Origin of the sequence: Corynebacterium kozikiae (assembly GCF_024580965.1) — a bacterium.
GTDB classification, from domain to species: Bacteria; Actinomycetota; Actinomycetes; order Mycobacteriales; family Mycobacteriaceae; genus Corynebacterium; species Corynebacterium kozikiae.
Genome location: NZ_JANIKJ010000013.1, coordinates 1 through 57199, shown reverse-complemented (window position 1 = coordinate 57199; position 57199 = coordinate 1). Strand labels below are relative to the sequence as shown.

Genomic DNA, 57199 nt, shown 5'->3' with positions numbered 1-57199 from the left:
ATCTCCAAGATCTTGGACTCACCGGACTGGATGGTACCTGGCTTCCATTCACCGGTTTGAGGGTCATAGGTGCCGGCGGAGTTGCTGGTGATTTCCACGAACTCCACACCCGCGGGCAGCTTATCCAGGATCACCGGATCGGCTACGCCCACGGAGTTGTTGGGTACCGACGCAGTAAGGCGCCAAATGAACTCATCACCCTTACGGATTTCAGGGATGTTGTTCGTGCCATCTTGATCGACGGTGGTGCGTCCTACTACCACGGCCTTGTTCAGGTTCACGTCACCGCGTGGGCTCACGCGGGCAATAGCGGGGCCGACGTACGGCAGTGCGCGGGAACCGTCCTCAGTCTTCGCTGCCGCTGCAACGCGGTTGGAAGCCACATCCGCGGTATCCAGTGGTTGGCCGTCCTTGCCAGTAAGTGGCATTGCCATTGGGACGTTGAAGTCATAGGCACCGAACACCAGGGTGTTGAACTGGATACGCACACCCGTAACAGCGGAGAGATCTGCTGGCAGGGTAGTGGACCAGTCATTGTTCTCATTAAAGGTGGTGCAGCCACCGCCAACTTCTGGGCGGCAGGGGTTGGCGGAGGTGGTGTAGTACACCACGTAGTCCTTGCCTGCTACCAGGGATGGGTCCTTGGCGGTCACAGCGCCGGTGAGGGTGGGTGCAAAGGTGGAATCTACCGTGCCGGAGACGTCGTTCGCCGTGACATTGATGCTCTGGTCCACTTTGGGGAAGAGGTCATATGCCACCAGGTTGGACACTGCAGTGGTGCCGCCCGTGGCTACAGTGACGGTGAAGTTGACGTTCTTCGTTGCGGTGGAGATGCCCTGTGCCTCGCCTGCGCCAGGGGTCCAAGTGGTTGCGCTTTGCTCGGCTGGATCATCGCCTTGGGCAGTCTTGCGGACCTCCAGGGAAGAGCTCGCGCCGACAGCAACCACGGTCGCGCGCCGTAGCCATAGGCCGGTGCGGGCGTCGTCGGTGGTGCTGTTGGTGACCCCATCGTTATTGAGATCGTAGGTGTCCTTCAAGTTCATCTGTGGGTCAGACCAAGGATTGCCCTCCACATGGCTCCACAGTTGGATCGTGTTGTTAGGGCTTGTCAGATCCTGCTTATCGTAGGTGCCCGCGCGTGGGTTTGATGCGGTGATTTGCAGCGTGAAAGGGTCACCGTGCTGCTTCGCTTTGGGATCAATGAACTTTTTGGGATCTGCCAGAGTGATCAACCAACGCTCGCCGCCGTGAAGGTCAGGCAAACGGGTCCACTCCCAATCCTCAGCCTTGCTTTGACCAGTGGGCAGGTTGGGGCGGTTCGCGGTCACCGGGGTATCCCCCAGGGTGAAACCTGGAGGCAGGACGAGCACGCCCTCTGGACGGTGTGGCGCGGAGGTGTTGCTCACCTGGATGCCCCAGTTCTGCGTGAATACATCACCCTTACTGATGTTGCGCAGGCCGTTCGTTGGGGACGTGAGATTCTCACCGCCACCAAAAATCGGGATGTTATACGGCAGCACCGGGGTGAAGGAGTAATCCCCGCCATTTGCAGTGGCGTCTGGGGTGGTCTTATTTCCCACAAGAACCGCCGCATTGTTGATCAAGCGGATGCGGTCAATCATCCTATCCCGCATGTTTTCGTCGCTAGCCTCAAGGGTGAAGCCTGCATCGATGCGCACCAAGCCGTTAAGGTTTTCTGGCTGCGTGGGATCATAGGCCGCGTCTTTTTCCACGGGGCGGACATCAGGAACAATCACATCAAACTTGATGATCTTGTCCGCGGCGGGGATATTCAGCACCTGGCCGGGAACGACCGTGTATTCCTTCACCGTGCCATCCTCGGAGGTACCCTTCACCGTTGCGCCGTAGTTCACGGTGCCCGCGTTGTACACGGTGGGGAGGATGCTGATGCTGGTGAGGTAGCGCTGTGTAATTGCCGGATCCACCTCAGGAAGTGCCGTGTTGGTGCCGCCGGCCTCTGCTCGCGCACTGATCCAGTCACGGAAAGTCAAAGTTTGCGGCGTGGTGGCACCGTGCTTCGCGCCCAATCGCCAAACGACGTTCAAGCCATTTTCCGATTCCGTGGCCTTGTACCCCAACGGGGTGGTGATTCGGGCCTTGGAGATGGTGCCAGGTTGAGGCTGCGAGGAGAAAGTTTTGGTCTGTGCTGCCGTGAGAGGGGAGAACGGCAGGCCAGCGAGGGTGGTGGGATCGCCGGTGAGGTTGTTCAGGCCCTTGGTTACCACCGTGTTGGTCATCTTGGTGCCGTGCGTGATGGCTGTGCCATCAACGTTGTCTTTCACCCGGACAACGTAAGAAATCTTGCGAGCCACGCCGCCGCGGGAGAGGTTATCATCCACCGCACGGTCGATGTTCACCCGGACCTGGTGGGTAGCCGCGTCGTAGTACCACGGGGTGTTGCCGTCTGCATCTTTAGCGAATTGCGCATCCGCGGCGATGCCGTTCAGCGTGAAATCAACAAACTCATACTCTTTAGGGAGTTGATCCACCAGGGTGGTGAGCAGGCCGGTAGTTCCGGTGACGCGCCACTCGCGGTCATATTCCAACGTGAAGGTGAGAAGCTGACCCGCGTACACCGGATCAGTGGTGGGGTTCACTCGCTTGAAAAGCTTCACCTGCGGCGTGCCGGTGACCTCACCGGTGTTTTCGCCCGCATTGGTGTAGCCCACCGACGGCATCGCCGCCTGCCACTTCATCGTGTACGTGCCAGGGAGCACGGCTGGGTCATCAGTAGACCAACCGATGGTGAAATCCACATTCTTCGCTTGATCAAAGCGAGAAAACGTGATCACCGGGTTGTTGGTGTTGCCGTTAGTCAGGGTGTAGACGGTTCCGTCGGCCGCGCTGTTGGGCAGCGAAATCACCGGCGAGCCAATCAACGTGGTTCCCTGGGCATCCACGGGGCGGTCCAAGGTAATGGTGAGCCCAGCACAACCGCCGGCCACCTGACAGTTGATGTTCATGCCAAACTGTGACATCGAGTTAGTAGGTACTGTGAGCGCATCGCGCGCACTCGTACTCAACTGTCCATCCGCCGCACTCGATGTAGCCGGCGTGATCTGCAAAATTAATGCAATTGTTGCAAGCAGGCCGACGAAAACCGCCAAAGCCCGCTTGGATAACACACGGTGAAAGTTCACGTGCGTCCTTTCCTCTCTCAGCCCAGAATTGTTTAAGAATCTCTGGGATAGCGTTGATAAACCACTTCACCTTACTCCGATGGGGCATTGTTGAACAAGAGTCAGTTTTGGGGGTGTGCCTTTGGGGTGCCTGAAGGCGTTTTGCTGGGGCTTTAGAGGTATTCATGGGCATGAGTGAGGACCCATTTGCCCATGTGGGGTTTTGGCGGTGTGAGATGGTGGGAACAATTGGGATTTTGTGTGATCTTTGTTACCTTTTGATGTTTTATTCAGGCTTTGCGTTTGGGTGCGGGGTTTGGGTGCGGGGTTTGGGTGCGGGGTTTGGGTGCGGGGTTTGCGTGCGGCGGGGTTCGGTGCGGCGGCAGTGAATTCGCTACCCTTAAGCCATGCCTGAAGGTCATGTGATTCACCGCCTCGCACGGGACATCAACACCGCTTTCAGCGGCGGCGCAGTGCAAGTACGTTCACCCCAGGGCCGCTTCGCCGCCGAGGCCGCGCGCCTCGACGGCTCGGAGTTGGTGGCTGCGCGGGCCCACGGGAAACACTTGTTTGTGGAATTCGACGTTCCGTTGCCTGAGCGCTTTGTGTACGTACATTTGGGTTTGATCGGCTCATGGCGCTTTGAACCCCCTCATGAACAATGGGGCCAAATCCGCCTCCAAATTGCCAACGCGACCGTGGCGGCAAACCTCCGCGGGCCGCAATTTTGCCGACTGCTGGACGCCGATGCGGTGGCGGGGATCGTCGGAAAGCTCGGCGCCGACCCCCTCTTGCCTTTCGACCCGCACACCTACGCGGCGGTAGAGGCGAAGGTGAAGCGATCCCGCCGAAGCATCGGCTCGCTGCTCATGGACCAAAAGCTTTTCCCCGGCGTGGGCAATATCTACCGGGCAGAAACGCTGTTCCGCTTAGGGATCTCACCTTTTACACCAGGGTTCCACGTGAAACTTCGGCCAATTTGGGACGACCTCGTACTGCTCATGGACCAGGGCGTGGAGTCAGGCCGCATCGACACCGTCCGCCCCGAACACACACCCGAGGCGATGGGTCGCGCACCACGCAAAGACGACCACGGCGGGGAAGTGTACGTCTACCGACGCGCCGGGCAGCCCTGCTACGTCTGCGGCACGCCCATCGCCATGCAGGTCATGGAAGGGCGCAACCTCTTCTGGTGCCCTAGCTGCCAGGAGTAGGTTAAAGGCATGCAACCCGCCTATCTCAGCAGCACCATCCGCGCGGTGGAAACGCCGATGATCGAGCAGTCGCCGCCAGACTTCCTCATGAAACAAGCGGCCAGGCACCTCGCATGCGAGCTCAGCGCGCTAGGCGGGCCCACCGTGTTCGCTGTGGGTGGCGGAGGCAACGGCGGCGACGGCCTCTACGCGGCCTCAATCCTGCACTCCCAGGGGCACGACGTCGAAGTGGTCCTCATCCACCCCGAAGGCAAAGCGCACCCGCCGGCGTTGGCGGCCTATCCTGGGCCAATAGTGACCACCCCCTCATGGACAAACTACGTCCTTGTAGACACCATCCAGGGGCTTGGCTCCACACCGATGGACGCACGCACTGCCGCATTGTGGGGGCGCCTGGCCGCGTCGGCACGGTGCGTAGTCTCCGTGGACATCCCCACCGGCATCGACGCCGACACCGGAACCGGCGATGGCGTCCGCGCCGACCTCAGCGTGACCTTCGGCGGCCTCCGCGTTGCACACGCACTCAGCAACAACTGCGGCACTGTGCGTTGCCATGACATTTCCGACGCCGCCGGCACCGCACTCAGCGCGGCCCTACGCGCCCACGAGGCGGCAACACAGTACGTAGATCTTGCAGACGGCGTGGCTTTTCCGCTCCCTTCGCTGGAGCCACGCGTGGAAGACAACAAATATGCCGGGGTAGTTGGGGTGATCGCGGGATCACCGATGTATCCCGGCGCGGCCGTATTGGCTACATACGCCGCTGTGCAGGCGACCTCCGCGATGGTGCGCTACGTCGGGCCGTGCTCCAGCGAGGTGCTGGCCTGGGCGCCTGAGGTTGTGGCTACCGAGAGTTTCGGGGAGGCGGGACGCTGCCAAGCATGGGTGTATGGGCCGGGGGTTTCCCATCACGAAGCTACCCTCATGGAAACGGAACTGCCCCTTCTTATTGATGCCAGTGGACTTGGTTTCATCACGCCTTCCGATCTTGCGCGCCGCAGCGCTCCCACCCTGATTACTCCCCACGCCGGGGAGTACGAGGCACTGTTTGGTACCCAACCCGTTGCCGAGGCGGCGCAGGAGACGGGAACGTACATTCTCCGCAAAGGGCGCCGCACCATGATTGCCGCCCCTGATGGTTTCACGTGGAACATCAACATTGGTAACTCGTGGCTAGCCACCCCGGGCTCTGGGGACGTCCTCGCCGGCATCCTCGGCGCATACGGTGCCCGCTGGGGCGAGTGGTCCTTGGCAACTATTGCACGCGGGGTGCAGGTCCACGCGGTGGCCGCAAAACTCAGCGCTCAGACTGAGTTTGGCGAGGCGCCAACCAGCGCGTCACGCATTGCGCGTTGCATTCCAGCGGCGACTGCCTACTGCACCTCTTGACGCCAAAAGTGGTGCACCGGGCCGTTACCCTGGCCGACGCTGAGCGCTTCCGCATGCACAATCGCGCCGTGCAGCCAATCCGTTGCCCAACGCAAGGCCTCCACCGGGGCCTCGCCCATGCCGAGCCTTGTCGCGAGCGCGGAGGAGAGCGAGCACCCTGTGCCGTGCGTGTTGTTCGTCTCCACGCGCTGTGAGGGCGCCGTGGCGAGCACTCCCTGCTTGTTCACTAGCGTATTGCCCGCCTCAGGACCACTTAGGTGTCCGGCCTTCACCACCACTTGCACATCAAATCGCTCTGCAAGGTGTTGCGCGATCTGAGTGGCCTGCTCCAGGTTTTTGATGGTTTCACGTGAAACATTGGCTAAAACCGCAAGCTCCGGAATATTCGGCGTAATCATCGATGCCGCAGGCAGAACTTCCCGGAGGCTATTTTCACCCTCCGAGCTCAACAGACGGTGCCCCGAGGTGGTGACCATCACCGGATCAATCACCACATGTTCAGGCTTGACCTCCTCAAGCCATCGCTTCACCACCGTGATTATGTCCGGGGATCCGAGCATGCCTACCTTTAGCGCATCAATCCGGACGTCATCGCTCACCGCGAGGAGCTGCTCGTACAGAAATTCAGGTGGGGGAGTGTGGATGGAGCGAACACCATGTGTATTTTGTGCCACCAGGGAGGTCACCACCGCCATGCCATACCCACCGGCTGCGGCGATGGACTTCAGATCGGCGTGGATGCCCGCCCCTCCGGTGGGATCAGTTCCAGCGATGGAAAGAACGTTGGGGATCATTTACTCTCCTGAAACATTGTGCGCAATCTTTCTGCGGCTTTTGCCGGATCCTGCGCCCCCATGATCGCCGACACCACGCACAGCCCATCCACGTGGGGCGCCAAATCTTTGGCGTTGCGCTCATCCACTCCTCCGATGGCCACGCACGCAACACCCCTACCTCTTGCCTCCTGCGCAATCTCCGCAACTCCTGCAACGCCGATGGCCTCGGGGGCGTCGGGCTTCGTGGCTGTAGCCTCCACGGGCCCCAAACCGATGACATCAGGCAAGCGAATCCCAAGGTCCACACACGCACGCCACTGCGCCATGGTTTCAATGGTGAGCCCAATCATCTGTTCTTCCGGAAGCAGCGCACGAGCCTGCTCATACGGCATATCCAACTGACCAATATGCAAGTGGAGACCCAATTCCTGCGCGATCTCAACGCAGTCATTCACAAAAATTGGGATGTGCGGGATGGCTTGTTGCAGAGCTATTGCTTGGGCGCGGAAAGAATCAGTGTCAGCGTGCTTATCCCGCAACTGGACCACCGAAACACCGCCGGATACGGCGCGGGCGACAAATTCTGGCAAGTCCACTTGGTAGGAGGGGTCCGTGACAAGATATAAATCCCACATCACGCCAGCTCCACCCTCTGCACAATCTCCGTGGCGCTCAATTGGTGCAACGCATCCAACCACGCAACCGCAAACGAGCCCGGTTGCTGCGCAAACTGCTCCCCGGCAACCGCACCTGCCGCCTTTGTGTGCGCATGCGCCGCGACAATTGCCCAGTGAAGATCCAAACCTTCGTTACGCGCTGCGCCAGCATAGGCAGCGCACAATGCCCCGAGAAAACATCCTGTGCCAATCACCAGCGCCATGGTGGGGTGTCCACCCGCGATCCACGTGAAACCTTGCTGGCTCACAACAAGATCTTTAGGTCCGGAGACAGCAACAATCGAACCGCTACTTTCAGCGAGCGCCTGTGCAACTTGAGGAGCGACTGCATCCGTAGCATCAACACCGCGTCCGCCCGTGCCGACGCCCGCCAGCACCGCAATTTCTGAGGCGTTCCCGCGGATCACGGTAGGGGAGTGCGTGAGTGCTTCCTGATAAAACTGCGTGCGATAAGGTAACGCGCCCGCCGCAACGGGGTCGAGTACCCACGGGGTATTTGCCTCAGCGGCACCCCGCATTGCCTCACGCATCCCGGCGTACTGCTGTTCACTGGGCGTGCCGGCATTAATCAGTACTCCGTCAGCCACATGTGCGAATTCCCTAGATTCCTCTGGGGTCTCGCACATCGCTGGCGTGGCACCCGCAGCCAACAGGGCGTTTGCAGTGACCTGGCTGACTACCTGATTTGTAAGGCATTGAACCAGGGGAGTGGTGTTTCTCAGGGCGTCAATGGACGCCAAAATAGCAGAATCCATGCGGTTTTCCTTCGCTAGTACGAACTAGATCAGGTTCAATGGGTATGTTCTCAGCCCGAAGGCACCCCAAACCAATGCTTAGATTCTACGGCAATGTTTCACGTGAAACATTGCTATTTCACTACGAGGTTCACCATCCTGCCCGGAACCACAATTTGCTTCACCACGTTCTTACCCTCGAGATGAGCCGCAACCCCCGCAACGGCGAGTTCGATGATGTGATCCTGGGCGGCGTCGGCAGGCACCATGATGCGACCCCTCACCTTGCCATTGACCTGCACCGGCAGCTCAATCTCATCATCGGTCAGGTACTGCTCATCGAATGCAGGGAACGGTACGAACGTAATGGTTCCCTGGTGGCCGAGGCGGCTCCAGAGCTCCTCAGCAATGTGCGGAGCGACTGGGGCGATCATGATGACCAGGGGCTCGATTGCCTCGCGCGGCGCGCCAGCAGGGTAGTTCTTGGTAAGGTAATTGACGTATTCGATCGCCTTTGCCACCACCGTGTTGATGCGTAGGCCCTCGTAGTCATCGCGGATACCAGCGATCGTGCGGTGAAGGGCTTTCAGATCATCCTGTGTGAGCGCGGCCTCGGTGGCCACCAGCTCACCAGTCTCCTCGCTCACCACCAGGCGCCACAGACGCTGGAGGAAGCGGTGAGAACCGATCACGTCCTTTGTAGCCCACGGGCGTGAGGTATCCAGCGGGCCCATCGCCATCTCATACACACGAAGGGTGTCCGCACCGAAATCGCGGCAAATCTCATCAGGTGCCACCGAATTCTTCAGTGACTTACCCATCTTGCCGTATTCCTGATTCACCTCTTCTCCGTTGTAGAAGAACTTGCCATCGCGCTCCTCCACTTCAGCCGCGGGCACATACACGCCACGGGAGTCCGTGTACGCGAATGCCTGAATGTAGCCCTGGTTGAAGAGTCTGCGGTACGGCTCCTTGGAGGTAACGTATCCCAGATCGAACAGCACCTTGTGCCAGAAGCGGGAGTACAGAAGGTGCAAAACAGCGTGCTCCACGCCGCCGACATACAAGTCCACACCGCCTGGGTCCTGCGGGCCATGCACCTCAGGGCGCGGTCCCGTCCAGTAGCGTTCGTTTTCAATGTTGCAGAACGCCTCATCGTTAGTGGGGTCAATGTAGCGCAACTGGTACCAAGAAGATCCCGCCCACTGCGGCATCACGTTCGTATCCCGGATGTACTTCTTTGGCCCATCACCCAGATCAAGTTCCACGTGAACCCACTCGGTGGCCTTTGCCAGCGGCGGTTGCGGCTCAGAATCCGCGTCCTCGGGATCAAAAGAAACAGGCTTGTAGTCCGCCACCTCGGGCAACTCCACCGGAAGCATCGATTCCGGCAATGCATGGGCTTGGCCGTGTTCGTCGTAAACCACGGGGAAGGGCTCACCCCAGTAGCGCTGACGTGCAAACAGCCAGTCGCGGAGCTTGTACTGAATCTTTTCCACGCCCTTGCCCTGCTCAGACAGCCACTCAATTGCCCTGGCAATTGCGTCCTGCTTGCCGAGCCCATTGAGGTCAAGGCCCTGGTCATTTGCAGAATTGATGTGCGCCGCATCCTCAGTGAACGCCTCGGTGGACACATCGCCGTCCAGCACTGGGACGATTGGAAGCCCGAACTCGGTAGCAAACTCGTAGTCGCGAGTATCATGCGCCGGCACCGCCATGATCGCGCCCGTGCCATATCCGGTCAGGACGTAATCACCAATGAATACAGGAATCTGCTCACCGGAAACGGGGTTCGTGGCGTAAGTGCCCAGGAAGACACCAGTCTTTTCCTTATTCTCCTGGCGTTCCACATCAGACTTCGCGGCGATTGCGCGGCGGTATTCCGCAACAGCCTCCGCGGGAGTGGACTGCCCAAACGTCCAGCGCTCATCTACGCCCTCATAGCTTTCGCCCACGAGCACGTCCACAAGCTCGTGCTCAGGGGCCAGCACCATGTATGTTGCGCCGAATAGCGTATCCGGGCGGGTAGTGAACACGGTGAGCTTGTGGCCTTGCGCCTCAAAATCCACCTCTGCACCACGCGAGCGCCCAATCCAGTTGCGCTGCATGCTCTTGACCTTTTCAGACCAATCAAGAAGGTCCAGATCATCAATCAAGCGATCCGAGTATGCAGTGATGCGCATCATCCACTGGCTCAACTGCTTCCGGAACACCGGGAAGTTACCGCGCTCCGAACGGCCATCCGCAGTAACCTCCTCATTTGCAAGTACCGTACCCAAGCCGGGGCACCAGTTCACCGTGGAATTGGAGCGATAGACCAAGCGGAAGGTATCCAGCACCTTGGCCTGTTCCACGTGGTTCAACTCAGAGTAGGGGGCACCGAACTCCTCGGGGGTTGGTACTTCACCCGACTCAAGCAGAGGGATGAGCTCGGCGATCGGACGCGCCTTTTGCTGACTCTGGTCAAACCATGCATTGAAAATCTGGAGGAAGATCCACTGGGTCCACTTGTAGAACTCCGGGTCCGTGGTGGCTACGCTTCGGCGGCGATCATGACCCAGCCCGAGCATGTCGAGCTGATGGCGCATGTTCTCAATGTTCGCCATCGTGGTGGTGCGAGGGTGCGTGCCAGTCTGGATCGCATACTGCTCGGCGGGAAGACCAAACGCGTCATAGCCGAGGGTGTGCAACACGTTCTTGCCGAGCATTCGGTTGAAGCGCGCGTACACGTCCGTGGCGATGTATCCCAATGGGTGGCCAACGTGAAGTCCTGCACCGGAGGGATAGGGGAACATGTCCTGAACAAAGAGTTTGTCTTTGGGAAGCTCTCCGGAACCAGCCAAATCACCCACTGGGTTTGGCGCATTAAAGGTGCCCTGATCTACCCAGAACTTTTGCCAAGTTCCTTCGATCTGGTTTGCCAGCGTTGCGTTGTAGCGGAAAGCGGGTCCAGTAGCTGCGTCTTCACTCATGTTGAAACAGTCTAGTATGTTCCCCGCTTGTTGCCTGAATAGGGCAATGTTTCACGTGAAACATTGAAAAAACTTGTGGCACAACGATTTGGAGCCGCCCTCCTCGCATTTTCTGCGGGTAGTGCGGCTCCAGATCGTCATCACTGTAAAAGTCCCTTGGAGGTTCACTCGTGAAAAATGATGTCCCTCAACTCATTTTGTCCGGTCGTCCCTTACCGTTCACGAGCTACATCCTGCTGCGTTCCAAATGTTCTCCCTTCGTTGGCGATGTCCCTATTCAAGCACTGCGCACCAAAGCTGGCAACGATAGGTCAAACCCTCCTGAGCTGGGGAAACTTAGAATTTGGAAATTTCCTGTGAAAGCTCACCTGCAGAAATACGATGTGCTGAGAATCCCTAGAGAGAGTGCTGGGCAAATGCTCATCGCCTTTGACCTGCACTTTTAGGGAACGAGCTCCAGCTCAGAGAGGTGACCGTCTTGCATTTCAACGGCTCGGGTTGCCATGGAAATCTGCGAACGATCATGCGTCACCATCACGGTAGCCAAATTGAATTCCTGTGTGACGTCCCGAAGAAGCTCAACGATCTCTCGGCTCAAGCGTGCATCCAACGCGCTAGTCGGTTCGTCTGCGAGCAGGAGGGTGGGGGAGCTCATGAGGGCCCGAGCGATGTTCACCCGTTGGCGTTGGCCACCAGAAAGCTGACCCGGCCGACGATTGTGCAGGCCTTCTAATCCCACTCGCGCCAGCAACTCGTCGGCACGCTTCACCCGAGGCTTGATACCGCGCATGTGATCTACAATCAACAATTGCTCCCTAGCGGTGAGTGCAGAAATCAAGTTTGCTGCTTGAAATACGAGGCCCACCTGCTGCCTGTTATCTGCCACTGGTGATCCTTCGAGAAGAACTTCGCCGCTCGTGGGTGTTTGCAAGCCAGCGGCCACCGCGAGCAGCGTGGATTTACCGGAGCCGGACTCCCCAACGAGTGCCACGAATTCGCCGGCATTCACTTCAAGTTTCACGTGGTCAAGGGCAGTGATCGTGGAGTCACCGTCAGGGTAGGTCACAACGAGATCAGAAATCTTGAGTACGGACATTTTGACTCCTTAAGCATTCAGTGCAATTTGTGGATCAACTTTGGTGACCTGGCGCGTTGCAAACCCAGCACCAACGAGCCCCAATACCCACACCGCAAGAGCAGTAAGAACAACCTCTTGCCAATGCAAGATGAACGGAACGGCCTGCCCCATGAGCATTCCGATTCCTGTAGCCAGCGCCGCACCGAGCACGGCACCAATAGCCAAAACGATTGCTGCCTGTCCCAGCGCGTCTTTGAGCAGATAGCGTTTGTTTGCACCCAACGCGGCAAGGATCGCAATGTCCTTGGTGCGTTGAAGCGTCCATACCGTAAGGAAGGAAACAGTCACTACCGCGGAAATCAAATACAGAAAACCCTGCATGGCCTGAAGTGAACCCTTTTGGGCACCGTATGCTGGCAAACCATCAAACGAACCTTTGAGGTCTGTGACAAAGATGTTCTCGGGCATGTTGGTTGGTTCGCTTTCGAGCAGCAGCACTGTTCCAACGTCTTCGGAGCGGCTTACGGCTTGCCAAGTTTCCGTATTGACCCAGACCACCGTCCCATGGCTGTAGTACTCATCGGGCACCACGGAATCCACAGGAACTGCTACGCCACCGAGAAGCACAGTTTGGCCAGGTTGCGCACCCAGATTCTCGGCAAGTGTTTCAGACACCAATGCGCCCTTACCGATGGTTCCATGAGGGCTCTCCGTTCCCTCCGGCAGACCCAACACAGCTACTGCGTCCGCGTTCGTGTCGGTTTCCATTCGACTTTGGCTCGCGCCCAGTGGCACGCCACCAAGCTCTGCAAGGATTTCCTCGCTGATCGAAGAGGTGTTGAAGGAAACCTCCTGGTTGAACACCACCGCCTGTGGATTCAGCTCCTCCAGTGCTGAAATATTGCGATGCCCGAGGCCCGTGGTCAGGCCAGTGAGCATCACAAGCAAGAAGGTAATCATGGTTACCACGGTTCCGATGAGCGCAAAGCGCCCCTTGGCAACACGAATCTCCCGAATTGCTAAAAACATACAAGTCCTTTCCTAATGGACTCCATTTTTCGCGTTGCGGGCTGCGTTTCCATCAGTTGGGCAGGTGAACCTTGAATCAACCGATCGGTTGATCGGACTCACGTGGAACCGTGGACTAGCGTGGAGAAGGTGGAAAACACTTTTGAACGGCTTCCAGAGATGCTTCGCGTTGCACTCCATTCGATGTTTGCCATCCTCCTCCTCGTGGGCGTGGTTTTGAGTGGTTTCACGTGGAACATTGTGCTCGTCGCCTGTGCCCTTGGAGTTCTCTATTGCGTTGGAACGGTCAACGAGAAACGCTGGCGACCCTACGCACTCTGGTGGCTCGCGGGGGTGGTGTGCTTGTGGCTCATGCTGGTGTTTGCTTCCGAGGGTTTCACGTGGCTCATGTTCCCTATCATGCTGCTGAGCCTGTACCTTCTGCCAGCCTGGTGGGGCGAACTCGCCGCCTTTGGACTGTGGGGTGTGACTGCGATTGCGCCCTTTGTCTCCGATCCCAACAATTGGACCTACGGAAAAGTGTTTGGCCCACTGTTCGGCACATTGGTGGGAATCGGCATCTTCCATACCTCCCGCGCGATGCACCACCAGACAGAACACCATCGGGCAGTGGCCCATCAACTCCAGGCAACACAGGCAGAACTTGCCGCTAGTGAACACCAGGCGGGGCGCCTAGAAGAACGCGAGCGGCTTTCGCGGGAAATCCATGACACTGTGGCACAAAATTTGAGCTCAATCGTGCTGCTCGCCCGCAGCGCTCAAACCACCGGTGGGAATTTGGAAATCATTGAACAGCAGGCATCTGCCGCGTTGGAACAAGCAAGGCGCCTCGTCCGAGACCTCGCCATCGGGGAGCCACTGGTGGCAGCCCTGAAAGACCTTGTGCACACTCAGGAGCTCAAGCAACAGGCGCTAGGCAAGCCCCTTGAAATCTCACTCGAACTCGTGGGGAACACCGACAAGGCACTTCCCGAACCCATCACCCGGGCGCTTCTGCGCACCGCTCAAGAAGGTCTGGCGAATGTTTCGAAGCATGCCGACGCCCGCAAGGCAGTCTGCACCCTGGCTGTCTGGGAGCTTGAGGTCAGCATGGATGTTGTAGACAACGGAAGGGGATTCAGGGAAACCAGTTCCGGAGAGGGCGGTTATGGTCTCCCCGGGCTTCGGAAACGAGTTGAAGAGCTCGGAGGAACCATCACGGTTGAGAGCTCTGAATTGGGCACGGCGCTCAGTTGCCATATTCCACTTTCCAGTCACGCACGTTAGGAGAATTTCATGAACCTTCGAGTGATGCTGATAGACGACCATCCTGTAGTCCGAGCAGGGCTACGGAGCATCCTGGACAGTTTCCCGGACATCACTGTGGTGGCAGAGGCAAGTAGCGGTGCCGGCGTCACAAAGGAATCAGTTGGGGAAGTTGACGTGGTGGTCACCGACATTCAGATGCCCGTGGTGGATGGCATCACGCTGACACGCAACTTGTCCGGGGGCCCACCGGTACTTGTCCTCACAACCTATGACACCGAGGCGGATATTGTTGCCGCCATTGAGGCCGGTGCAATGGGCTACCTATTGAAGGATGCCCCTGCTCAGGCTCTTCACGATGCAGTGGTCGCTACTGCGCAGGGCAAGCGTACGCTCGCTCCTGAAGCCGCTGATGCCCTTATGCAACGTATTTCACAACCACAAACCGCACTTTCCTCACGGGAAATCGAGATTCTTAGGGAGTTGGAGTCGGGGGCTACGAATCGGCAGTTGGCTGCGAAATTATTCATCTCCGAGGCCACCGTGAAAACCCATCTTGTGCACATCTATGCAAAATTGGGTGTGGACAACAGAACTGCTGCGATTACGACGGCTCGCCAACAGCGGCTCATCTGATGTTTCACGTGAAACATTGCAAAACGATGGAACCAAAATATGGGTTCAACATGTCTAAGTAGGCATGAACATATTCACTGAACTTCAATTGCGTTCGGAGGCCTACCTCCGCCCGATCGTTGCCCGTAATGACCGCATTCAGAATGGTGAGGTCGTGCAAATCCAAGATGACTACGGTGGCCTCTGGCTGACCGCCGTGGATTTGAATGCTCCTACAAACACACTATTCGATGCAATCCGAATTGCCCTACACCGGCCACCATTAAATCAAATGCTCATAGCGTCCAACGGCGACCTTTTTGATACCGCGTTAGTTTGCCACCCGTTGAGCAGAATTCCGGCAGTAGGGGACTTTCTGGATCTGTTCCCAGAATTCTGCGTACAACTTCCAGACACCAAAAATGCAATGTTTCACGTGAAACATTGCAATTCCACCTCAGTGCACTTCCTCCCCCATGAGCGCTTCCATACCGTATTTGCTAAGGGCATGGCGCCTATTCCAGGAATCCCACCCCAGGCGCCACGGCGGAGTTTCGCTGACCCTGTGCTTCTCAGAGCAAGCAAAAAATACCCGTTCATTCCTTATAGCCTCTGGGAAGTAACGTATCGCAGCCTGAGCAACCATGCCGACCGCGCCATGGCATTGTTGTGCCTGCCGCATTTCGTGGGGAAGCAACACTACTGGAGCCTCTTGCTGGAGTTCCTATTTCTCCTACGCGATCACAATTCGTTGAAACGCGCCAAGAGGGAGTTCCACCGCCTGTATAAGAAGCATCCCAGTTTCCCTGAGTTCCGATTCGATGTTGCATTGGAAGAACTAGAGGAAGCCGGCCTGCTTGAATCCTCCCAAATCCCTAAGGATTCTCCAACAGAACTGGGGCACTTCACCTTGTGGGCAGTCTACAGACTCTTCGTGTTCGCGCTCCCACGCCTGGTGAAAAAAGAAGTTTGGAATGAGTGGATGCTCAACACCGCACTCGTAAACAACGGCGATATCCTTGAGGCACTGGAACTCGCACATGATTTGGCAAAGTTCTCTCTAAAACACCAACACAAGAACACCGAAGATAGCCGCCAGAGCTATGGCAAGCCATTGCCAATGTCTTTGATAGCGAGGTCCGCATAGGCGCGCAATGACCGCACCAACGAACCCGCCTAGGGTATTCATGAGGAGATCGTCAATGTCGCTGTATCCCAACGCGAAAACATATTGCAGCACCTCGAACCCTAGGCTGGTTATCGCAGCGGTCGCCGTTGCGAGCCCCACCTTCATCCGGCTGCCAAGGAGCAAGCCAAAGGGTACAAACAAAAGAAAGTTGCCGCCGTACCCAAATGCTGGAATAAACCAATCACTCGCGTAGAAGAGTTGATCGAAGGGCCGCAGCTCCACACTCCGGTTCACCTGATTGCTTTCCGCCCAGAGTTGGCCAATCTGAAATTGAGACTTCAACAAGATCAGTACAGCCATCATTGCGCCATAGACGCCGATCGCCGCGATAGTGTGTTTCCTCGTATCCATACTGTGGCCACTCTAGTTTCCCGTGGAGCGGCGGTGGGGCATTCCTGAACCTTCCCAGCAACCTCCCAGGTGCAACGTCACAGTGACGTATAAAAGATGACTCCTAGGTTAGGCGAACAAATCGCACGATGATCAAAAATTTCCGTCGGATGCCCCATTAGTTGGAATCCCCAATTATTTTGAATCTCCGTCAAGCAGTTTTCTTGCCTTTTGATCCAATAGACCTTCTGAAAGCACTAGGCACAAAATCTTCGCTATACGAATATCCGACACACCTTTAACGGCAACTATCGCTTTTGATACAGGCGCTTCCGTTGGAACTTGGGATCGCTCGTCACCAGCACCCCAAGGTTGCGGAAAATGCCCTCATCAACAGTTCCCAAGATTGTGGTTGTGTGCGCATTGCATCCCTGCAGATTCTTCAACTGGTCGAGGGCCAGTTGAGCTTCCGCGTTTGTTTCCGCCGAAACCGAGAGCGCAATGAGCACCTCATCAGTGTGCAACCGTGGATTGGAGGAACCGAGGTGCTCTGTCTTGAGTCGCTGGATCGGCGCAATGGAACCAGGGGAGAGGAGATGCTGGGCATCGTCAATGCCAGCCAGATGCTTGAGCGCGTTCAAGAGCATTGCGGAGGAACAACCTAGAAGATCACTAGTGCGGCCAGTAATAATCGTTCCATCGTGAAGTTCGATCGCACTTCCAGGAAGGTCCTCGCTTGCTACGCTGCGGGCGGGAAGAACAACTGGCCGATCGGTTTCAGAGATGCCTGCCTTCGCCATCACTACAGCGGCGCGCTCAGACTGCTCCGTGGAACTACCGGAAATTGCCTCATGCACACGCGCCTGGAAGTACCTCCGGATAATTTCTTGGCGCCCGGCCCCTCGGCAAACATCGTCGTCCGAGATACACAACCCCACCATGTTCACACCCATGTCCGTAGGGGACTTGTAGGGAGAATGCCCAAGCAGTCGCTCAAGCAATGCCTTGAGCAGTGGGAAGGCCTCCACGTCGCGGTTGTAATTAACGGTCTGTTCTCCATAAGCCTGGAGATGGAATGGATCGATCACATTTGCATCGTTGAGATCAACCGTGGCGGCCTCATACGCAAGGTTTACGGGATGCTCCAACGGAAGATTCCAGATGGGAAATGTTTCGAACTTCGCGTATCCGGTGGCAATCCCGCGGTTGTGCTCGTGGTACACCTGCGAAAGGCAGGTGGCGAGCTTCCCAGACCCCGGGCCGGGCGCAGTTACAACAACGAGGTCGCGAGTGGTTTCCGCATATTCATTGCGTCCCAAACCCTCGGGTGAGACGATGAGGTCAATATTGGTGGGATAGCCAGCAATCACACGATGGCGGGATACCTTCACGCCAAGGCGCTCGAGGCGCTCAATGAAGGCCACTGCGAGAGAGTTCTCGTCTTCAAGCTGAGTAATCACCACATGTTCCACGAGAAACCCGCGCTCGCGGAACACATCTATGAGTCGGAGGACATCCTCTTCATAAGTGATGCCAAGGTCTGCTCGCACCTTCTGGCGCTGCAAATCCTTAGCGTTCATACAGATGAGAATTTCAACTTCATCACGAATGCGGTCAAGCATCGCGATCTTGTTGTCGGGAGTGAACCCTGGAAGCACTCGGGAGGCATGAAAGTCGTCGAAGAGTTTACCGCCCATTTCGAGATACAGGCGGCCCCCATTTCCCCCTAGTTGTTCGCGGCGTTCGCGAATGTGCTGCGATTGCAAGGCGATGTAGCGCTCACGGTCAAACCCAATAGCTTTTACCATGGAACCCCATCCTATCCGGACACGTACCCCCGGCGCGAATGGGCACTGCGCAAAAAATCCAATGTTTCACGTGAAACATTGAAAAAACCCGCGCTGGGAAAGCGCGGGTTCACAAGGTATTAGGGGTTAGGAGAGGTTCCGTTCCGCCTCCAACTCCTTCTTTTCAATACCCTCGATAGCAGATGCCAGACCGAGGTCATCTTCTTCATCAAGCGCTGAGCGCTCGATGTTGCCCTTCGCCCAGCGGTCAACAACCTGTGCGATGGCGCCGTCGCCGGTGACGTTACAAGCGGTACCGAAGGAATCGATAGCGATGTACGCAGCGATCATCAGTGCAATCTGGTCATCGTTGAAGCCAAGCGAAGCGGTGAGCAGACCAACAGCAGCCATGATCGCACCACCAGGAACACCTGGGGCTGCAACCATGGTGACACCCAACATCAGCAGGAAGCCGAGCGCCTTGCCAAAAGAAAGATCCATGCCGTCCATGAACATGATCGCGAAGGCGAACAACGTAATCTTCATCATGGATCCGGAAAGGTGAATCGTTGCGCAAAGTGGGACCACAAAACCAGCCACGGACTGGCTCACGCCATTGCGGCGTGCGCATTCATAGGTCACTGGAATGGTCGCGGCAGACGAAGAGGTACCAAGAGCCGTGAAGTAAGCCGGCATCATGTTCTTCAACGAGGTAAACGGATTCTTGCGAGCAATCGCACCAGAAATAGTGAACTGAGCGATCAACAATAGGAAGCTCAGCACAATGGCGAGAACAAGAACCTTGGCGAACGCGGTAAGCGTGGACACAAGGTTGCCGTTCATGCCGAGAGAAAGGAACATACCGAAGATGTAAATCGGCAGCAATGGCACCACAAAGCCCGAAATTACCTTCATCACCACGCGGCGCAGATCGGCAACGCCAGCAAAGAGGGTGTCGGACTTCACCACAGTCATCGCAACACCGATCACAAACGCCAGGATCAAGGCAGTCATCACAGGCATTGGGGCAGGCATCTCGATGGTGATGAAGGGCTGGAGGGCCCCACCATCGATGTCTGCTACCTCAACATTCTGCTGATCCGCCAAAAGAATGGGGTAAAGTCCCGTAGCCACGGCCCAGGAGATAATGCCGGCAATCACTGCGGAGCCATAGGCGATGCCGGTGGTAATGGCCAACCACTTACCAGCACCGCGGCCGAGGCCTGCAATTGCGGGAGTGATCAAGGCAAAGATCAACACTGGAATGAAGAAGCCCAAGAAATTACCAAAGAGACTGTTAAAGGTTACAAAGACGCGGCCGAGTGCCACGGGAAAAAAGAAGCTGCAGATGATGCCCAGGATGATTGCCACAATGATCCGGAACAGCAGCGATGATGAAAGACGTTTGAAATCCATACACACCTACATGTGTCCAAAGAGATAGGGAACGCCTTTAACCTACAAGCTCTATACCCAATTTCTTGCATCGGATAGAAAATATGTGACGTGAAACTTTGCACACTTCACTCACAGTTGGACCTCGGGGTTAGGATGAAGGACATGATTGAAATCGTGATCGCGTCCATTTTTGCTCTAATTGCAGCCTTCTTTCTCACTGTGGGCGCAATGGCATGGAGCGGCAAGCTTCACGGGAATTCCAAGGTAGGCCTTCAGGTGCCTGAAGTTCGGGACTCTGAAGAAATTTGGTACAAGGCACACCGAGTTTCAGGCCCTTGGTGGGTGAACGCCGGACTTGCATTTGCGTTCACCGCCGCGTTTGCGCTGAAGGGCTTTTGGGTATTCACCATCCTCGGTGTCGTAGTGGCAATTGGTTTGGTGAGTGTGGGCTCCAATTTGGGTGCAAGGGCGGCGAACATTTTGGAAAGCAAGGAAGCCACAAAGGAAGCCCCGGCCCAGGTGGATTTGGATGCCGTACGGCGCGCAGCGGGGGGACAGTAATTCTTGCTCCACCGTTTCATCTGCACTAGCATTGCTAGGCATGAACAACGCTTACGGAAACTGGTGGTGGCGCGTCGCTTGACGAGCCACCGTCGATCCATAAGTTCAGGCTCGTCTTTGTAATACTTACAACGCGGGCCTTTTGTGATATCTGGGCCCCAGAAAGGCCCACAATGTCATCCCCGCCAAACGATTTTTCAATGTTTCACGTGAAACATTCGGTTCGTTACCACCAAGATGCTGCCGCGCTCTTCCAGCACCTCGCTGCCCCTCACGACTCCGTCCTGCTGGAATCAGCAGATATTGAGTCAAAGAAAAACACCAAGTGTCTAGCGGTTTTGAAAGCAGCCGCGCGCATCACCTGCCACGGTCAAAAAGTGAAAGTAACCCCTTTGACTGAGGCGGGGGAGCAGATCGTCTCCCGCTTGAAGCAAAACTTGGCAGATTACTTTGACGGCCAAGACTTTGTGTTTACGGCATCCCAGGCGATTGACGAGCGCGAGCGCCTTAAGGCCCCCAGCAATGCATTAGTCCTTCGAGACCTACAACTCAATGCTGGATACCAAGGCACGCACCTCCCATTGCTTGCAGGTGGCTTTGCGTTTGACTACTTGGAGACTTTTGAAACGCTTCCGCCTGTAGAACTCGGAGCAAATACTTATCCGGACTACGAGTTTGTTCTTGCAGAAACGGTCCTCGTGATTGACCACACTGCTGGTACTGCAGAGATTGAGACGATCGGCGGCGACGTCGATACGCTTCTCCAAGCCATCGAAGACTTTGAGGCGCCCGCTCACCTGCCTGCCCCAGAATCTGGGGAACTGATCGTGCAGGCCACTACAACAGACGCAGACTTCCGGGATCAGGTAAAGCGCCTGCAGGGAAATATCTACGAGGGCGATATTTACCAGGTGGTTCCGGCGCGCTCGTTTATTGCGGACTGCCCTGACGCTTATCAGGCGTACCGCCAGCTTCGTGCGACCAATCCCAGCCCGTACATGTTCTACGTGCGTGGCCAGGATTACGAACTGTTTGGTGCATCGCCGGAATCTAATCTGAAGTATTCCGCCGCTGACCGTGAAGTGCAGCTCTATCCAATCGCTGGCACTAGGCCTCGCGGGTTGAATGCAGACGGGACCATTAATCACGAGCTGGATATCCGCGCGGAGCTCGACATGCGCACGGACACCAAGGAAGTTGCGGAACACACCATGCTGGTGGACTTGGCGCGTAATGACTTGGCTCGCGTCGCCGTCCCTGCCACGCGCAAGGTAGCCGACCTGCTCCAGGTTGACCGTTACTCGCGGGTAATGCATTTGGTTTCACGTGTAACCGCAACCCTCGCTCCTGAATTCGATGCCCTTGACGCCTACCGCGCCTGCATGAACATGGGCACTTTGACCGGCGCTCCGAAGCTGCGCGCCATGGAGCTGCTGCGCGGGGTGGAGCATGTTCGACGCGGCTCATACGGGGGCGCGGTGGGGTATCTCTCTGGCGACGGTTCCATGGATAACTGCATCGTGATTCGTTCTGCTTTCGTGGCAGGTGGCCGCGCCGTGGTCCAGGCGGGTGCGGGCGTGGTTCGTGATTCTCAGCCACAGTCTGAGGCTGACGAGACTCTCCATAAGGCTTACGCTGTGTTGCATGCAATCGCGCTCGCGGCCGGCAAGACGGTGAAGGTGATCCGATGACCCATGTAGTGCTGGTGGATAACCAGGATTCGTTTGTGTACAACTTGGTGGACGCCTTCGCGGTGGCAGGCTACCAGTGCACCGTGTTCCGGAACACGGTAAGCGTGGAGGAGATTTTGGCAGCGAAGCCTGATCTCATTTGTCTTTCACCAGGTCCGGGACACCCCCTGGAGGCGGGCAACATGATGAAGCTAATCGCTGAGGTGATTGGCAAAGTCCCAATTCTTGGCATTTGCTTGGGCTTCCAGGCCTTGTTGGAGCACTTTGGTGGCGAGGTGGTTCCATGTGGACCCGTACACGGCACCACGGACAACATGGTTCTCGAGGAAGCAGGCCAAGAGTTATTCGGTTCTTTGACTACCGACGCAGGCCTGGAAAACAACTTCCGCGGCACCCTCGTTCCAGTTGCTCGCTACCACTCCCTCGGGTGTGTAAACCCGCCTGAGCAACTCGCACCAATGGGTACCTGCGACTCTGCAATAGGCCGGGTAGTGATGGCCGCCAAGACCACGGATAACATGGCGATTGGTTTGCAATTCCACCCGGAGTCGGTGCTCAGCCCGGCAGGACCAATAATTTTGGACCGTTGCATTGAACTTCTTATTTCTCAAAAGCAAGGATCGGCACAGTGACTAGCGAATTGACCCAACAGCGTCTCATCCAATTCCTCGACAACCACAATCCTTCCGTGCAGGAAGCAGTGGACGTTTTTACCCCGCTCACGGTTGGTGATTACGATGACGTCCACATCGCCGCACTGCTGGCCACCATCCGCACGCGAGGGGAGACCTTTGCTGACATCCTGGGTGCCGCCAAGGCGTTCCTAGCAGCTGGCCGCCCGTTCCCCATCACAGGCGCGGGACTTTTGGACACTGCAGGTACCGGTGGCGATGGCTCCAACACCATCAACGTCACCACCGCTGCCTCACTCGTTGCGGCCGCGGGGGGAGTGAAGATGGTGAAATGCGGCAACCGATCCGTCTCCTCCAAGTCCGGCTCCGCCGATGTGCTCGAGGCGCTGAACATTCCGCTCGACCTGGATCCCGATCGCGCCGTGCGCCAGTTTGAGGCCTCGAACTTTACGTTCCTTTTTGCCCCCGCGTACAACCCAGCGGTTGCGCATGTGCAGCCTGTCCGCAAGGCATTGCGCGTGCCCACCTTGTTCAACACCTTGGGCCCAATTTTGGCCCCGGCGCGCCCTGAGTTCCAGATCATGGGCATTGCAAAGCCACAGTTGGGCCAGATTATTGCGGAGGTGTTCCGTGAGCTGGGTCGCAGCCACGCGCTGGTGGTACATGGCTCCGGTACCGATGAGATTGCGGTGCACGGCCCCACCACCATTTGGGAGCTGCGCGACGGCGAAATCGAACAGTATGAGATCACCCCTGAAGAGATGGGTATTTCCCAGCACCCACTGTCTGCTCTCGCGGGTGGCGATGCCCAAGAAAATGCCCTCGCCATGCGTGAGACCTTCGCTGGTAGGGGGCCACAGGCCCACTTGGATGCGATTAGCGCGACCGCCGGCGCAATGCTCTACACCGTGAACCGCGCGGATAGCATTGCCGAGGGCGTCTCCCAAGCAAAGGAACTGATTAGCTCCGGTGAGGTAGAGCGGTGGTTGGCTGTTCATGAGGGAGCGAACTATGGCGAATAGCACCATTTTGGAATCCATCGTGGAGGGCCGCCGCGGCCATTTGGACGCGATCCGGAAGCGTATTGCCCACGTGGAACCTTCACGTTTGCCGTTGAGTACTCGTTCCTTGGAGGCCGCGTTGGGCCGCCGCGGGGGCGCAAACTTCATCATGGAGTGCAAGTCCTCTTCGCCCTCATTGGGTTTGATCCGCGCGGAGTACAGTCCGGGTGATATTGCTCGGGTGTATTCGCGTTACGCTGCAGGTATTTCCGTGCTGTGTGAACCGGATCGTTTCGGTGGTGATTACAACCACCTGGCTACGGTGGCCGCGTCCACCCACCTTCCGGTGCTTTGCAAAGACTTCATTATTGATCCGGTGCAGGTGCACGCGGCACGCTACTTTGGCGCGGATGCGATCTTGCTAATGCTGAGTGTCCTCGACGACGCCACCTACACCCTCCTCCACCAGGAAGCCTCCCGCCTGGGCATGGATGTGCTCACGGAAGTCATTGATGAGGAAGAGGTGGGGCGAGCGATCCGCTTGGGCGCACGCATCTTCGGCGTGAACAATCGCAACCTGCATGATCTTTCCATCGATTTGGGCCGCACCCCTGCGCTGCACCGCATGATTCCGGAGGACGCGGTGCTGATTTCCGAGTCCGGCATCCGCAACAACGCCACCGTCCGGGAACTCGGTGCCTTTGCAAACGGCTTCCTGGTGGGGTCGCAGCTCACCAGCCAGCCGGACGTGGACCTCGCTGCTCGTGAGCTCGTCTACGGACGCAACAAAGTCTGCGGCATCACCAGCCCGAGCATCGCGCAGATGGCCCGAGCCGCAGGTGCAACGTATGGAGGCATGGTGTTTGAGGCCTCCAGTCCGCGCAATGTTTCACGTGAAACATCGAAAAAAATTATCGACGCCGAGCAAGGCCTCACTTGGGTTGCCGTTTCGCGGCGGACGAACGGCTGGGAGGAGCTCCTGGATGGCTTCTCCGTGCTCCAGCTTCATGCTCCGTACCAGGGTTCCATCGCCGCGGAGTTGGAATACATTGAGTCCGTACGAGCGATCGCCGGCGATCGCGAGATTTGGCGCGCTGTCTCCATGACATCCGCCGGACCGACCGTTGCCGAAGCCCTCGCTCCGCGCGTCGATACGCTTGTTCTTGACGCCGGTGATGGCGGCACCGGAACCACCTTTGATTGGGGCACCGTTCCCGAAGCTGTGAAGGCAAAGGCCCTGCTCGCCGGTGGCATTTCCGCTGAAAACGCCGCTGAAGCCCTGGCAGTGGGCTGCATGGGGCTGGATATCAACTCGGGCGTCGAGAGCGCGCCGGGAGACAAAGACGCTGGGAAAATCGCTGCCGTTTTCCGCACCATTCGCACCTACAACGAGGGGAAACCATGAACCACACTTTGCTTCCGGCCTACTTCGGGCGCTTTGGCGGCCAGTTCGTGCCGGAGTCGCTGATTCCTGCGCTTGATCAACTTGAACAGGCGTTCGTGGACGCCCAGAACGACCCCGCCTTCCGCGAGGAACTCGCCGGATACCTGCGCGACTACCTGGGCCGCCCCACGCCGATCACTGAAGCCACGAAGCTCGGCAACGAGTACGCCCGAATCTTCCTCAAGCGTGAGGACCTTGTCCACGGCGGAGCCCACAAGACCAACCAGGTGATTGGCCAGGCACTGTTGGCCAAGCGCATGGGCAAGACCCGCATCATCGCGGAAACTGGCGCGGGCCAGCACGGCACGGCCACCGCCCTCGCGTGTGCACTTTTGGACCTCGAATGCGTGATTTACATGGGTGCAAAGGATGTGCAGCGCCAGCAGCCGAACGTTTACCGAATGGAGCTCATGGGGGCCAAAGTGGTTTCCGTGGATTCCGGTTCCGGCACCCTCAAGGACGCCGTCAATGAGGCTCTGCGGGACTGGACCGCGACCTTCCATGAGTCGCATTACCTGCTCGGCACCGCCGCGGGCCCGCACCCATTCCCAACGATTGTTCGCGAGTTCCACCGCGTCATTTCCACCGAGGCCCGCGCCCAGATGCTGGAGCGCATCGGCACGTTGCCCGATGTTGTGGTCGCTTGCGTGGGCGGCGGTTCCAATGCGATCGGCATGTTCGCGGATTTCATTGACGACGACCACGTGGAACTCGTTGGCGCGGAGCCCGGCGGGCACGGCCTCGATTCGGGCGAGCACGGAGCCACCATCAACAACGGTCAAGTGGGCATTCTTCACGGCGCGAAGAGCTACTTGATGCGGAACTCTGACGGCCAAGTTGAGGAGTCTTACTCCATTTCCGCTGGTCTGGACTACCCAGGCGTAGGTCCGCAGCACGCCTACCTGGCGGAAACAGGTCGCGCTCAATATGTTGCCATCACTGACGCCGAGGCACTCGACGCCTTCCAAGTCCTCTCCCGTAAAGAGGGCATCATCCCGGCGCTTGAGTCCAGCCACGCGCTGGCCTACGCCCTCAAACGCGCCAAAACAGCCGAGGCCAACAAAGAGCCGATCACCATTTTGGTATCGCTTTCCGGCCGCGGCGACAAAGACATCGAACACGTCCGCCGCACCCTGGAGGAGAAGCAATGACCCGCTACGAAGCCATGTTCCAACGCGTCGAGGGCGGTGCGTTCGTGCCATTCCTCATGCTGGGCGACCCAACCCCGCAAGCCTGCCTAGAGATCGTGCGCGCGGTGGTGTCCGCGGGTGCCGACGCCCTCGAGCTCGGCGTCCCCTTCTCCGATCCGGTTGCAGACGGCCCCACCATTCAACGCGCCCACATCCGCGCCCTCGAGGCCGGGACCACAGTGGATACCGCGCTGGACCTGGTGCGGCAGATCCGCGAGGAGTTCCCCGAGCTGCCAATCGGCATGCTGATCTACGGCAACGTTGCCTTCACCCGCGGCATTGAGCGCTTCTACCAGCAGTTCGCTGAAGCTGGCGCGGATTCCATCCTCATCCCAGACGTTCCTGTGCGCGAGGGGGAGGAATTCATCGCAGCAGCCAAGAAAGCAGGGATTGCCCCGATCTTCATCGCTCCCGCCCAGGCTGCGGAGAAGACGCTGGAAGGTGTGGCGCGGGCGTCGGAAGGCTACATTTACGCCATTTCACGAGACGGCGTGACCGGCACCGAGCGCGCCTCGAGCACGCAAGGCCTGGACCAGGTGGTGAACAACATCAAGAAGTACGGCGGCGCACCGGTGCTGCTCGGTTTTGGTATTTCCACCCCCGAGCATGTGCGCGACGCCATCGCCGCTGGGGCCGCAGGCGCGATCACTGGCTCCGCAATCACCTCGATCATCGAGCGCGGCGGTTCCCATGAGGAGCTTGGGGAGTTTGTGCGCGCGATGAAAGAGGCCACCCGATGACCTGCTCACGACGAATGTTCCTCCTTGGCACCGCCTCCACGTTCGCGGGCGCGCTGCTCGCCGCCTGCGGCAAGGAGCAGATCGACGTTGCCGTCCAGGACGTGCCCGTTGGTTCCGCAGTGATCGTAGGGGAGTACATCGTGGCGCAGCCCACTGCGGGCCAGTATGTGGCCTACTCCACGCTGTGCCCTCATCAGAACGGCACGATCACCGAGGTGCGCGGCGATGAAGTGACGTGCCTGAAGCACAATTCCACATTTTCAATTGTGGACGGCTCCCCGATTGAAGGGCCATCACGAGCCCCCATGAAGCCGGTGGATATTGCTGTGGAGGATGGCACCGCAACAGTAGGTTAGGCTTTGCCTATGCTCAAACGGATTGATCCCCTGATTGCCTTGATCATCCTCGCGGTGATCGTGGCAATTTTCGCCCCGGCGCGCGGAGAGTTCGCCTCCGCGTTCTCCGTGGCCACCTCCATCGCGATCGCGCTGCTGTTTTTCCTCTACGGCGCGCGCCTTTCTACCCATGAGGCGCTGGAGGGTTTGCGCAACTGGCGCCTACACCTGACGATTCTGGCCTTTACTTTTGTGGTGTTTCCGCTGATCGGAGTTGGGTTGACGCCATTGCAGGCAGTGGTGGGCAGGGAGATGTACCTGGGCATTTTGTACCTCACGTTGGTACCGTCTACGGTGCAGTCTTCGGTGGCGTTCACATCGATTGCCAGGGGGAATGTGGCTGGGGCGATCGTGAGTGCTTCGGCTTCAAACATCGCCGGGGTGTTCCTCACGCCGCTGTTGGTGATGCTGTTGATGTCCGCGCAGGTAAGCATTGATACCTCGGTGTTTTTGGACATCGCTGTGCAGTTGCTGTTGCCGTTTATTTTGGGGCAGTTGCTGCGGCCCTGGGTAGGGAAGTTTGCGGCGAATAAGGCCACGAAGCTGGTGGATCGGGGGTCGATCACCATGGTGGTCTACTCGGCGTTTTCCGCCGGCATGGTGGCCGGTATCTGGAGTTCGGTAGGGGTGGCGCAGATCGTGTTCCTCGTGCTGGGATCGATTGCGCTGGTGGCGCTCATGTTGTGGTTCACGCGTTTTGCCGCGCTTCGCTTGGGCTTCTCCCGCAGCGATATGATTGCCATCCAATTCTGCGGTACCAAGAAGTCTTTGGCCTCGGGTCTACCGATGGCCGCGGTGATTTTTGGCTCCGCCAACCTCGGTTTGTTGATCTTGCCTTTGATGATTTTCCACCAGGTGCAGCTCATGATGTGTTCTTGGCTCGCTGCACGCTACGCAAAGGAGAGCTAAATGCTGTACGTGAAACTCGTGATGACCATCCCTGGTGCCGGCACCGCGACGCATGCCGCGGAGCTGGAGCCTCTCGACGCCGCCAACGCCAAGCTCCACCGCTTGGTGGAGCTTGATCCATCGGGTGCGGTTTGCGGCGGCGCTGCGGGTGGCAAACACACTGGCACGCCCCCTCTGGAAATTGTTCCGCACCCAGATACCTATGCCCAACTTGAGGGGTTTCACGTGGAACATATCTCCAAGGAGGTATTTGAGCAGTGGTGGGCTACGCTCCTAGAAGATTCACCATGGCTACGTAGCTAATGGTGCCCACGATGATGGAAAGTCCCGCGCTGCGGCGCCACCAGTGCACCAGCAGCGTGATGGCAATGCCGAGCGCCGCGTAGAGGGGATACCCGGAATCTTTGAAGGTGTACGCGCAGAGGATCGTCATCACACCCACTGGCATGGTGATACTTAGCAGCGCCATCAGCGGGCTATCTACTTTGGCAAAGCTGAAGGGGAACTGTCGCAACGCGATGGTTACTAGTGCTACGGGAATGAGTACCGCGAAGATTTGGGTCATGGTGCCTTCCAAGTCAGTGCGCGGTCAATGGTTGGGGAGGCGTTGCGCAGCAAGAGGAATGCGAAGTAGCTCAGCAGCGCAACGATGAGCATCTGGCCAGGAGCAACAATCAAGGCCAGGCCGGCAAAGAGCAAAGCAAAAACAATAAGGGAGAAGTCCTTGTTCGCGCCGAAAGATTCCCATGCGAGCACCACGAATAGGGAAGTGAGCGCGAACTCCATCCCTTCAATGCTTTGGGGGATGGCGTGGCCAAACAGGGCACCGGCCGTCCCGGAAAGAACCCAAAGCAATTGGCACATCACCTGCATCACCAGAAGCTGTGTGCCGGTGAGGTTGCGGTGTGCGGAGGCGATTGCGTAGGCCTCGTCGGTGAGCGCATACGTTGAGTACGCGCGGCCCAGCTTGGAACGGATTCGATGGCGCGGGTAGGTAAGCCCGTAAAAGATGTGACGGAAGTTCACCAGGAAGCCGGTGATCGCGGCGGAAATTGGACCAACGCCGGCAGTAATCAGGTTCACCGCGAGGAACTCCATCGAGCCCGCGTAGATCAAGATAGACATCACCGGCGCCCACCACCAGCTAAATCCAGCCTGGATCACCACGAGCCCGAAGGCCAATCCGAGAGGAATCATGCCTAGGCCTACCGGCGCCGTGATGCGGATGGCATCGCGAATTTGCGATGTTTCACGTGAAACCATGAAAAAACTGACCTCTTAACCGCAATGTTTCACGTGAAACATTAGTTTTCGCCGGGGTGCGCGGGGTAGGTGGAGTAGATGGGGAGCGGCATTGGTTGGCGAGCCATCACGTCTGCCCACAGATCCGAACTGCCTGGCGCAATCACATCAAACGGCAAGGCAGGCGCAACGTACCAGTCGCCGCGCTCAATTTCCTCGTCAAGCTGACCTGGCGCCCATTCGGAATAGCCCACGAAAAGACGCATTCCAATAAGGTCCACTGCCACCTCATCCACTGAGCCATTGAGATCTACGTGGGCCAGGCGGTTTGCAAGGCGGCGCAGGCGTGGGTGGGAATCAATGTCCACGCCGGGTTTGGTCACACCAACAGCCACTGCGGCGGATTGCTCAACCGGGCCGCCAATGTAGAAGGCCTTGGGCTTGCTCACGAGCTCCGCCCAGTCATTCTCCATGACGTTGGGCACGGCGACGTCGGAACGCATCACAAGGTTCACACCGAACGTGACCTCCTCGCCGCATTGCAGCAGGAGGATGACGGAACGCGCAAAAAACTCGTCTTTCAGACCTGGCGCGGCAACGAGGAGTTGCCCGGGGGCGGGCTCATTGCGTTCGAGCGCGTTGAAAAGGCGATCAGCAAACATTAGCGGTCCTTCCACCAGGCACGCAGGGCGGCCACAGCTTCGTCTCGGTCAAGCGGTCCGCGCTCAAGGCGCAGTTCTTTCAAAAATGCCCACGCCTGGCCCACCTCCGGGCCCGGCTTGAGGCCTAGCAGCTCCATGATCTCAAAACCGTCAAGGTCCGGGCGGACCCGCGCCAGGTCTTCCTTGGCCGCGATCTCTGCAATGCGCTCGTCAAGGATCTCAACTGCGGCGCGCAGGCGGCCGGCTTTGCGGCGGTTTCGCGTGGTGATGTCTGCCCGGACGAGCTTGTTGAGGCGCTCCAGCAGTGGGCCGGCGTCGGTGACGTAGCGGCGCACGGCGGAATCTGTCCAGTGCCCGTCGCTGAACCCATAAAAACGCATGTGGAGGTATACGAGTTGGCTGACGTCCGCCACCATGGCTTTGGAATACTTCAGGGCGCGCATGCGCTTTCGCACCAGCTTGGCGCCCACAACCTCGTGATGGTGGAAGCTCACATGGCCCGCCTCGTCGAATGCGCGGGTGTCTGGCTTGCCGATGTCATGCAACAGGGCCGCCCAGCGCAGCACGAGGTCAGGTTCGTCTTCTTGCTCAATGGCTTGGCGCAGCACCGTGAGCGAGTGCGCGTACACGTCTTTGTGCTGGCGGTGCTCATCCACGGTGAGTTTGAGGGCGGGGATTTCTGGGTAGATCACATCGGCGAGGCCCGTTTCCACCATGACGTCGATGCCGTCCCAGGGGGCTGCACCCAAAATCAGTTTGTCCAGCTCCACCTGCACGCGTTCGGCGGTAATGCGGGCGATCTCCTGGTGCATGGCCGCCATTGCGCCGGTCACCCGGGGGGCGAGTTGGAAGCCGAGTTGGGAGACAAAACGAGCCGCGCGCAGCATCCGCAGGGGATCGTCGTGAAAGCTCAGCTCCGGGGCGGCCGGCGTGTCCAGGATGCCCGCGACGAGGTCCTCCAACCCGCTCATGGGGTCGTGGAAGCTCATGTCCTGGAGATTGATCGCCATCGCGTTGACGCGGAAGTCGCGGCGGATGAGGTCGCCTTCCAGCGTGTCGCCGAATTGGACCTCGGGGTTGCGGGAGCTGCCGTCGTAGACATCGGAGCGGAACGTGGTGATTTCGATTTGCTGACCGGCCTTTTCCGCGGAGACGGTGCCGTATTCAATGCCAGTGTCCCAGACGGTGTTGGTGAACTCTTCGAGGATCTCCAGCACGGTTTCGGGGCGCGCGGAGGTGGTGAAGTCGAGGTCGTGGCCGAGGCGGCCGAGCATGGCGTCGCGGACGGAGCCACCCACGAGGTACAGACTGTGCCCCTTGGCCCCGAATGCCTGCGCGAGCGGTGTGACCACGTGGTCGACGTCGGCAAGCGCATCCTGGGCGCGCTTCAGATACACGGCTGGGGACTGGTCTGCGAAATGTTCGGGGTGCTGCACCCGTGTAATGCTACCCGTTGCGGTACGATCAACAACGATGAGCGAGCAATCGAGTGACCAACCAAAGCGCAACCGTCGCAGGCGGCGGCGCCGTAGCCCGCGCGCGGGTGAGCACTCGAAGCAGAAGAATCGTGGCAAACGCTCCACACGCCGCCAATACCAACACTCCAAGATTGGCACCCGGGATGAAACTTCCGCGGGTGGCTTGGTGGTTTCCGGGCTCGCGGAGGCCGTTGATGAGCAGGGCAATGTGGATCTTTCCCGCGTGTATGTGGCGCTGATTGGCCGCTTGGACCGCCGCGGTCGGCTGCTGTGGAGCATGCCCAAGGGCCACGTGGAGCCGGGAGAAGATAAAGCCTCCACCGCCGAGCGCGAAGTGTGGGAGGAAACCGGCATCCACGGTGAGGTCTTTGCCAAGCTGGGCGTGATTGATTATTGGTTCGTCTCCGAGGGCGTGCGCATCCACAAAACAGTGCACCACCACCTACTGCGCTACGTGGATGGCGACCTCAACGATGAAGACCCCGAGGTCACCGAGGTGGCGTGGATCCCCGCGAACGAACTCACGGAGCATTTCGCCTACGCCGACGAGCGCAAACTCGCCCGCATCGCCCACGACCTCCTGCCGGAACTCGCGCGAAAAGAGAAAGCCGAGGGAAGGAAGACCCCAAGGTGAAAACTCGCATCGGCGCGCTCACGCTCGCGGTTGCCCTGCTTTCCCCCTCAGCGCTGGCGGACCCGCTCCCAATCTCCCCAAACGACCCAGTTGGCCAATCCCGGTGGATCAACCCGGCGGTGCGCTCCACTGACGCAACGGCAATGTTTCACGTGGAACTTATCGAAGTTCCCACCAGCCTCCCACTCGGCCAAACCCTGCGGATCAAAGCAGTAGTACACAACCGCAGCGAGCAAGACGCCATCAACCTGGAACTTCAGCCGCAGTTCGCCGACCCCGAAGCCGAAGTCTCCGGGCAGCGCACCGTCCTCGCCGCCGAAGCCGGGGAGTTCCCGTACCTCGGCCAGGCAGTCGCAATTCCCGACGTCCCCGCGGGCGAAAGCCGCGAGGTCACGCTGGACATCACGACCCCACTCAGTCAAGGCGGCGTGTACCCCACGTTGATCGGGCTGCGTTCGGCGCAAGGGCTCGAAAGCTCGCAGAGGTTCCTCCTCAACGTCACCGAAAGCACTGGAAGCACAGAAACAACTGAAACCACTGAAACAACAGAACCCACCCCCGTGAGCCTGGTGTATCCCATCACGGCGGCGGTGGACATCGTGGGCGGGGAAACCGGTGAGGCTCCCCAGCGCGAGCGGCTCATCTTGACCTCGGAAGCCCTCGGTGAACAGCTCGCTGAGGGCGGCAGGCTCTACAACCTCGTGCATGCCCTGCCGGAGGGGAGGGTGCGCGAGGCCGCCTGCGTTGCTATTGACCCGCAGTTGCTGGACACGGTGATGCGGATGGCGCTGGGCTACCAGGTGGCCGATTCCCGGCCCAGCTCTGTGAGCAAGAAGCAGCGCCTGCGTGACTCGTGGAACTTCAGCAACAATCAGAGCGATGCCACGGAGGGCGCCTACGCGAAAGAGGCGGCCGCTTGGCTGGAGCAGCTTCGCGCGATTGCCTCGTGTGCTGTCGCATTGCCTTGGGCGAACACGGACCTCAACGCGGTGGAGGCCACCGGCAACCCGTGGCTCATGAGGGAGGCGCTGCAACGCGGCGCGGAGGTGTTCGCCCAAGCCGGCATCGAGATAGTGCCCAACGTGGTCATCCCCGGCGGCGGCTACATTACCGACGAAACCGTAGCGGACCTCGGCTACGCGGATCTGGCCAGCGGCGATACGGACATCAATGCCGCCTGGGAGCGTGCCCGAGCAGAAGAGATTGTCCAGGCGCCGGGGCGCGCTGACACCGCCACCTCAGCTCTCGAGTCCAACGCCCTGCCCTCCGCACAACCAGACGCGCCGCGGCCAACCACCACGGTGAACGTGCTGGTGGCAGACAATACCGTCAGCGGCGCGCCGGGCTTGGACCGCTTCCACCAGATTGCGCCATCAATACGCGCCGTCACCTACCAGGGTTCCTTGGCGGCCACACTAGCGGAGGCCATTGAAAGCCCCATGACGGTGGGCTACGGCAACTACTCAGCCCGCTTCGACTACACCCTGGACTCCCTCCCGGCGCGCGAGGCCACCGCCTCCGCAGCGATCACGCAGTCCATGAGGGGAGAGGAGCCGGTGCTGATGATGCTGCCCTCGGACGTCGCGGACCCCAGCACCTGGTTTGCCACGTTGAACACCCTCATGAACACCGGGGCGGCAACGCCGCTTCGCCTGCAGGACTACCTCACGCCCAATGGCGAGCAGCTTGAAGCACTGAACACCCCACCACAAAACCCGCCGCAAAGCGGCACTCCCTACGACGACCCCACGGTGATCGCAGACACCGAAATCCTGCAAGCGCGCCAGCAGGCGGATTACACCGATGACCTCACCCGGCTCATGATTTCCGACCCGCAAGTGGCACTCACCCCGTACAACTTCACCGTGCCGGTGCGCCATGAGGTGCTGCGCGCGCTCAGCCGCAACGAACGGCAGTCGATTCTGACCTTTGACAACAAGGTGGCCACTGCCCGCCGCACCCTCGCCTGGAACCGTGACATGCTTTCGGAGCTGCGCGCGTCGGTAAGCCTGCTGCCGCCAGGCAACGTGTACACACGCCTTTCGGATTCCTCGCCGCTGCTTATCGCGGCGCAGAATGGACTGCCGCTGCCGGTGGATTCGCGGATCCGCTACCTGGGTCCGGAGGGGGCGAGTATCAACGTGGACAATCGGCTGATTGTGCCCGCGAAGGGGTCCATTACCGTGCCGATGACCGCGAACCTGCCCACAAGCTCGCGCACCGACCTGCAACTTTGGTTGGCCACCCCAGATGGCGCCGCGATTTCCAACCCCGTGGACATCTCCGTGCAGACCCGCTCCGGCATCCTCGGGGCGTCCGGGACCGCGCTCGCATTGGTGGCGGGGCTAGCTTCAATTCTGCTGGCGCGGATCGTGATTCGGCGGCGCAAGGCGAAAAATCGCATGTAAGGGGAGTAAAGTACCCACAAAGCTTTTCCCCAACCGTAGGATTGCATTTTGCACTCACCCAAGTCCCAACAAGGGCTGCGCCACCGCATCATTGTGCCAGCACCCCCGGCGCCAGTGGTGGCCCCACAGCCACGCGCGAAACTGGTCAGCGCCCCGAAGGAAGTCAGCGACGCCGACGTAGTCCGTTCCACCGGATCAATGGCGATCGCCACCCTCGCAAGCCGCATCACCGGCTTTCTGCGCAACGTGCTCATCACCACCGCCTTGGGCGGCGCAGTGGCCTCCGCCTTCAACACGGCCAACACCCTGCCCAACCTGATCACGGAAATCGTGCTCGGCGCAGTGCTCACCTCCCTGGTGGTGCCGGTGCTGGTGCGCGCGGAGAAGGAAGACCCGGATCAGGGAGAGGCCTTCATTCGGCGCCTGTTCACCCTGGCGTCCTCGGTGCTGATTGGCATCACGGTGCTCGCGGTGATCGCTGCGCCCTGGCTGGTGGGCCTGCCGCTGGGGCCAAACTCCAAGGTGAACGTCTTCCAATCCACCTCCTTTGCCTACCTATTGCTGCCGCAGATCTACTTCTACGGCATCTTTGCGCTGCTCATGGCCGTGCTCAACACGAAGGGCGTGTTCAAGCCGGGGGCGTGGGCGCCGGTGGTCAACAATGTGATCACCCTGGCAGTGCTGAGCCTCTACATGTTCGTACCTGGGGAATTGCATCCGGGCGATCAGGCGCCGGTGACGGACCCGCATGTGCTGCTGCTGGGCATCGGCACCACCTTGGGTGTGATTACGCAGGCCGCGATCATGCTGCCGGCAATCCGACGCGCCGGGGTCAGCCTGAAGCCGCTGTGGGGGATCGATGACCGCCTCAAGCAGTTCGGCGGGATGGCGGTGGCGATCATTGTCTACGTTGCTATCTCGCAGGCGGGCTACTTCATCACCACGCGCATCGCCGCGGCAGCCGACGCCGAAGCTCCCAACATTTACCAGCAAGCGTGGCTGCTCTTGCAGGTTCCATACGGGATCATTGGCGTCACCCTACTCACTGCCATCATGCCGCGGCTATCCCGCAACGCGGCCAATGGCGACGACCGCGCGGTTGTCCACGACCTCGTGGTGGGCTCCAAGCTCACCTTCATTGCGCTCATCCCGATCGCAATGTTCATGAACTACTTTGGCCCGCAGATCGCCAACGGCCTGTTTGCTTACGGCAAGTTCAGCCCGGAATCGGCCACCCTGTTGGGCTGGACGCTCACTTCCTCCTCCTTCACGCTGCTGCCATACGCCCTGGTTCTTCTGCATCTGCGCGTGTTCTACGCCCGCGAGGAGGCCTGGACCCCCACATTCGTCATCGCCGGCATCACCATCACCAAGGTTGCGCTGTCCATGGCGGCGCCGTTCGTGGCTACCTCGCCAACCCGCGTGGTAATTCTGCTGGGCGCTGCCAATGGCTTCGGCTTTGTGACTGGCGCGGTGATCGGCGGGCTGCTGCTGCGCCGCAAACTGGGCAACTTGGGTATGCGGGAAGTGGGGCTCACCGCGGCGTGGGCATTGGGTGCCTCCGCCATCGCGGGCCTTGTTGCCTTGGGTGTCTCGGCGTTGCTTTCACGCCCGCTGGACATGTTGTACGCGCGCATTGGGTCGCCCACCTACCTCGTGGAACTGGCGGTGTGTGGCGTAGTGTTCCTGGTGATCACCGGGCTGATTCTCGCGCGCTCCGGCCTGCCAGAGGTGCAAAGCCTCGCCGGTGTGGCCGGGCGCATCCCTGGGCTCAACCGCCTCATCCGGGCCCGCACACCAATGCCCGCCGCGGTCCTCACGGCCACCGAGCAGCTCCCCTTCGACGACTCCTTCAACGCCACCCCCGTCCCACCACCAATGTCCGCAGGCATCGTCCGCGGCCCACGCCTGGTCCCCGGTGCAGAGGTTTCCGACGGCCGCTATCGGCTGCTCGCCGAGCACGGCGCCGTAGCCACCGCGCGCTTTTGGCACGCCAAAGAAAAGGCAACGGGTAGGGAAGTGGCTTTGACCTTCGTGGATACGTCGGGACAAGCTCCCCAAGCACCGCGTACTCCCGCTGAGTCCGCAAGCCACGCCGCCACCGTGATGCGCCACACCCAAATTCTGGCCAGCCTCAAGCACGATGGCGTGGCGCCCAACATCCAGGTGTTCAGCTACCGCAACGGCTGCCTCATCGTGGCCGACTGGATCCCCGGCGCGCCCCTTTCCTCCCTCGACCCGGAAACCGTTGAACCCACCAGCGCCATCCACGCATTCGCGCCGCTTGCCGACGCCACCCAAGCCGCCCACGAGGCCGGCATCGCCGTTGGCTTGGACAACCGCGCCCGCATCCGCATCTCCACCGACGGCGTAGCGGTCCTCGCGTTCCCGGCGGTCCTTGAAGAAAACTCTGCAGACAAAGACGTCGCAAGCCTACGCACGGCCCTCGGCTCACTCATTCGTGCCGACGCGCCCACCGCCGTCCTCAGCATGTTCAACGCGCCCGCAACGCAGCTTCCCGCCGCGATCACCGCCCTTGACGGCGGCCAGGCTGCTGAGGAGCTGGAGGTTCCCGACCAGCCCGAGGCCCCGCAGCCCAACCGCGCCCCCGGTTTCGGCGCCAAGAGCTACTCCCGCAGCGCCCTGATCGCGCTCGCTGGCCTGGCCACCGTGCTCGTGGTGTTGGCCGCGGTGGTGACCGCCTACCTCACCAGTTTGCTGGACACCCCGGACTCACCAATCACGCAGGAGTCCATCCAACTCAGCTCCCAGGCCCCCGAGCCCGTCGGCCCGGAAATTGTGGTGGCGCCCCAGGACGTACTGAGTAACCTCTCCAGCTCAGGCACACAGGGGACCACCGTAGTGCTGGACCAGTCAATGCCGATCCACGCGATCGTGGTGGAGAGCACCAACGCGGTGGGCCTGCGCATCGAGGTCCTGGAACTGCCCAATGCTTATGAGGGGCAGGGGAACCTGCTCACGGAAGTCCGCCTCACCCAAGACCAACAACGCGTAGAACTGCCGCCGAAGGACTACGCGGCGCTGGCGGTGATGCTCCACGCCGAGGGGGTGTCCCCAGATCAGGAATATCCAACGATTGCGCAAGTGATGCCGCTTTCTTACAGTGGCGTGACACCCTAACCCCTCATGAGACCCGCAGCACCTTATTGCTGCGGGTTTTCTCGTGGCCAAGCCCGCTGGCGTTTGGGCAGGGTAGAGCTCATGAGGGGGAGGAATCCCTCATGAGTAATTACAGCAAAGTAGTTTTGCCTGAGAAACCTTAAAGGGCGCTGAGGTGGCCAAAGGCGAGCAAACGCATTTGGCGCCGCAGGGGTTTTTCACTCGCTGGTGGGCACGCATACTAGTGGGGCAGCGCTAGGGGAGCGCTGAAGGATCGCCTTGGGGGGAGATTGTGCAATGGCATCCAACGAGCAACCACACACCGGAAACGGATACCTCAAGCCCACGCGGCCGCCCACCGACCAGGAGGCCGCCAAGCTGGCGGCCATGAATGACCTCGAGCTTGTGGAAACGTTTACGCACGGGGACCACCAGGCGTTCGCCGAAATCACGCGCAGGCACTACCGCAAGCTGTGGATGCTGGCGCGGCGCTACACCGGCAGCGAACACGACGCCGACGACGTCATGCAGGACACCATGCTGAAGGTCATCGCCAACATCGACCGCTATCGCGGGGATGCAAGCTTGGGCACCTGGTTGCAACGCATGGTCCGCAACACCTGCTACGACCACATGCAGCGCAAACGCTCCAAACATGCCGAAAGCCTGGAGAAGCTGGACGTGGAGCGCAACCTTGGCCACGATCCCACCCGCGTGATTACCACCCGCCTCTTCCTCAGCCACGCCCTTGAGCAGCTCCCCGTGGAGCAGCGCGCGGCGATCGTGCTGGTGGACTACCACGGCCTCGGGGTGGAGGCAGCCGCGGGTGTGTTGGGTGTGCGCCCCGGCACCGTGAAGTCGCGGCGTGCGCGTGCGCGGGCCGCCCTCAAGGACCTCCTGCAGGCGCCTGCTCACGGGTGATTGTGTGTGCGCTGGGCGCGTCGGCAATGCGCGTTACCTGCGGGGAAATACTGCGGCGGCGGCGTGTGTTGGGGAAAAGGTAGAATCAAACAGGTCCCAACAAAGGTGTGGAAAGGTTGTTCATGTCAGTGCATGATCTCGTGATTATCGGCTCGGGTCCGGCGGGCTACACCGCAGCTCTGTATGCGGCTCGCGCCGAGCTGAAACCGCTGGTATTTGAAGGTATTGAATACGGCGGTTCGCTGATGACCACCACCGATGTGGAAAACTACCCCGGTTTTGCTGATGGCATCATGGGCCCCGACCTCATGGAACAAATGCGCTCCCAAGCTGAGCGATTCGGCGCTGACCTGCGCATGGAGATGGTCACCAAGGTTGAGCTGACCGGCGAGATCAAGAAGGTGTGGGTGGACGAGGAAGTTTTTGAGGCCCGCGCCGTCATCCTGGCCACCGGCTCCGCGCCACGCTACCTGGGCATTGAGGGGGAGCAGAGCTTGCTTGGCCGCGGCGTTTCCGCCTGCGCTACCTGTGACGGCTTCTTCTTCAAAGGCCAGGACATCGCCGTGATCGGCGGCGGCGACACCGCTATGGAGGAGGCCACCTTCCTCACCAAGTTCGCCAACACCGTGACCATCGTCCACCGCCGCGAAGACTTCCGCGCCTCCGCCGTGATGCTGGAACGCGCCCGCAGCAACGAGAAAATCCGCTTTGCCACCAACAAGGTGGTCTCCCGAGTGCTCGGCGAAAGCAAAGTGGAGGGTCTTGAGCTGCAGGACACCGTCACCGGCGAGCTCTCCACGCTGGACGTCACCGCAATGTTTGTGGCAATCGGGCACGACCCCCGCTCGGAGATGTTCCGGGACGTCATCACTACCGACGAAGCCGGCTACGTAGTGGTGGATCACCCAAGCACTGCAACCAATATTCCCGGTGTGTTCGCGGTCGGTGACCTCGTAGACAGCCACTATCAACAGGCGATCACTGCCGCGGGCTCCGGCTGCCGCGGCGCCATCGACGCCGAACACTACCTCGCTACCCTTTAGGATCACCCATGGCACAGATCATCAACGTCACCAAAGACACCTTCCGCTCCGCGGTCATTGACTCCGAAAAGCCCGTCTTGGTGGACTTTTGGGCACAGTGGTGCGGGCCGTGCAAAAAGTTGGGGCCCGTGCTTGAGCAGGTGGCAGAGGAGCTTGGCGACGAAGTAGTGATCGCCAAGGTGAACGTGGACGAGGAGCGCGAGCTGGCCGCAATGTTCCAGATCATGTCTATCCCCGCGATGATGGTGTTTGCAAAGGGCACGAAGGTGGATGAGATGATCGGCCTGCAACCCAAGGCGAACATCGTGGCGAAGCTGCGCTCGCACATCTGACTGCTATCCTTGCCAAGAGTAACCAGTGAATTCCAGAAGGGAGCAGTGTGTCTGACATCTTGCAGGTAGGTGACCGCAGCCCACGGGTCGCCGAGGTCAGGATCGCACTCGCTAAGTTGGGCCATTTGCCCACCGACGCCACCGTCACCAAGGACAGCTTCACCGAAGCAGACCTCCTCTTCGATGAAACCCTCGCAGACGCCCTGCGCAGCTTCCAGCAGTCCCGAGGCATCATCGCCTCCGGGGCTATCAATGACGCCACGCTGCGCGTCATCCGGGAAGCCTCCTACCGCCTAGGCTCCAGGGTGCTGCAATACCATCCCGGCAATCTCATGGTTGGCGACGACGTAGCCCAACTCCAATCCCAACTTCAAGAGCTGGGCTTTTACCCGGACCGTCTAGACGGCCGCTTTGGCGAGCAAACCCACGCCGCCCTCATGAACTACCAGATGAACTACGGGCTGCGCACAGACGGCATCTGCGGGCCGGAAACCATCCGCGCTTTCGGCCGCCTCGGCCGCCGCATCACCGGCGGCAACCCCCACGCCCTGCGCGAGCGCGAGCGTATGCGCGAGTCCGGCCCGCAGCTCGCCGGCAAACGCGTGGTGGTGGACCCGGCGTTGGGCGGGCGCAACCGCGGACAAAGCGTGAAGGGCCCTTATGGGCAAATCACTGAGGAAGAGATCATCTGGGACCTCGCCACCAGGGTGGAAGGCCGAATGATCGCAGCCGGGGTGGAAACGATTCTTTCCCGCACCCGTCAGGATGACCCCAGCTACGCCGACCGCGCGAACATGGCCAATGCTTTTGGCGCGGACCTCATGATCAGCCTGCAGGCGGACCAGTACCACAACCAAAAGGCCAATGGCGTGGCCAGCTTCTACTTTGGTTCGGAATCCGGCCAGAGCTCGATCACTGGTGAGCTCCTTTCCGGCTTCATCCAGCGCGAAATCGCTGCCCGCACGGCGCTGAATAACTGCGGCGCCCACGGCCGCACCTGGGATCTGTTGCGCATCACTGAGATGCCGACGGTGGAAGTGGTGGTGGGTTACCTCACCAACCCCGGCGACGTTTCAATACTCACTGACCCCAAGGCTCGCGACGCCATCGCCGAGGCCATCGTAGTTGCCGTCAAACGCCTCTACCTACTGGACGAGGACACCCACACTACCGGCACTTATAAGTTCGACGAGCTCGTCAAACACGAAACCTCATAGGCCACCAGCAGCTCACGTTTGGGCGGTAGCTCCAGGCGGTAGCGAGGTAGCGCGGGGTGCGGGTGGACCACCTCAAACCCCGCGGCCTCCAGGGCGTTGGCGTTCATGAGGCCAATACGCGGGCTTTGGTCGAGGATTTCGAGCACCTCTGGCTGGGGGTTTTCGGGGTCTTCCACGAAATCTTCGCGCCAACCGAAGGCTTCCACGTGGTCTTCGCCGCGGCGCATGATGGCCATGATGGCGGCGTCGAGCAACAGGGCAGGGGCAATGTCTTGGATGCGCGGCTGCGCGAACAGTGAGGTGATCACGAAGCCGTCTGCGGGCGGTCCGCTGGGCAGTTGCGCGGCACCGGGGCACATGCTGGCGTGGCAAAACAGCACGGTGGCGAGGGTTTCCACGGGCGTCTTGAGGTGGAAGCCGCACTCGCCGTAGTCCATGAGGGCGGCGTGGAGCCAGGCTTCTTTTTCAAAGGCAGGCTCGCACTTGAGGGTGGGGTCTGCAAGCTCCCAGAACACGCTGCTGAGGGCGAGGGGATGCGCGGCCAGCACGTTGTCTTTACTCACGGCCTCAATATGCAGTGGCGCGGCCATGGCTGTTAGCCCTTCAACAGCCCCATGATGCGCTCAAAGTCCTCTTTGCCGCCGAACTCCACCACGATTTTGCCTTTGCGCTTGCCCACGCTCACGGACACCTTGGTGTCCAGCTCATCGGCAAGGCTGGAGGCGGCGTTGCTGAAGAACTCTGGCGTTGCGGCCTTGGGGCGCTTGGTGGGTGCCGGGGCTTCGCCGCGGTTGGCCAGGGTCACGGCTTCCTCAGTGGCGCGCACGCTCAGCCCTTCGGCGACGACGCGGGCAGCGAGGGCTTCCTGGGCCTTTGCTCCCGCCTTCAGGCCCAGCAGGGCGCGGGCGTGGCCCCCGGAAAGCACGCCGGCCGCGACTTTGCGCTGTACGTCCACGGGCAGGCTCATGAGGCGGATCATGTTGGTGATCACGGGGCGGGAGCGGCCCAAGCGGTCTGCGAGCTCGTTTTGGGTCACGCCGAACTCTTGGAGAAGCTGCTGGTAGGCGGCCGCTTCTTCCAGGGGGTTGAGTTGGACGCGGTGGATGTTTTCCAGCAGGGCGTCGCGGAGCATGTTGGCGTCGTCAGTCTGGCGCACGAGCGCGGGGATGCGCTTGAGTCCGGCTTTCGTGGAGGCGCGCCAGCGGCGCTCGCCCATGATGATCTCGTATTGGTCTTTGCCCTGTTCACGCACCACGATTGGCTGGAGGAGGCCGAACTCTTTGATGGAGTGCACGAGCTCGTCCAGCTCGTCTTCATCAAAGACGGTGCGCGGGTTGCGGGAGTTGGGGCTGATCAGGCCCACGGGGATTTCGCGGTAGCTCACTGTTGCTTTGGCCGCCTCGGCGAGGATGGGGTTGGCTGCTTTCTTGGGCGCGCCCTTTTCCCCGATGACGATGTCTGCCGCGTCGTCGCCAAGCTTGGAGCCTGGCTGTGGGCCTGCGGTGATCAGTGCCGCGAGGCCGCGGCCGAGTCCGCCTTTGCGGGTTTCCTGTGCCATGTTTTCTCCAGTTTATTGCTTGGTGGGGGCTTGCCCGATGGGGGCGCTGTCCTCAGTGGGGAGGTAGTCCCCGCGGGTGGCGAGCTCCTTTGCCGCGTCGAGGTACGCGAGTGCACCCCGCGAGCCGGGGTCGTACTGCAACACGGTCTGCCCGTAGCCAGGGGCTTCCGAAACTTTCACGCTGCGCGGGATTTTGGTGCGCAACACGACGTCACCAAAGTGGCCGCGGACCTCTTCACTTACCTGCTCCGCGAGTTTGGTGCGGGCGTCATACATCGTAAGCAGAATTGCGGAGATGTGCAGGTTGGGGTTGAGGTGCTGGCGGATCATCGTGATGTTGTTGAGCAACTGACCCACACCCTCCAGCGCATAGTATTCGCACTGGATGGGGATCAAGACCTCGTCAACGGCATTCATTGCGTTGATGGTGAGCAACCCAAGGGAAGGGGGGCAGTCAATGAACACGTAGTCAAAGCCCTGTTCGCGGACGAACTCATCCAGGGCATCAGCCAAGCGGTATTCGCGGCGAACCATGGAAACAAGCTCGATCTCGGCGCCCGCGAGGTCAATGGTGGCGGGGATGCAGTAGAGGTTTTCGCTGGCGGTGGATTGGGCCATGGCCTCTGCTGGTTGGCATTCGCCGATCAGAACCTCGTAACTGGAAAGCGTGCCTGCGCGGTGCTCCACGCCAAGCGCGGTGGAGGCGTTGCCCTGGGGGTCGAGGTCCACCACGAGCACCTTAAGCCCGCCGATCGCCAGACCAGCGGCGAGGTTCACCGAGCTCGTGGTTTTACCCACACCGCCTTTTTGGTTTGCCACGGTGAGCCTGCGCGGTGATTCAGGGCGCGGCAGTGACAGTGCGTTGGGTGTGAGAACCTGCGCCGCGCGGCGTGCCGCTGCGGCAATCGGGGTGTCATCCCAGTTGTGCTCGTCCATGCGTCCCTTCTTTATGTGGAGAATTCGTATCTACTCTAGTACACGCCCTCAACGGCGCTTCCTGATGGAAATCACAGTGGTTGGCTGCTCCAGCAGCGCGCCGACGGTATAGATTTTCGCGTCCGTGCCACCAGCCTTTTTAATCTCTTGGGCATCCCTGGTGAGCTCTTCTTCCACACTGGCGCCCTTCATCGCAATCATCCTGCCACCGGGAGCTACTAAGGGTAAGGACCACTTGGCCAGCTTGCCCAAAGGGGCAACTGCGCGGGAGGTTACCACCTCTACTGGGTCCATTTGGCCTCTGACTTCTTCAGCCCGACCACGGATCACGGTGACATTACTCAGTTCAAGCTTTTCCTTGACTTCTCCCAGGAACACCGAGCGCTTCAGTAGAGGCTCAATGAGCGTGATACTGAGGTCCGGGCGCGCGATGGCAAGGGGGATACCCGGCAGGCCCGCGCCGGAACCAATGTCCGCCACGGTAGAAAACTCCTCCATGGCCTCACCGATCACGGCGCAGTTCAGCAGGTGCCGTTCCCACAGCCGTGGGACTTCCCGGGGGCCGATGAAGCCACGGGTTGAGCCGTCAGTGGCCAAGAGCTCGTGATAGGCCTGAGCCAGGGGTAGGCGCTCACCAAAAATCTCCGCAGCTACCGCTGGCATGCCCTCAGGCTGTGAGGGAGCGGGCATGGTGGGGGCCTCGTTTTTTGAATGTTTCACGTGAAACCTTCCTTTTTTTCATTCGTTGCTTACGGTAGCACGGGGCCCGGACACGGCGTCCAAGCAGCAAAAAAGCCCGCCTGAGCGGGCTTTGTGCGGGGTGAATTAGCGGCGCTTCTTTGGATTGTTTGGGCGCTGGCCAGGACGTGGGGCGCTTGCACGCTTGGCCTCCTTCTTGGCCGCGATTTCCTCTGCCTCTTCGGCGTCGATCTTGGAGAAGATCCAGCGCTGCTGGAAGAAGGTCCAGATGTTGTTTGCCACCATGTAGAACAGCAGGCCCAGGTGCCACAGCACGCCGGTGAACAGAATCGTCAGCGGCAGGAACCACATCATCATGCGGTTCATCATGTCCATCTGCATAGCCATTTGATCATTATCTGGGCGCTTCTGCAGGCCGGACTCCAGGCGGCGCTTCTGGCGGGTCACGGACATGCGGGCGTTGAGGTGGGTTGCCACCACGATGATGAGAATCAGCGGTGCGGCCACCAGGGCGATGTCGAAGCGCGTGAAGTCCACCGGGGAGAAGGCGTCATACATGTCTTGCGGCATGGAGATGTATGCGGACAGTGGCACACCGAACAGGCGGGCGTCCAGGAAGGATTGGACGTCGTCAGCAGAGAACACGTAGTTGGGCAGTTGGCGGTTGAGCTCTGGATCGAGGCCGAGCTGGCCGGTGCCGGTACCGGTACGGTTAAAGGAGCGCAACACGTGGAACAGGCCAATGAACACTGGCATCTGCACAAGAACTGGCAGGCAGCCGCGCAGTGGGTTTACGCCGGATTCCTGCTGCAGCTTGCGGGTTTCCTGCATCATCTTCTGCTGGTCATTCGCGTACTTTTTGCGAATCTCCTGCATCTGCGGCTGCAGTTCCTGCATCTTGCGCATGGAGCGCATCTGGTTGAGCATTGGGCGCACCAGTACAAGGCGGATGGTAAAGGTGAGCAGCACAATGGCGAGCACCCAGGACCATCCGGAGTCTGGTGACATCACAAAGCTCACTGCTTTATGCCAGAACCACAAGATGCCGGCAATGGTGTAGTAAACGAAGTCCAGCACGTCTTCTATTGCTCCTTTGATTGTTTTGGCATCACCGGATCAAAGCCTCCGGGGTGCCAGGGACCGCACTTGCTTAGCCGAACCAGCGTGAGCACGCTACCCACCAGTGCGCCGCGCTCGGAAAGCGCTTGAATAGCGTATGCACTGCAGGTTGGTTCGAAACGGCAGGTAGACCCCATCTTAAGGGGGGAAATGTAGTTTTGGTAAAACCGAACCGCGCCGATGAGCAGCCGTTTCATCACAGGCCTGCCTTTCGCAGCGCTTTTTCGATCCCCGCCAGGACATCCTGATCCACCTGCTGTGCCGTGGCGACGTCGATAGGCGGCAGGGCTCGAAGCACGACTTCCGCGTTGCGGGGCAGCAAGTGGCAGTGGCGCATGAATGCGTGGCGCAGTTGCCGTGATACCCGATGCCTAGTGACAGCGTTGCCGATGGCTTTGGAGACGACAAGGCCCATTTTGGGGCCGCCGGTAATGGCGATTTGGTGTTCTACCAGCCGAATATGCACAACGACGGTGCTCCGTCCCGCGTGCTTACCTTTCCGAATTGCTGCTTTGAAAGCTTCGGAATTGGTGAGCTTGTGTTGGGGAGGAAGCACCGTCGTGGATGTGCTTGAAGCGTAAAAAATTTACGCGGTCAGGCTTGCACGGCCCTTACGACGACGTGCAGCTACAATTGCGCGACCAGCACGGGTGCGCATACGAATGCGGAAGCCGTGCTTCTTTGCGCGACGACGGTTGTTCGGCTGGAACGTCCGCTTACCCTTTGCCACGGTAAACACTCCTATAGTGATGTAATGCGGGTGATCGCACCAGTAGCGGTGGATCACCCAAAGTTGGATATTGTTGCGAGCTCAAAAATCCATTGCGGCGGCGCAATTAGGCCATCGCAGGGGCAGCGAGCAACGCATGCCACACGCCATATGGTTATGGGGTGCAGTAACAGACTCCAACAGCCTACGCGAGTTTTCGCTTGCACACAAAATCGACACGCGCCCTCAAGCGCATCCCCCGCCGCTACCCCTGAAATCACAAAAATGTAATTTCAGCAGTGTCTTTTGCTGGGCTGCAACGCGGCGGCGGTGAATTTTTTGCAATTCACTTGCGTTGATGCCATCCGCTCCAGCCCTCTCGCCATGCCACAAGATCGCGCTGCAGATCTGAGAATCAGCCAAGAGCGTGCCGCGACACGCACGCGCACCGATTGGTGGTGCCATAAGCAGGTGGACACTGGGGAAAGAAGCCGTGTATCACTGATTTACAGAAGCATTTTTCACAGCCTGTGGGATTCGCAAACTGTGGAAAACTCTCAAGTGTCAGTTGAGACTTTGACAATTTGTGCGCAAATGTGCAGGTCAAAGCCTTGACAAGCGGTTAGTAGTTTTCCACAGGGTTGTGGGATACTTGTGGATAACTTTTTCCACAGCCGTTGTGAAATGCGTTTTCCACACCTGTGGAAAACATTGTGGAATACATGGTCAGGTGAGTTTTTGAATTGTGAAAAAGTTCTTAAAAGCACCATTCGCACCAACTAATTCGTTAACTCAAGGATGAGAACCGTGACCGACCCCTCGCTGGCCCCGCAGCACCTCAACCAAATCTGGCACGAGGTCATTGAGCAGTTGCCACAGGTCTCCGCGCAACAGCGCGCATATCTCCAACTCGCCACCCCAGCGGCACTGTTGGAGGGAATCGCTGTCATTTCCGTGCCCAACGCGCGCACCAAAGACTTAATCGAGCATGACCTTGGCGAACCGATCCGCCAGGCACTGAGCAACGTGCTCGGAAAGCCCATGAGTGTTGCGGTTTCTATCACCACCACGAGCACAACACACACGGAACCGTCGTCAATTCCAACACCAACACCCACCCCGGCACCAGCACCGGCCTTCGAACCTCAGCACCAACTCCAGCCGGAACGGGAACCAGATCCAGAACCACCGGCACCAGCACCGGCACCGGCAACGGAGAACTCCTGGGAGCAGCGCTGGCGCGTGGATCATGCGAATGACCAGCCCGTGGGCGGGTACCGCAGGGAAATGCCGGCGCATAATCCCAATAGGGTTATGCTGCTGAACCCGGCATACACGTTTGATAATTACGTGGTTTCAGACAGCAACAAGTTGCCGTTTTCCGCAGCTATTGCCGTGGCTGAGAAGCCTGCGCGCTCCTACAACCCGTTGTTCATTTGGGGTGATTCGGGCCTTGGCAAGACCCACCTTATGCACGCAATTGGAAACTATGCACAGCAGTTGGATCCAAGTTTGCGGATTAAGTACGTCTCCAGTGAGGAATTTACGAACGACTACATCAATTCCGTGCGCGATGACCGCCAGGAATCCTTCAAGCGCCGCTACCGCGACCTAGACATCCTCATGGTTGATGACATCCAGTTCCTCCAAGGCAAAGAGGGTACCCAGGAGGAGTTCTTCCACACGTTCAACGCGTTGCAGCAGGCCAACAAGCAAATTGTGCTCTCCTCTGACCGCCCACCGAAGCAGCTCACCACGCTGGAGGACCGCCTGCGCACCCGCTTCCAATCGGGTCTGATCGCGGATATCTACCCGCCGGACCTGGAGACGCGCATCGCGATTTTGAGCAAGAAAGCCCAGGCAGAAGGTCTGCAGCCGGACCGCGAGGTGATGGAACTCATCGCGTCGCGCTTCAACACTTCTATCCGTGAGCTCGAGGGTGCGTTCATCCGCGTGTCCGCCTATGCCTCCCTGAACAAGCAGCCGATTAACTTGGAAAATGCCCAGGTTGCGCTGCGGGACATGATGCCGGAGCAGGCGGCGGTGGCGGTGACGGTGGAGTCGATCATGGAGGTGACCGCGGAATACTTCAAGGTCACGCTCGCGGATCTCAAGGGAACTTCCAAGAAGCGCGCGATTGCCCACGCCCGGCAGCTCGCCATGTACCTCTGCCGCGAACTCACGGACTTCTCCTTGCCGCGTATCGGTGAATACTTTGACAAGGACCACACCACCGTCATTTACTCCGACCGCAAGATCCGCACGGAGATCAAAGAGCGCCGCGACACCTACAACGAGATCCAGCAGATCACGCAGCGCATCAAGTCTGCGAACGTCCGCTAGAAGGGGCATTTCCGACGTCACCCTCTCCACCCAAACCCGCATCCAAAACCCCAGCTTTCAGCGTTTTTCACAACCTGAGCTGGGGTTTTACTAGTTGCTCACAGGGTTATCCACAAGCCTGTAATTACACAATTGTTATTTGGTGAATTGCCACACAATTGGGTCATCCCTAAAAGCACAACCCCCGCGCCGCGCCGCATCACCAGCCCTGTGCAAAACCGCACTCAACCTGTGCACAGCAACGCGGAATTTTGTGGAAGTAATGTGTACAAAAAAGCGGCCCGCTGCGTTCTCCACAATGTGGCAGGGTTATCCACAGACAACCAACACTGCTATGCACAGCGTGAAAATGGGGCGCCACGAGCGGATTTTCGGTGAATTACACAAATTCACAGGACTTACTGTAGTTACCAACTATTTCTCTTAAAACTAAAAGGGAGAAATGGGCCTTGGGGAAAACCTGCGCCGCGTGCGGTCGAACGACTGACCCTGAACCGCGGCAACGAAAGCCGGGCGACCGGGAGACGGGAGATAGGTGTCATTCCAAGTTTCTTTGCCGGCAAAATACAGGTACGTTAGGCAGTGAACTTTTTGTGATTACAGCTTTTGGGGCATCTGGCTGAAAACCAACGTCCAATCGCCGGAACACCGGCATCTACCTGCATGAATCACAAAAACTGGAAGGCAAAAGGAGTACGAAGGCAAGCATGGAACACCAAGAACTGTCATTCCGCGTGGAAAAAGATGAGCTTGCGTCTGCCGTGGCTTGGGTTGCCCGCAGCCTGCCTACCAACCCCACGCAGCCGGTACTTCGAGGAATGTTGATCACCGCCACTTTTGACGGCCTTGAGCTCGCGGGTTTTGACTACGAGGTTTCCACTAAAGTCACAATTCCCGCCGAGGTGAAAGAAGCTGGCCAGGTGGCCGTGGGCGGTAAGTTGCTTGCGGAAATCGTTTCAGTGCTGCCTTCCAAACCGGTGGAGTTTTCCGTGAACGGCCAAACTCTGCTGCTGGTGTGTGGCTCTGCTCGCTTTGAACTTCCTGTAATTCCACTGGATGATTACCCACCGCTGCCTAAGCTGCCTGCGGTGACCGGCGCCGTGGACCCTAGCTTGTTCAACGCGGCTGTAAGCCAGGTGGCGGTTGCGGCTGGCCGCGATGACACCCTGCAGATGCTCACCGGCATTCACATCGAAATTGATGGTGAGCAAGTAACGCTTACCGCCACGGACCGTTTCCGTTTGGCAACGCGCAAGTTCCAGTGGGTGCCTGCGGTCCCAGACGCCAAGGCAAACCTGCTGGTCCCAGCGAAGAATCTGGCGGAAAGCGCACGCAGCCTGAACTCCTCTGAGCCCGTGGAAATTGCGGTGGGCAGCGGTGAATCCATTGGCAGCGAAGGCCTGTTTGGCCTCCATGTGGATGCGCGCCAGACCACTGCTCGCATGCTGGATGCAGATTTCCCCAACGTGGCTCCGCTGTTCCCTAAGCACCACACCTCCATGGCAACCGTGGAAATTTCAGCTTTGGTGGATGCTATCCGGCGCGTCTCCTTGGTTGCAGGGCGCAATTCCCACATCCGCATGCAATTCAACGCCGGCGAGCTTATCCTTTCCGCCACTGGTCAGGACGCCGGCCACGCTGAAGAGTACGTTCCTTGTGCGTACACCGGACAGGATGATTTCATCATTGCGTTCAACCCCTCCTACCTGCGCGATGGACTGAGCGTTATCCCAACGGACCGCGTGGTCTTCGGCTTCACCGAGTCCTCCCGCCCGGCGATCCTCATCCCAGAACCGGAGGAATTGCCACAGGCTTCGGAAGATGGCACGTTCCCAGCACCGGAGACGGATTACTCCTACCTGCTGATGTCCGTGCGCCTGCCTGGCTAATACTTGCTTCATTCACAAATCATGCAAAAGGGGTGACTGCCTTATGTTTATTCGGCAGCTCCAATTGCGTGATTTTCGATCTTGGCCGGAATGCACCATCGCGTTGGAGCCTGGCGTTACCGTGTTTGTGGGGCGCAACGGTTATGGAAAAACCAACATCATTGAGGCGATTGGGTATACCGCCCACCTCGGATCACACAGGGTGTCCCAGGATGCCCCGCTGGTGAGGATGGGTGCGGAGGCGGCCAGGGTGTCCGTGACTGCGGTGAACGAGGGGCGCGAACTCACCACGCATCTGCTGATCAAGCCGCAGGGTTCTAACTTGGCGCAGATCAACCGGACGAGGTTGAAAAGCCCGCGCGAGTTGCTCGGCGTGGTTCGTACCGTGTTGTTTTCCCCCGAGGACTTGGCGTTGGTTCGCGGGGAGCCAGCGGAGCGCCGCCGCTACATAGACGACCTGCTCATTGCCCAAAAACCGCGCTACGCAGGGGTGAAAGCGGACTATGAAAAGGTGCTGCGCCAGCGCAATTCTTTGCTGAAAACGGCAAGTTCCTCCCTCCGCCGTGGCTACGGCCATGATGATGGCGCGCTCGCAACGCTCGACGTGTGGGACGGCCAACTTGCACATTTTGGTGGGCAGTTGTTGGCCGGGCGCCTTGAGTTGTGCGAGCAGCTCAATCCCTTGGTCCATGAGGCCTACGCGCAGATCGCCCCGGAGTCTAGGCCTGCCTCGATTGCTTACAACTCCACTGTAGACATGCACGAGTCCACCACCGCGGAACTACTGGAGGCAGCCATGCTTGCAAACCTGGGCGCCGTGCGTTCCAAGGAGATTGAGCGTGGGCTGAGTCTGATCGGACCACACCGCGATGACCTGGACGTTCTCCTGGGCAGCTACCCGGCTAAGGGCTTTGCTTCCCACGGCGAGACGTGGTCAATGGCCCTGGCGCTGCGCCTTGCCTCCTTCCAACTTCTGCGCCAAATGGGCACAGACCCGGTGCTTATCTTGGATGACGTATTCGCCGAACTGGACGCCAAGCGCCGCGAAAAGCTCGTGGCGGTTGCCAAAGATGCGGAGCAGGTGCTTATCACTGCGGCCGTGGATAGCGACCTCCCCGAAAACCTCCAATCCACCGTGGGCAAGAAGTTCCAGGTGAGCGTGGAACAACAAGAAACCGGCCGTATCTCATTGCTGGAGGAACTGCCATGAGCGACCTCGTCTCAGATGCCTTTCATACCATCCAAAAAGAGGCTTCCCGACGCGGCCTCGCGCCAAAGTCCCAGCAGATCACACGCGCGGCGAGCAAGCAGGAACGCAACCTTAACTCCCCAGCAGACGCCGGGAGCAAGGCGTCCGGTGGGCGTCGGAAAGGCATTCCTACCGGCCCTGATGGGCGCCGCCTGCCCAAAAAAGACAACTTGGAGTCCGTGAATGCAGTGCTCCAACGCGAGATTTCGCGGCGTGGGTGGGGCAGAGAAATCGCAGGTGGATGGGTCCAGAACAACTGGGAGGAACTCGTGGGGGCGCAGGTGGCTGCGCACACCAAGGTGGAAATGTTCAAAGGCGAGGCACTGTTCATTTCCTGTGATTCCACTGCCTGGGCCACGAACTTGCGCATGATGCAGCGCAACATTTTGGCGGCAATCGCGCGGCAAGTGGGGCAGGGGATCATCACCGAGTTGAAGATTTTTGGGCCAAAGACTCCGAGTTGGCGGCACGGGCCTTTGCATGTGAAGGGTCGGGGTCCTCGAGACACCTACGGATAAACCCGATTGCCCAAATCGGTGCCTCATTGCCCTCCCACGCGCACGAACTGTCTTAGCAGTAGGGGAGTAGGCAGTGTAGAATGGGAGAGTCTGTAGAAAAATACGCAAGGAGTCCAAGCCTCGTGGCTAATGCTGAACACGAATACGGCGCCTCATCCATTACCATCCTCGAGGGCCTTGAAGCTGTGCGGAAGCGCCCCGGCATGTACATTGGCTCAACCGGTGAGCGCGGCCTTCACCACCTGGTGTGGGAGGTTGTGGACAACTCCGTAGATGAGGCAATGGCTGGCTACGCCGACCGCGTTGACGTCACCATTCTTGCCGATGGCGGCATTGAAGTGATTGATAATGGCCGTGGCATTCCGGTGGAGATGCACCCCTCGGGCGCTCCAACCGTCCAGGTGGTCATGACCCAGCTCCACGCCGGCGGTAAGTTCGATTCCGATTCCTACGCTGTTTCCGGTGGTCTCCACGGCGTGGGTATTTCCGTGGTGAACGCCCTCTCCACCCGCGTAGAGGCGGACATCAAGCGCGACGGCAAGCACTGGTACCAAAACTTTGACAACGCCGTGCCATTCCCGCTGGAAGAAGGCGGCAATGCCCGCGGCACCGGCACCACCATCCGCTTCTGGCCGGACGCGGAAATTTTTGAAACCACCACCTTTGACTTTGATACGATCGCTCGCCGCCTCCAGGAAATGGCATTCCTCAACAAGGGTCTCACCATGACCCTCAAGGACCTCCGGGCCACCGAGGAAGAGATCGAGCTCGAGGCGATCGCGGAAGAGGGAGACACCGCCGAGGGCATTTCGTTGGAGTCCCTTGACGGCGATGAAGCCGGTGCTGAGGCAGGTGCCGCTGAACAGGCAGGGGCTGGCAAGAAGAAGGAAAAGAAAAAGACCTTCTACTACCCCAATGGCCTTGAGGACTACGTTGCGCACCTGAACAAGTCCAAGCAGGTGATCCACCCCTCCATCATCTCTTTCGATGCCAAGGGTGAGGACCACGAGGTTGAGGTGGCAATGCAGTGGAATGGTGGCTATTCCCAAAGCGTGCATACTTTTGCCAACACCATTAACACCTTTGAGGGCGGCACCCACGAGGAAGGTTTCCGCGCGGCGCTGACCTCCCTGATGAACCGCTACGCCCGCGAGCACAAGCTGCTTAAGGACAAAGACGCAAACCTCACCGGTGATGATTGCCGTGAAGGCCTTGCCGCGGTGATTTCCGTGCGCGTTGGCGACCCTCAGTTTGAGGGCCAGACCAAGACCAAGCTGGGCAATACCGAGGTCAAGGGCTTCGTGCAGCGTATGGTCAACGAGCATGTGTCTGACTGGTTGGATGCCAACCCTGCGGAAGCAAAGACGATCATCTCCAAGGCCGTTTCCTCCGCGCACGCCCGCGTTGCTGCCCGCAAGGCCCGTGACCTGGTGCGCCGAAAGAGTGCCAATGACCTAGGCGGCCTGCCCGGTAAGCTGGCCGACTGCCGCTCCAAGGACCCGGTGAAGTCCGAGCTCTACATCGTGGAGGGTGACTCCGCAGGTGGTTCCGCAAAGGGCGGCCGCGACTCCCTCTACCAGGCAATTCTTCCGCTACGCGGCAAGATCCTGAACGTGGAAAAGGCGCGCCTGGACAAGGTGTTGAAGAACAACGAGGTCCAGGCCATCATCACGGCGCTGGGCACCGGTATCCACGAGGAATTCGACATCAAGAAGCTGCGCTATCACAAGATCGTGCTCATGGCGGATGCCGACGTGGACGGCCAGCACATCGCAACGCTGCTGCTCACCTTGCTGTTCCGCTTCATGCCGCAACTCATTGAGGAAGGCCACGTCTACCTGGCACAACCACCGCTCTACAAGCTCAAGTGGGCCAAGGGCGAGCCGGGCTTTGCCTACTCCGACGCGGAACGCGACCAGCAGCTCGCCGAGGGCCTGGCCGCCGGCCGCAAGATCAACAAGGATGACGGCATCCAGCGCTACAAGGGCCTGGGTGAAATGAACGCCTCCGAGCTGTGGGAAACCACCCTCGATCCAAGCGTGCGTATCCTGCGCCGCGTGGACATCGAGGACGCACAACGTGCCGACGAGCTGTTCTCCATCCTCATGGGTGACGACGTCTCCGCCCGCCGCAGCTTCATCACCCGCCGTGCCAAGGACGTTCGTTTCCTCGACGTTTAAGGCGACGTCTAAGGTGCCGCTTACGGTGCTGGCTCGTTGGCATATGCCAGCGGATCGTGCTGGAACCCGTTAAGCGCCACCTGCATGGCGGCGCGCTGCACAATGTTGCGCTCCGCCTGCTGAATCTGCAGGTGGGCGGCACTGTGGTGGTCCGCCTGCAGAATCGATTTGGTGATCTCTAGCGTTTGCGGGTCTAGGGTGAAAGCCTCGCCGGCGCAGACCACAACCTCCGGGTCCACAAAATCCACCGCGGCGGCGATTGCCTTGCCCATCGCTTCCGCCCGCTCGTGAAACATTGTGCGCAATTGTTCTGAATTCTTGGCCGCTTCCACCAGTTCAGCAAAGGTTTTCACCTCAAATCCCAATTCCGCGGCTCTGCCCAAAATCGGCTTCACACTCAGTGGGGCCAATCCATGAGGGCCAGGACCTGGCCGCAGCGCACTTGGTTTACGGCCAGAATGTGGGTAATGCACAATGCCATTAAAAATCCACGCATGGCTTACCACTTCGCGGGCGTAAAAGTACAGCGTAGAGGGCCAATGCTCGCCAGCAATCGGGGTTGCGGCGATCTCGGCGCCGGCCATCGCGAGTACACCCGTGGCTACCGTGACGCGCCTGCCAAACGCCTCATGGAGCAACGTGGCGACGTCGGCACCCTTCCAGCCGTACTCCGAGGAATTGATGAATCCCTGCCGATCCACATGGGAAGAAAATGCAATGCCGACGTCCACAGGTTCCGGGAGGCCCACGGCGAGCGCCTGGAGTGCGGTGGCCAGTGCGAAAAGGTGTTCTTTGGGATGGAGGTGTTTGGCGGCGAGTGGCAGGCGGCGCTGGCGGATGATGCGGCCGGAGACGTCGCAGATCACGATTTCCGCGCTGGACACACCAACGTGCGCGCCCCACACCAAAAGGTGGCTACCGTCAACGCGCAGTGTGATGCGTGGGCGGCCGGCCTTGGTGGAGTCGGCGGCGCTGAATTGTTCTTCCACCAGTCCTGCATCCAGCAGCGCGGCAACGTACCTGGTGGCGCTTGCCTGGGACAGCCCGAGCTGGGTGTGGAGCAGGGTGCGGTCGGATTGGGTGGTACGGATTTGGTGCAGCACGCGAGCAAGCGGGGAAGTGGGCAGGCCAAATCTCGCTGTGACCTGCTGTTGTGATGCCATGGGGTGAAAGTATAGCGCCCTATTTCCGCCTTCTGGGCTTAAAAGAGTGCCTCGGGCAGCGCGCCTTCCAAGTTCAGCAGGTGGCGTTTGCGTTCCAGCCCGCCTGCGTACCCCGTGAGGGAGCCGTCCGCCCCAACAACGCGGTGGCAGGGGACGATGATACTGAGTGGGTTGGCCCCAACCACCTGGCCCACGCGCTGCGCAAAATGCCTGTTTCCCAACTTGCTCGCTAGTTCGCCGTAAGTGGTGGTGGAGCCGTAGGGAATCTCCTGCAGCAGCGCCCAGGTGTGTAGGGCGAACTCGCTGCCCTCAAGGTGGATTGGTAGGGAGAAATCCCGCAGCTCACCGGCAAGGTACTGTGTCAGTTGTTCAGCGGCTAATGCGAGGGTGGTGTGCTGGGAAGGCTCGATGAGGGAGCCCAGTGTGGCCTTGGATTCGGCCAGGGGACGGTTTTTGTGTTGCGCAAAATACACCCCAACCAGATTTTCATTGCGCGCAATCAAAGTGATGGGGCCGAGCTCAGAAGCAATCACCGCATGGTGTGTTGTGTGCGAAGGCTCCATGGCTTGGCCTTTCCGTGTTCTTGGGCTAGCCTGCGTGGCGTTCCAGCAGGTCACCGAGCGCCGCGATGTGTGGCGCCACCAGCTTGTTGGCTTTGCTGCGCAGCGTGGAGTAGGCCTTCTGTACCGCGGAGTTATTGACCTTTTCTGCGTTGCGATCCACGACCGCGAGGACGTCATTCACCACGTTCTCACTATTTGCATCCAGGTAGGCGCCAAATCCGGTGCTGCCGTTGGCCTGGTAGTTGGTCCAATACGGGTCCAGGGTGCTCAGAATCTCTGGGAGGAGCTTGTTGGTGGCCTTTACCACGATGTCTGCGTTGACCTTCTTGGCAGCGCCCAGCGCACCCTTGAGGGCCATGCCGCTGATGCCGGAGGAGGATTCAACGGAAGCGTCGATCAGCGCGGCGAGGTCTGTCACCACAACCTCGCGCTTGGTGTTCAAAAGGTCTTGGAGTGAAGTCATGCGCTCCAGTATGCCGAAAAACTGAAGCCCTCGTTTTTGGGCAGCCGCCGTTATGCCCCGGTGGCCTTCTTCACCAATTGCTTCATCCGCTCTTTCACGCCTTCGGTGAGGGCGGGGATGGCGTAGTGAGTTGCCCACATTTCGCCATCGTCAAGCGTTGCGGAAGGGTTGAAGCCCAGGGTGGTGTAGCGGGTGTCGAACTTGCTTGTGACCTGCAGGAATACCACAACATCTTGTTCGTTTTCGTAGGCGGGCATACCGTACCAGGTGCGTGGGTAGAGCTGTGGCGCTACCTCGCTCATCACCTGATGCAGGGCAATCGCGATTTCTTTGTCCCCGGCGGGCATCGCCTCAATTGCCTGCTCAAGGGCCTCGAGGTTCTTTACGCGCTTGTTGCCGCCTTTTTGGGTGCGCAGTTCCTCCGCGCGTGCCTTCATGGCTTCGCGCTCAGCTTTGCTAAAACCGCTCATCATGTGCCCTTTCGTAGAAAGATTGCACGCGTGGGGATTGAGGGTGTGAATCCCACTGTCGTGGGTTTGATGAGGTAGTCGATGTTGCGGAAGCTTTGGCATCGGCGTGCGTTGTGCTCCGTACGTTGTTTCAAAAACGGGTTTCAT

Annotated in this window: 53 protein-coding genes, 1 pseudogene and 1 riboswitch (1 of these 55 cut by a window edge); of the genes and pseudogenes, 28 read left to right on the top strand and 26 right to left on the bottom strand. The window is 59.3% G+C overall.

Annotated elements, in window-relative coordinates; genetic code table 11:
- A protein-coding gene (locus tag NQ018_RS08515; protein ID WP_257060343.1) for an SdrD B-like domain-containing protein crosses the window boundary here: on the bottom strand, positions 1 to 2999 show its beginning. It extends 5419 nt beyond the left edge of the window; the window shows 2999 of its 8418 coding nt (coding positions 1–2999); the start codon lies at positions 2997 to 2999; its stop codon lies beyond the left edge, outside the window.
- Between the two features lie 548 nt (positions 3000 to 3547).
- On the opposite strand from NQ018_RS08515, the gene NQ018_RS08510 reads away from it, so the two are divergent.
- Complete coding sequence (locus NQ018_RS08510; RefSeq protein ID WP_257060341.1) at positions 3548 to 4354, top strand: Fpg/Nei family DNA glycosylase; 807 nt, start codon at positions 3548 to 3550, stop codon at positions 4352 to 4354.
- A 9-nt stretch (positions 4355 to 4363) separates the two neighbouring features.
- Complete coding sequence (locus NQ018_RS08505) at positions 4364 to 5743, top strand: bifunctional ADP-dependent NAD(P)H-hydrate dehydratase/NAD(P)H-hydrate epimerase (protein WP_257060339.1); 1380 nt, start codon at positions 4364 to 4366, stop codon at positions 5741 to 5743.
- Here NQ018_RS08505 and thiD read toward each other — a convergent pair.
- From thiD to leuS, 4 genes are all read right to left on the bottom strand, one after another.
- Positions 5728 to 6537, bottom strand: coding sequence for a bifunctional hydroxymethylpyrimidine kinase/phosphomethylpyrimidine kinase (gene thiD / locus NQ018_RS08500; protein WP_257060336.1), 810 nt, complete (start codon positions 6535 to 6537; stop codon positions 5728 to 5730). The genes NQ018_RS08505 and thiD overlap by 16 nt on opposite strands.
- Positions 6534 to 7154, bottom strand: coding sequence for a thiamine phosphate synthase (gene thiE, locus NQ018_RS08495; protein ID WP_257060334.1), 621 nt, complete (start codon positions 7152 to 7154; stop codon positions 6534 to 6536). Before thiE ends, thiD begins: the two co-directional genes overlap by 4 nt.
- Positions 7154 to 7951, bottom strand: a complete 798-nt coding sequence (gene thiM, locus NQ018_RS08490) for a hydroxyethylthiazole kinase (RefSeq protein WP_257060333.1) — start codon at positions 7949 to 7951, stop codon at positions 7154 to 7156. Before thiM ends, thiE begins: the two co-directional genes overlap by 1 nt.
- A riboswitch (TPP riboswitch) is annotated at positions 7941 to 8030 on the bottom strand. It overlaps the preceding gene by 11 nt.
- Positions 8031 to 8064: 34 nt before the next feature.
- Positions 8065 to 10902, bottom strand: a complete 2838-nt coding sequence (leuS, locus tag NQ018_RS08485; protein WP_257060331.1) for a leucine--tRNA ligase — start codon at positions 10900 to 10902, stop codon at positions 8065 to 8067.
- Positions 10903 to 11072: 170 nt separating this feature from the next.
- Here leuS and NQ018_RS08480 point away from each other — a divergent pair, with 170 nt between their 5' ends.
- Entirely contained in the window at positions 11073 to 11348 is a 276-nt protein-coding gene (locus tag NQ018_RS08480) for a hypothetical protein (RefSeq protein WP_257060330.1), read from the top strand.
- Here the strand turns inward: NQ018_RS08480 and NQ018_RS08475 are convergent.
- A complete protein-coding gene (locus tag NQ018_RS08475) occupies positions 11345 to 11998 on the bottom strand; it encodes an ABC transporter ATP-binding protein (protein WP_257060328.1) in 654 nt (217 codons plus the stop codon). The two genes, NQ018_RS08480 and NQ018_RS08475, sit on opposite strands and share 4 nt — an antisense overlap.
- 9 nt (positions 11999 to 12007) lie before the next feature.
- Positions 12008 to 13009, bottom strand: coding sequence for an ABC transporter permease (locus NQ018_RS08470; RefSeq protein ID WP_257060327.1), 1002 nt, complete (start codon positions 13007 to 13009; stop codon positions 12008 to 12010).
- A 159-nt stretch (positions 13010 to 13168) separates the two neighbouring features.
- Between NQ018_RS08470 and NQ018_RS08465 the strand changes: the two genes are divergently transcribed.
- The 3 genes from NQ018_RS08465 to NQ018_RS08455 all read left to right on the top strand — a co-directional run bounded on the left by NQ018_RS08465 (position 13169) and on the right by NQ018_RS08455 (position 16016).
- Positions 13169 to 14275, top strand: a complete 1107-nt coding sequence (locus NQ018_RS08465) for a histidine kinase (RefSeq protein WP_257060350.1) — start codon at positions 13169 to 13171, stop codon at positions 14273 to 14275.
- A 9-nt stretch (positions 14276 to 14284) separates the two neighbouring features.
- Entirely contained in the window at positions 14285 to 14890 is a 606-nt protein-coding gene (locus NQ018_RS08460) for a response regulator transcription factor (protein ID WP_257060326.1), read from the top strand.
- Positions 14891 to 14954: 64 nt separating this feature from the next.
- The gene (locus NQ018_RS08455) at positions 14955 to 16016 is read left to right on the top strand and encodes a hypothetical protein (RefSeq protein ID WP_257060325.1); all 1062 of its coding nucleotides are present in this window, start codon (positions 14955 to 14957) and stop codon (positions 16014 to 16016) included.
- On the opposite strand, the gene NQ018_RS08450 is transcribed toward NQ018_RS08455, so the two are convergent.
- From NQ018_RS08450 to NQ018_RS08440, 3 genes are all read right to left on the bottom strand, one after another.
- Complete coding sequence (locus tag NQ018_RS08450; RefSeq protein ID WP_257060324.1) at positions 15930 to 16409, bottom strand: VanZ family protein; 480 nt, start codon at positions 16407 to 16409, stop codon at positions 15930 to 15932. The two genes, NQ018_RS08455 and NQ018_RS08450, sit on opposite strands and share 87 nt — an antisense overlap.
- 287 nt (positions 16410 to 16696) lie before the next feature.
- Positions 16697 to 18196, bottom strand: coding sequence for a DUF1846 domain-containing protein (locus NQ018_RS08445; RefSeq protein ID WP_257060319.1), 1500 nt, complete (start codon positions 18194 to 18196; stop codon positions 16697 to 16699).
- A gap of 126 nt (positions 18197 to 18322) precedes the next feature.
- Entirely contained in the window at positions 18323 to 19591 is a 1269-nt protein-coding gene (locus tag NQ018_RS08440; RefSeq protein WP_257060317.1) for a dicarboxylate/amino acid:cation symporter, read from the bottom strand.
- A 144-nt stretch (positions 19592 to 19735) separates the two neighbouring features.
- Here NQ018_RS08440 and NQ018_RS08435 point away from each other — a divergent pair, with 144 nt between their 5' ends.
- From NQ018_RS08435 to NQ018_RS08390, 10 genes are all read left to right on the top strand, one after another.
- Entirely contained in the window at positions 19736 to 20134 is a 399-nt protein-coding gene (locus tag NQ018_RS08435; protein ID WP_257060315.1) for an SdpI family protein, read from the top strand.
- A 173-nt stretch (positions 20135 to 20307) separates the two neighbouring features.
- On the top strand, positions 20308 to 21825 hold the full coding sequence (locus NQ018_RS08430; RefSeq protein WP_257060313.1) for an anthranilate synthase component 1: 1518 nt from the start codon (positions 20308 to 20310) through the stop codon (positions 21823 to 21825).
- The gene (locus NQ018_RS08425) at positions 21822 to 22457 is read left to right on the top strand and encodes an anthranilate synthase component II (protein WP_257060312.1); all 636 of its coding nucleotides are present in this window, start codon (positions 21822 to 21824) and stop codon (positions 22455 to 22457) included. Before NQ018_RS08430 ends, NQ018_RS08425 begins: the two co-directional genes overlap by 4 nt.
- Positions 22454 to 23479: an anthranilate phosphoribosyltransferase gene (trpD, locus tag NQ018_RS08420; RefSeq protein ID WP_257052432.1), complete on the top strand. Its 1026-nt coding sequence runs from the start codon at positions 22454 to 22456 to the stop codon at positions 23477 to 23479. Before NQ018_RS08425 ends, trpD begins: the two co-directional genes overlap by 4 nt.
- Positions 23469 to 24863 (top strand): bifunctional indole-3-glycerol-phosphate synthase TrpC/phosphoribosylanthranilate isomerase TrpF, encoded by a 1395-nt coding sequence (trpCF, locus tag NQ018_RS08415; protein ID WP_257060311.1) that lies wholly within the window; start codon positions 23469 to 23471, stop codon positions 24861 to 24863. The genes trpD and trpCF overlap by 11 nt, the downstream gene beginning before the upstream one ends.
- Positions 24860 to 26053 carry a tryptophan synthase subunit beta gene (trpB, locus tag NQ018_RS08410; RefSeq protein ID WP_257060310.1) on the top strand — a complete coding sequence of 398 codons (1194 nt, stop codon included), beginning with the start codon at positions 24860 to 24862 and terminating at the stop codon, positions 26051 to 26053. The genes trpCF and trpB overlap by 4 nt, the downstream gene beginning before the upstream one ends.
- A complete protein-coding gene (trpA, locus tag NQ018_RS08405) occupies positions 26050 to 26832 on the top strand; it encodes a tryptophan synthase subunit alpha (protein ID WP_257060308.1) in 783 nt (260 codons plus the stop codon). The genes trpB and trpA overlap by 4 nt, the downstream gene beginning before the upstream one ends.
- Positions 26829 to 27188, top strand: a complete 360-nt coding sequence (locus NQ018_RS08400; protein WP_257060307.1) for a Rieske (2Fe-2S) protein — start codon at positions 26829 to 26831, stop codon at positions 27186 to 27188. Before trpA ends, NQ018_RS08400 begins: the two co-directional genes overlap by 4 nt.
- Before the next feature lie 9 nt (positions 27189 to 27197).
- Positions 27198 to 28136: a bile acid:sodium symporter family protein gene (locus NQ018_RS08395; RefSeq protein ID WP_257060306.1), complete on the top strand. Its 939-nt coding sequence runs from the start codon at positions 27198 to 27200 to the stop codon at positions 28134 to 28136.
- Complete coding sequence (locus NQ018_RS08390; RefSeq protein WP_257038629.1) at positions 28137 to 28439, top strand: hypothetical protein; 303 nt, start codon at positions 28137 to 28139, stop codon at positions 28437 to 28439.
- On the opposite strand, the gene NQ018_RS08385 is transcribed toward NQ018_RS08390, so the two are convergent.
- Genes NQ018_RS08385 through NQ018_RS08370 form a run of 4 tightly spaced genes read right to left on the bottom strand, consistent with a single transcriptional unit; the run spans position 28402 to position 31437 of the window.
- Positions 28402 to 28701, bottom strand: a complete 300-nt coding sequence (locus NQ018_RS08385) for a branched-chain amino acid transporter permease (protein ID WP_257052439.1) — start codon at positions 28699 to 28701, stop codon at positions 28402 to 28404. The genes NQ018_RS08390 and NQ018_RS08385 overlap by 38 nt on opposite strands.
- On the bottom strand, positions 28698 to 29399 hold the full coding sequence (locus NQ018_RS08380; RefSeq protein WP_257038627.1) for an AzlC family ABC transporter permease: 702 nt from the start codon (positions 29397 to 29399) through the stop codon (positions 28698 to 28700). The genes NQ018_RS08385 and NQ018_RS08380 overlap by 4 nt, the downstream gene beginning before the upstream one ends.
- 41 nt (positions 29400 to 29440) lie before the next feature.
- On the bottom strand, positions 29441 to 30040 hold the full coding sequence (locus NQ018_RS08375; protein ID WP_257060303.1) for a YqgE/AlgH family protein: 600 nt from the start codon (positions 30038 to 30040) through the stop codon (positions 29441 to 29443).
- On the bottom strand, positions 30040 to 31437 hold the full coding sequence (locus NQ018_RS08370; RefSeq protein WP_257060349.1) for a CCA tRNA nucleotidyltransferase: 1398 nt from the start codon (positions 31435 to 31437) through the stop codon (positions 30040 to 30042). The genes NQ018_RS08375 and NQ018_RS08370 overlap by 1 nt, the downstream gene beginning before the upstream one ends.
- A 109-nt stretch (positions 31438 to 31546) precedes the next feature.
- On the opposite strand from NQ018_RS08370, the pseudogene NQ018_RS08365 reads away from it, so the two are divergent.
- The 7 genes and pseudogenes from NQ018_RS08365 to NQ018_RS08335 all read left to right on the top strand — a co-directional run.
- Positions 31547 to 32152: pseudogene (locus NQ018_RS08365) on the top strand (NUDIX hydrolase); the annotation flags it as partial.
- Positions 32149 to 34560 (top strand): DUF6049 family protein, encoded by a 2412-nt coding sequence (locus NQ018_RS08360; RefSeq protein WP_257060301.1) that lies wholly within the window; start codon positions 32149 to 32151, stop codon positions 34558 to 34560. The pseudogene NQ018_RS08365 and the gene NQ018_RS08360, both read left to right, overlap by 4 nt.
- A 48-nt stretch (positions 34561 to 34608) precedes the next feature.
- Complete coding sequence (locus NQ018_RS08355) at positions 34609 to 37701, top strand: murein biosynthesis integral membrane protein MurJ (protein ID WP_257060299.1); 3093 nt, start codon at positions 34609 to 34611, stop codon at positions 37699 to 37701.
- Between the two features lie 276 nt (positions 37702 to 37977).
- On the top strand, positions 37978 to 38601 hold the full coding sequence (locus NQ018_RS08350; RefSeq protein WP_257060298.1) for a sigma-70 family RNA polymerase sigma factor: 624 nt from the start codon (positions 37978 to 37980) through the stop codon (positions 38599 to 38601).
- A gap of 122 nt (positions 38602 to 38723) precedes the next feature.
- Positions 38724 to 39644, top strand: a complete 921-nt coding sequence (trxB, locus tag NQ018_RS08345) for a thioredoxin-disulfide reductase (protein ID WP_257060297.1) — start codon at positions 38724 to 38726, stop codon at positions 39642 to 39644.
- An 8-nt stretch (positions 39645 to 39652) separates the two neighbouring features.
- Positions 39653 to 39976, top strand: a complete 324-nt coding sequence (trxA, locus tag NQ018_RS08340; RefSeq protein ID WP_257038621.1) for a thioredoxin — start codon at positions 39653 to 39655, stop codon at positions 39974 to 39976.
- Positions 39977 to 40023: 47 nt separating this feature from the next.
- On the top strand, positions 40024 to 41193 hold the full coding sequence (locus NQ018_RS08335) for an N-acetylmuramoyl-L-alanine amidase (RefSeq protein WP_257060294.1): 1170 nt from the start codon (positions 40024 to 40026) through the stop codon (positions 41191 to 41193).
- Here the strand turns inward: NQ018_RS08335 and NQ018_RS08330 are convergent.
- The 8 genes from NQ018_RS08330 to rpmH all read right to left on the bottom strand — a co-directional run bounded on the left by NQ018_RS08330 (position 41154) and on the right by rpmH (position 46235).
- Positions 41154 to 41783, bottom strand: coding sequence for a hypothetical protein (locus NQ018_RS08330; protein ID WP_257052455.1), 630 nt, complete (start codon positions 41781 to 41783; stop codon positions 41154 to 41156). The two genes, NQ018_RS08335 and NQ018_RS08330, sit on opposite strands and share 40 nt — an antisense overlap.
- 5 nt (positions 41784 to 41788) lie before the next feature.
- Positions 41789 to 42751 (bottom strand): ParB/RepB/Spo0J family partition protein, encoded by a 963-nt coding sequence (locus NQ018_RS08325; RefSeq protein ID WP_257038618.1) that lies wholly within the window; start codon positions 42749 to 42751, stop codon positions 41789 to 41791.
- A 12-nt stretch (positions 42752 to 42763) separates the two neighbouring features.
- On the bottom strand, positions 42764 to 43687 hold the full coding sequence (locus NQ018_RS08320) for a ParA family protein (RefSeq protein WP_257060293.1): 924 nt from the start codon (positions 43685 to 43687) through the stop codon (positions 42764 to 42766).
- A gap of 48 nt (positions 43688 to 43735) precedes the next feature.
- Complete coding sequence (gene rsmG / locus NQ018_RS08315; RefSeq protein ID WP_373456418.1) at positions 43736 to 44350, bottom strand: 16S rRNA (guanine(527)-N(7))-methyltransferase RsmG; 615 nt, start codon at positions 44348 to 44350, stop codon at positions 43736 to 43738.
- A 162-nt stretch (positions 44351 to 44512) separates the two neighbouring features.
- Positions 44513 to 45463 carry a membrane protein insertase YidC gene (yidC, locus tag NQ018_RS08310; RefSeq protein ID WP_257038616.1) on the bottom strand — a complete coding sequence of 317 codons (951 nt, stop codon included), beginning with the start codon at positions 45461 to 45463 and terminating at the stop codon, positions 44513 to 44515.
- Between the two features lie 5 nt (positions 45464 to 45468).
- Positions 45469 to 45702 carry a membrane protein insertion efficiency factor YidD gene (gene yidD / locus NQ018_RS08305; RefSeq protein ID WP_257038615.1) on the bottom strand — a complete coding sequence of 78 codons (234 nt, stop codon included), beginning with the start codon at positions 45700 to 45702 and terminating at the stop codon, positions 45469 to 45471.
- A complete protein-coding gene (gene rnpA, locus NQ018_RS08300; RefSeq protein WP_257038614.1) occupies positions 45702 to 46061 on the bottom strand; it encodes a ribonuclease P protein component in 360 nt (119 codons plus the stop codon). Before rnpA ends, yidD begins: the two co-directional genes overlap by 1 nt.
- A 30-nt stretch (positions 46062 to 46091) precedes the next feature.
- The gene (rpmH, locus tag NQ018_RS08295) at positions 46092 to 46235 is read right to left on the bottom strand and encodes a 50S ribosomal protein L34 (protein WP_257038613.1); all 144 of its coding nucleotides are present in this window, start codon (positions 46233 to 46235) and stop codon (positions 46092 to 46094) included.
- Between the two features lie 777 nt (positions 46236 to 47012).
- Between rpmH and dnaA the strand changes: the two genes are divergently transcribed.
- From dnaA to gyrB, 5 genes are all read left to right on the top strand, one after another.
- Positions 47013 to 48557: a chromosomal replication initiator protein DnaA gene (gene dnaA / locus NQ018_RS08290; RefSeq protein ID WP_444861402.1), complete on the top strand. Its 1545-nt coding sequence runs from the start codon at positions 47013 to 47015 to the stop codon at positions 48555 to 48557.
- Positions 48558 to 49264: 707 nt separating this feature from the next.
- Positions 49265 to 50446 carry a DNA polymerase III subunit beta gene (gene dnaN / locus NQ018_RS08285; RefSeq protein ID WP_257060291.1) on the top strand — a complete coding sequence of 394 codons (1182 nt, stop codon included), beginning with the start codon at positions 49265 to 49267 and terminating at the stop codon, positions 50444 to 50446.
- 43 nt (positions 50447 to 50489) lie between these two features.
- Entirely contained in the window at positions 50490 to 51656 is a 1167-nt protein-coding gene (recF, locus tag NQ018_RS08280) for a DNA replication/repair protein RecF (protein ID WP_257060290.1), read from the top strand.
- Positions 51653 to 52213 (top strand): DciA family protein, encoded by a 561-nt coding sequence (locus tag NQ018_RS08275; RefSeq protein WP_257060289.1) that lies wholly within the window; start codon positions 51653 to 51655, stop codon positions 52211 to 52213. The genes recF and NQ018_RS08275 overlap by 4 nt, the downstream gene beginning before the upstream one ends.
- Before the next feature lie 122 nt (positions 52214 to 52335).
- On the top strand, positions 52336 to 54393 hold the full coding sequence (gene gyrB, locus NQ018_RS08270) for a DNA topoisomerase (ATP-hydrolyzing) subunit B (RefSeq protein ID WP_257060288.1): 2058 nt from the start codon (positions 52336 to 52338) through the stop codon (positions 54391 to 54393).
- 20 nt (positions 54394 to 54413) lie between these two features.
- On the opposite strand, the gene NQ018_RS08265 is transcribed toward gyrB, so the two are convergent.
- The 4 genes from NQ018_RS08265 to NQ018_RS08250 are packed head-to-tail and all read right to left on the bottom strand — an operon-like array spanning position 54414 to position 57055.
- Entirely contained in the window at positions 54414 to 55556 is a 1143-nt protein-coding gene (locus NQ018_RS08265) for an ROK family protein (protein ID WP_257060287.1), read from the bottom strand.
- A 38-nt stretch (positions 55557 to 55594) separates the two neighbouring features.
- On the bottom strand, positions 55595 to 56119 hold the full coding sequence (locus NQ018_RS08260) for a methylated-DNA--[protein]-cysteine S-methyltransferase (RefSeq protein ID WP_257060285.1): 525 nt from the start codon (positions 56117 to 56119) through the stop codon (positions 55595 to 55597).
- 25 nt (positions 56120 to 56144) lie between these two features.
- Positions 56145 to 56582 (bottom strand): DUF6918 family protein, encoded by a 438-nt coding sequence (locus tag NQ018_RS08255; protein ID WP_257060282.1) that lies wholly within the window; start codon positions 56580 to 56582, stop codon positions 56145 to 56147.
- A 50-nt stretch (positions 56583 to 56632) separates the two neighbouring features.
- Entirely contained in the window at positions 56633 to 57055 is a 423-nt protein-coding gene (locus NQ018_RS08250; protein WP_257060280.1) for a hypothetical protein, read from the bottom strand.
- Positions 57056 to 57199 lie beyond the last annotated feature (144 nt).

Excerpts from the sequence above, each read along its gene's own strand:
- NQ018_RS08510 (WP_257060341.1), top strand. The coding sequence starts at position 3,548 with ATGCCTGAAGGTCATGTGATTCACCGCCTCGCACGGGACATCAACACC.
- NQ018_RS08505 (WP_257060339.1), top strand. The coding sequence starts at position 4,364 with ATGCAACCCGCCTATCTCAGCAGCACCATCCGCGCGGTGGAAACGCCG.
- thiD (WP_257060336.1), bottom strand. The coding sequence starts at position 6,537 with ATGATCCCCAACGTTCTTTCCATCGCTGGAACTGATCCCACCGGAGGG.
- thiE (WP_257060334.1), bottom strand. The coding sequence starts at position 7,154 with ATGTGGGATTTATATCTTGTCACGGACCCCTCCTACCAAGTGGACTTG.
- thiM (WP_257060333.1), bottom strand. The coding sequence starts at position 7,951 with ATGGATTCTGCTATTTTGGCGTCCATTGACGCCCTGAGAAACACCACT.
- leuS (WP_257060331.1), bottom strand. The coding sequence starts at position 10,902 with ATGAGTGAAGACGCAGCTACTGGACCCGCTTTCCGCTACAACGCAACG.
- NQ018_RS08475 (WP_257060328.1), bottom strand. The coding sequence starts at position 11,998 with ATGTCCGTACTCAAGATTTCTGATCTCGTTGTGACCTACCCTGACGGT.
- NQ018_RS08470 (WP_257060327.1), bottom strand. The coding sequence starts at position 13,009 with ATGTTTTTAGCAATTCGGGAGATTCGTGTTGCCAAGGGGCGCTTTGCG.
- NQ018_RS08465 (WP_257060350.1), top strand. The coding sequence starts at position 13,169 with ATGCTTCGCGTTGCACTCCATTCGATGTTTGCCATCCTCCTCCTCGTG.
- NQ018_RS08460 (WP_257060326.1), top strand. The coding sequence starts at position 14,285 with ATGAACCTTCGAGTGATGCTGATAGACGACCATCCTGTAGTCCGAGCA.
- NQ018_RS08455 (WP_257060325.1), top strand. The coding sequence starts at position 14,955 with ATGAACATATTCACTGAACTTCAATTGCGTTCGGAGGCCTACCTCCGC.
- NQ018_RS08450 (WP_257060324.1), bottom strand. The coding sequence starts at position 16,409 with ATGGATACGAGGAAACACACTATCGCGGCGATCGGCGTCTATGGCGCA.
- NQ018_RS08445 (WP_257060319.1), bottom strand. The coding sequence starts at position 18,196 with ATGGTAAAAGCTATTGGGTTTGACCGTGAGCGCTACATCGCCTTGCAA.
- NQ018_RS08440 (WP_257060317.1), bottom strand. The coding sequence starts at position 19,591 with ATGGATTTCAAACGTCTTTCATCATCGCTGCTGTTCCGGATCATTGTG.
- NQ018_RS08435 (WP_257060315.1), top strand. The coding sequence starts at position 19,736 with ATGATTGAAATCGTGATCGCGTCCATTTTTGCTCTAATTGCAGCCTTC.
- NQ018_RS08430 (WP_257060313.1), top strand. The coding sequence starts at position 20,308 with ATGTCATCCCCGCCAAACGATTTTTCAATGTTTCACGTGAAACATTCG.
- NQ018_RS08425 (WP_257060312.1), top strand. The coding sequence starts at position 21,822 with ATGACCCATGTAGTGCTGGTGGATAACCAGGATTCGTTTGTGTACAAC.
- trpCF (WP_257060311.1), top strand. The coding sequence starts at position 23,469 with ATGGCGAATAGCACCATTTTGGAATCCATCGTGGAGGGCCGCCGCGGC.
- trpB (WP_257060310.1), top strand. The coding sequence starts at position 24,860 with ATGAACCACACTTTGCTTCCGGCCTACTTCGGGCGCTTTGGCGGCCAG.
- trpA (WP_257060308.1), top strand. The coding sequence starts at position 26,050 with ATGACCCGCTACGAAGCCATGTTCCAACGCGTCGAGGGCGGTGCGTTC.
- NQ018_RS08400 (WP_257060307.1), top strand. The coding sequence starts at position 26,829 with ATGACCTGCTCACGACGAATGTTCCTCCTTGGCACCGCCTCCACGTTC.
- NQ018_RS08395 (WP_257060306.1), top strand. The coding sequence starts at position 27,198 with ATGCTCAAACGGATTGATCCCCTGATTGCCTTGATCATCCTCGCGGTG.
- NQ018_RS08390 (WP_257038629.1), top strand. The coding sequence starts at position 28,137 with ATGCTGTACGTGAAACTCGTGATGACCATCCCTGGTGCCGGCACCGCG.
- NQ018_RS08385 (WP_257052439.1), bottom strand. The coding sequence starts at position 28,701 with ATGACCCAAATCTTCGCGGTACTCATTCCCGTAGCACTAGTAACCATC.
- NQ018_RS08380 (WP_257038627.1), bottom strand. The coding sequence starts at position 29,399 with ATGGTTTCACGTGAAACATCGCAAATTCGCGATGCCATCCGCATCACG.
- NQ018_RS08375 (WP_257060303.1), bottom strand. The coding sequence starts at position 30,040 with ATGTTTGCTGATCGCCTTTTCAACGCGCTCGAACGCAATGAGCCCGCC.
- NQ018_RS08350 (WP_257060298.1), top strand. The coding sequence starts at position 37,978 with ATGGCATCCAACGAGCAACCACACACCGGAAACGGATACCTCAAGCCC.
- trxB (WP_257060297.1), top strand. The coding sequence starts at position 38,724 with ATGTCAGTGCATGATCTCGTGATTATCGGCTCGGGTCCGGCGGGCTAC.
- trxA (WP_257038621.1), top strand. The coding sequence starts at position 39,653 with ATGGCACAGATCATCAACGTCACCAAAGACACCTTCCGCTCCGCGGTC.
- NQ018_RS08330 (WP_257052455.1), bottom strand. The coding sequence starts at position 41,783 with ATGGCCGCGCCACTGCATATTGAGGCCGTGAGTAAAGACAACGTGCTG.
- NQ018_RS08325 (WP_257038618.1), bottom strand. The coding sequence starts at position 42,751 with ATGGCACAGGAAACCCGCAAAGGCGGACTCGGCCGCGGCCTCGCGGCA.
- NQ018_RS08320 (WP_257060293.1), bottom strand. The coding sequence starts at position 43,687 with ATGGACGAGCACAACTGGGATGACACCCCGATTGCCGCAGCGGCACGC.
- rsmG (WP_373456418.1), bottom strand. The coding sequence starts at position 44,350 with ATGCCAGCGGTAGCTGCGGAGATTTTTGGTGAGCGCCTACCCCTGGCT.
- yidD (WP_257038615.1), bottom strand. The coding sequence starts at position 45,702 with ATGAAACGGCTGCTCATCGGCGCGGTTCGGTTTTACCAAAACTACATT.
- dnaA (WP_444861402.1), top strand. The coding sequence starts at position 47,013 with ATGAGAACCGTGACCGACCCCTCGCTGGCCCCGCAGCACCTCAACCAA.
- dnaN (WP_257060291.1), top strand. The coding sequence starts at position 49,265 with ATGGAACACCAAGAACTGTCATTCCGCGTGGAAAAAGATGAGCTTGCG.
- recF (WP_257060290.1), top strand. The coding sequence starts at position 50,490 with ATGTTTATTCGGCAGCTCCAATTGCGTGATTTTCGATCTTGGCCGGAA.
- NQ018_RS08275 (WP_257060289.1), top strand. The coding sequence starts at position 51,653 with ATGAGCGACCTCGTCTCAGATGCCTTTCATACCATCCAAAAAGAGGCT.
- NQ018_RS08265 (WP_257060287.1), bottom strand. The coding sequence starts at position 55,556 with ATGGCATCACAACAGCAGGTCACAGCGAGATTTGGCCTGCCCACTTCC.
- NQ018_RS08260 (WP_257060285.1), bottom strand. The coding sequence starts at position 56,119 with ATGGAGCCTTCGCACACAACACACCATGCGGTGATTGCTTCTGAGCTC.
- NQ018_RS08255 (WP_257060282.1), bottom strand. The coding sequence starts at position 56,582 with ATGACTTCACTCCAAGACCTTTTGAACACCAAGCGCGAGGTTGTGGTG.
- NQ018_RS08250 (WP_257060280.1), bottom strand. The coding sequence starts at position 57,055 with ATGATGAGCGGTTTTAGCAAAGCTGAGCGCGAAGCCATGAAGGCACGC.